Genomic DNA, 57,671 nt, shown 5'->3' with positions numbered 1-57,671 from the left:
TGTTATTGTAGTAATATTATTGGCTAGTGCAAATCTTGTGTCAGTTAAAGCTTTTGGTGAATTTGAATTCTGGTTTGCGATGATCAAAATCGTAACGATTATTTTAATGATAATTGCTGGTTTTGGAATTATCTTTTTCGGTTTAGGTAATGGAGGAGAGGCAATTGGACTTTCTAATTTATGGGCACACGGTGGTTTTATGCCTAACGGTTGGATTGGTTTCTTCTTTGCATTATCTATCGTAATTGGTTCATATCAAGGTGTAGAGTTAATTGGAATCACTGCCGGAGAAACAAAGGATCCACAAAAAAATATAAAAAGTGCAGTTAATGGTGTGATTTGGCGTATATTAATTTTCTATATTGGAGCTATTTTTGTAATTGTTACAGTGTATCCTTGGGATCAATTAGGTAACATTGGTAGTCCATTTGTTGCTACATTTGCAAAAGTTGGTATTACATTTGCTGCTGGACTAATAAACTTTGTTGTACTTACTGCAGCAATGTCTGGATGTAACTCAGGTATATTTAGTGCAAGTCGTATGACATTGAATTTATCTCAAAAAGGTATGCTACCAAAATTCTTTGGTAAAGTTATGAAAAATGGTGTGCCAATCTGGACTGTAACTGCGATTGCATTAGGTATTTTAATCGGCGCATTATTGAACGTTATTTTACCGTTATTTATTAAAGGTGCAGATAGTATCTTTGTATACGTTTATAGTGCATCTATATTACCGGGTATGGTGCCTTGGTTTATGATTTTAATTAGTCACTTAAGATTTAGAAAAAATCATCCTGAAGAAGTAGAAGGACATCCATTTAAAATGCCAGGTGGGGCTTTTACTAACTACATTACAATGGCATTCTTTATTATTGTATTGATAGGCATGCTATTTAATAAAGAAACAGTAGTCTCTGTAGTAATAGGTATAGTATTCTTATTATTCATGACAATGTTCTTTTTCTTAAAGGGCTATCATAAGTTAGATAAGGATAAACAAATTTAACGTAGGTTGAATAATTTCAATTAAATATAGGTTAGCTATTTAATGACTGAAACTACTAAGTTGTAAAATAGCTAGCCTTTTATTATAAAAATATCTCTAAAAACTGTGGATATATAAGTATTTACATAATCACTATTTACAGAAAATTTACATAATTAAAATGTTGACACAAAACTAGAAGATTACACTTAACATGTAAGCACAATAATACATATCAAAGGAGTTATTAATTTATGAAAATATTTAATAAGTTAGCAACTGTAACTGTAGCTAGTGCAATTGTTGTTGGCTCTGCATTAGGAAATGTAAATTCAACATATGCTTCTGGTGATGGAAAAGCATCAAATGAAACACCTGATGCATCGTATATGGGAAACACTAAAAATCCTAAAAATGTAATATTCTTAGTAGGCGATGGGATGGGACCATCTTATAATTCAGCGTATCGTTATTTCGCAGATAATCCTGAAACAAAAGAAATGGAAAAAACTGCGTTCGATAAACATCTTGTCGGTAATCAACGTACAAATCCAGCTGATTCAAAAGAGAACGTAACGGATTCAGCAGCATCTGCTACTGCCTTTAGCTCTGGTCATAAAACATATAATGGCGCAATAGGTGTAGATGAGAATAAACAAAATGTTAAAACAGTGTTAGAACAAGCAAAAGAAAATGGCAAATCTACAGGTTTAGTTTCAACTGCTGAGATTACAGATGCGACACCTGCAGCTTATGCATCACACGTAGATTCACGCGATAAAAAAGATGAAATCGCACAACAATTTTATAATGATAAAATTAACGGTGAACATAAAGTAGATGTCTTACTCGGTGGTGGCGCAAAATATTTCGGTAAAGAAAATGGCAATTTAACAGATGAATTTAAAAAAGATGGCTATGATGTTGTAGATAATAAAACAGATTTACAAAAATCAACAAGTAAACAGATATTAGGTTTGTTTGCTGATGGAAATATGCCATTACAAATAGACGCACCTGATAAAAATCCTGAACTATTAGATATGACAGAAACTGCAGTTAATAAATTACAGCAAAATGATAAAGGATTCTTCTTAATGGTGGAAGGCGCTTCGATTGATAAAGCAGGGCACCCAAATGATGTTACTGGTGTAATGTCAGAAATGGAAGGTTTTGAAAAATCATTTGATTATGCCATGAACTATGCTAAAGAACATAAAGATACACTTGTAGTGGCAACTGCAGATCACTCGACAGGTGGTTTATCAATTGCAAAAGGTGAAGACTACCTTTGGAACACTCAAGCAATTCACGATATGAAACATTCAGGAACATACATGACTGAGCAAATTGCAAAAGGTGAAGATGTTGAAAAAGTAGTTAATGAAGGATATGGTTTTGAAGTAGAAGCAGCTCAAATTGATAAAATTAAAGATGAAGCTAAGAAATTGAAAAAATTAAATGAAGATGATGAAGCATATGAAGGGCAATTACAAGAATTACAAGATGCAATTCAAAAACCAATCAATGATAAATCGAATACAGGTTGGACTACAACGGGACACACAGGTGAAGATGTAAACACATATGCGTATGGGCCTGGTAACGATAAATTCAAAGGAAATATAGATAATATAGATAATGCTAAAAATATTTTTGATTTTTTTAAAAATGAAGCTAAATAAACAATATATCAATATTTAAGATAACTTTTAATAAGGGACTAACAATCGCTTTATGATTTACTAGTCCCTTATTTTAATTCACAAAGAAGCACCTATCGAGGCAGTATATTATGCTGACGATAGGTGCTTCTTTTCTTTTATAAAGTCCAACTTAACATATAGATTAATGTTTAAATTGAATTTTAGATAAATGCTTACGGTAATTATCTAAAGCCATTTTGGACTGTGTAATAGAATCTAGTGCACTTTGATAATTCAATGCGATATAACGATAGTATAGTATATCTACTGTAAAAAGTTGAGCAAATAGTGATGTTGTTGCAGCCATACGCAGTTCGTTTTCATCCGTTTGACCATATATTAAAGTATGGTCTGAGACTTTTGCGACAGGGTTATCATTAGAACTAGAAATTGTAATGATCGGAATGTTATAGTCTGTTGCGACTTTAGCCATAGATTGCATTTCACTGTGATTACCTTGATTTGTTACAAAAAGAATACAGTCATTTTCATCATGTGTTGCTAATGTTGACATAAATAAATGCGTTTCTTGTAACAAACGTACATTGAGTCCAATGCGTGATAATTTTTGAAATAAATCAGTAACGATTACGAGTGAAGCGCCATAACCAAATAGGAATATTGTATTTGAACGCTTCATTGTTTCACAAATACTGTCAATACTATATTCATCTATATACGTCGATACATAGTTCATCGTGTCCGTTGCACGAGATAGCATTTTTGTTTTTAGCGTATCGACTGATTCATTATCCGCCAATTCAAGGTGATTATTATTGATTGCATCATCAGGCAAATAACGTGAAATAGCAATTTTCAAATCTTGGAAACCTTTATCTGTAATTTTTTTGCTAAACCTAACGATAGATGCTGTGCTAGTATGAATCTCATTAGATAAATCTTGTACTGACATATTGATAATTTCATGTGGTGAATTCAAAATAAAATCTGCAATCTTTTTCTCACTTTTAGTTAATTGAGCATAATTGCTGTCAATTTTGTAAAGTACATTGGTCATAGTTAATCACCTAAGCTATCAGATTCTCTCATAGTCTTCGTCGTACCTAAGAAAAAGGTGAAGACGAAACCACCTGCGTAAGCAGCGAGTAGTCCTGCAATATATCCTAAATACATATGATCTGAAATCAAAGGTAACAATGAGATTCCACTAGGTCCGATTGCAGTTGAACCGATGTGACCAATACCTCCAATAACAGCGCCACCAATACCGCCACCAATACATGCAGTGAAGAATGGTTTGCCTAATGGTAAAGTGACACCATAAATTAATGGTTCTCCGATGCCTAAAAATCCTACAGGTAGTGCACCTTTGAGTGTATTTCTTAAAGTCGTATTTTTTCTACATCTTACCCATAAAGCTAAAGCAGCACCAACTTGTCCAGCACCTGCCATTGCAGCAATAGGAAGTAAATAAGTTGCACCCGTTTGATTGATCATTTCAATATGAATAGGCGTAAATATATGATGTAATCCTAACATAACTAGCGGTAGGAAAAAAGCACCGATGATAAAGCCACTAAAAACGCCACCGATACTGATTGTAGCATTGATGACAGATACTAAACCATCAGAAACAAAGCCAGCTAATGGCATAAAGATAAATATAGTTAATAAACCAATGGTAAATAACGTAATAGTTGGTGTGACAATAATATCTACTGCATTAGGGACAATTTTATGTAATCGTTTTTCAACGATACTAAGGAGCCAAACTGCAAAAATAACGCCAATAATACCACCTTGACCAGATTGTAATGGTTCGCCTGTAAAGATATTAATAATTGCATTTTTATCAGTTAATCCTGTGAGTAATGTGGTACCACCAATAACACCACCTAATCCTGGTGTTGCACCGAATTCTTTGGCTGCATTAATACCTGTAAAGATAGCAAGATAAGCTAACATACCATCTTTAATTACATTGAATACTGTGACAAGTTGTGTGACCCAGTCGCCTGAAATTTGGCCAGCAGCTAAAAGGTTACTTAATACTGCAGCAATACCACCAATTAAACCGGCACCAATAAAGGCTGGTATTAATGGAATAAAGATATTGGCTATTGTTTTTAATAATTTGTTGAAGGCGCCACGCTTTTGTTTGCTCTGAATTGCTGTTTTATTTTCTTGTGCTTTTGCTTTTGCATCAGCTTTATAATTCGTTGAGTTGTGAGGGATTGTTTCCCCTAGACGTACACCGCTTAATTGAGATATATGATCTGCTACTTTATTCACAGTACCTGGACCAACGACCACTTGCACGCGTTCATCTTTTACGACGCCCATAACACCTTGAGTTGCTTTTAATTTAGCATAATCTATGTTACTTTCATCGATTACTTTAATTCTGACACGTGTCATACAATTAATAACATTGTCCATATTATCAAGGCCACCAACAGCGTCTATAATACGTTCTGCGAGTTTTTGTTCTTTTGTCATCCTATATACCTCCTTATTGCATCATAGTTATATGGTTCATGCGGTAACGTGACATCGCTATTTAAATCAGTGTGAATTAATTTTTAATTGCTTGTTTAATAATACTGTCATTTTGACGTAATTTTGTTTCTGCTTCAGCTTTTGAAACATCACATAGGTACATAACGACTGCTTGTTTCAAGTTTTGATCTGCGTCGTTATAAAGGTTTTGAGCTTGTTCATATGAAATATCACAAATATCTTGAATAATACGTACTGAACGATCAACTAATTTGTCGTTTGTGGCTTTTACATCTACCATAAGATTGCCATAAACTTTTCCCACACCAACCATCGTGATTGTGGAGATCATATTAAGAATTAGTTTCTGTGCTGTTCCTGATTTTAATCTCGTAGACCCAGTTAATACTTCGGGACCGACATTAACTTCTATAGGGAATTCAGCTAATTTGCTAATTTCTGTATCCACATTGCAAGAAATGGCAACTGTATGAGTACCTATCTCTGTAGCGTATTTTAATCCGCCTTTGACGTATGGTGTAGTCCCACTTGCAGCAATGCCTATAACCACATCGTTGTCTGTTAAGTCAATGTGTTTTAAATCGTCATGAGCGAGTGATTCACTATCTTCAGCACCTTCGACTGCGACTGTCATAGCAGGTTGTCCACCAGCTATTAATCCGATGAACTCATCAGGTGTTGTATTAAATGTAGGCACACATTCTGATGCATCGAGTACGCCAAGTCTGCCACTCGTGCCTGCACCCATATAGATAATACGACCACCTTTTTTAAATTGCTTCGTTGTAACTTCAATAATTTCAGCTAAGTCAGGCAATATTTGTTTTATCTGTTGAGGTACTTTTTGATCTTCTTCATTCATAGTCTCTAAAGCTTGTTGAATAGACATTTCATCTAAATGCATTGTAGCTTCATTTCTTGATTCAGTTATTAAATTATTCATCTTTACAGCTCCTTAGTCTTGTGAGTAAATTCAAATGTGTCGTTAGGACGCATGCATTGAATTAATGGTAAATCAGTCTTTTTTACTTCACCTACCACATTGATATGATCATGTGGTGGCAAGTTATTTTTGATAATCTGTAACTCACCTTGATAACGCCCATTCAGTTTATTATCCACGGTTATAGTACCGAAATCACGACCATTTGTTGAATATGGTTTGATTTCTGTATCACAGTAAAGACGAGCTTCTTGTGACCTAATAACATGAGCTGGATTATCAGCACGTACAGTATGAGGTTTAAATAATATTGTTGATACTTGATCATCTAAGAGCTCAATATTTAAGTTGAAATGTCTGTGGTGTAAAAAAGTAATGAGTTGTTGTGCAGTATGTGAATCAATGAGTGGGTCCCCAATCATTACATGTTCGACTAAGTTATCTTTAAGTAGCTGTGCACTTTGAATAGGGTGCTGATATCTCGTTGATTCAATTGTTGGCAAGCCTTTATAGAGAGGGCCGCGCAATGTTGAGCCAGCGATGAAGCCAAATATATCTGCATGTGCGTTATATTTTAAAATCAAATTGTTTTGTGACGTTACAAATTGCGGCTCCAAACCGGTATCAGGTCTTGGATAATAATTATGACAATAACTAAGATAAGTAAAATCTTTAAGCTCATGATAGAGTTGTTGCAATAATTGCTCAGAGATGATGCTAGCATTGATGCAACATTTGAATCCGTTATTGATAATATCGTTGACGACATTTAAAGAGGTATTATGATCAATACGAATCATAAATTCTGCTGCTTCATATTGATGTAAAAATTGATAGAAATTGTGATTCAGCAACAAGGGATTGATATCAATCATATATGTAAGCTGATCATTAGATAAATAATCTAAAAGTTCTTCCAAATAGCGATATTTAGTACTTTCGTTTTCTTCAGGAATTTGTACCGATGTGAAAATTGTGCTGTAGCCTGAAGTAATCATCCGTTTGATATATGGTTTGTCGATGGTCTGTCCAAGATATATAGAAAATCCATGCATTGCTATCACTCCTTATATTGCTGTAATCGTTTTCATTGTACAACACATGAAAAACTATTACAATTTTAATATATATAAAACTTTTAAGTGTAATATTGTTACAAAAAAGAGGTTAATAATTGGTGGATACGAAATAAACGTTGCTGAATATCACTTATATATTTCGTTGTATTACCAATTGTTAGTTCATCTATAGGCTGCTCAATTTGATCAGAAAGAAATTTAAAGTAATTATAGTGAATAAGAGAAGCGTGATGCTTTGAGACACTTTTTAAAGCGGAGTATTCTTTATCTATATAATCATGAATATTTTCTTTGAAGTCGTTTTTCTTTTTATGATTGGTTACGATTGCGAATTTATATATTTCTAATAAGTTCAATAATTTACTGATGTGTTGTTCTAAATGATGGAATTCTAAGTTATACATAAAGACTTCCTTTCATAAATGTGATGAAATTATTTTATTTAACTTAAAAAATTTGGTTGTGTTTAGAGTGGATTTAAATACTCAACATTCAATATTGATTGAAATAGGCGCATAACTATAAAATAGCGGAGAGGAATTTTGATAAGTTACTACGCTATTGCTTATAGTAAAAAATATCAGTAATAAAAAAACCAACTGAGACAATTAGGACTCAGTTGGATTTAAAAATTGTTGGTAATTATTTATTGTAATGTCTTGAGTCTTAATTGTCTTTTCAAATGAATATGAGATATCGTGTATATCAATAATAGGGATTTCATTTGTTTTACCCAAACCAATTTCAAAGACGACTGCTTTCCACAAACCTTTTTCACATAATAATCCGATGAAAATGACATTTTCAGTACCGATATTTGTACCGTTATGGTATTCCATTGCCATAACATTTCTTTCAGTACAATAAATGAGGACTTCAGAAAATATAGGTGGTAAATTTGTATGTTGTCGATGATCAAATTTAATATAACGATCTAGCTTTTTCAAAGCGCGTCGCATTTTTGTATAAGGTAAATTTAAACACTTTTTAATAATTGCATTAACTTCTTCTTTATAAGGTAACGTTGTGTAAGACTGACTTTCATTAAGTACTAAGAACAAAGCGGATAGTTGATTCTCAGTCAGCTCAATCTCATAACTATTTGGTGTTTCTTGAAGTTGATAGCCACCTAGTTTACCGTGCTTTGCTAAAATTTTCACACCTTGATCTTCTAAATCTTGAATATCTCTTAAAATCGTTCGTTTTGATACATCTAAATTTTTTGCTAACTCTGAAGCGGTAATTTGTCTATTCTCTTGAATAGCTAGAACAAGTTTATTTTGTCTTTCGCGTTTATTCATTAGAAAGTCACCTCCCAAATGATTACATATTACATTTATTATATCATAAATGTGACAATGACGACATTTAGAAAAATTTTTTTTAAAAATATGAAGAAAACGCTTACATTCATTAAAAACTTATGTTAATATGTAGTTAGTAACAAGGGGGTAGCGAGTAGATGACAAAGGGGTAGGCTATTACATATAGTTTTGTTAACATCTAATTCGTTCACGTTACTAATCAAACATCTTCAATATTTATTACTTACTTTCCTTTCTATTTAACCGACTAGCTATGCTGGTCGGTTTTATTTTTATGTCATAACGTCAATATGTGTGCCAAAATGTTTTAATGGTTATGGTATATCACATATTTCATTAATATTTCTATGATAAAATATAATAAATTAAAGATAGTTGATACTTAATAAAGAACATAATAATTTATAAATATAAAGAGGTGCCTATACATGGAAAAAGAGCAATTAATTTATATCGATGATGCTGTGAGGGCTTGGTTTGAAACATTGGATCAGATTATCCCGAAGTTAATCGAAGATATGGTTACGAGTACGAAACAAAATAGATTTGATTTAGTGACAAATGTTGATAAATCAATACAACATAATTTCGAACAATTTTTAAAGCAAAACTTCCTGGAACATCAGTTGTTCGCTGAAGAAAAGTCAAATGAGGAAGTGTATCCTAAAGAAGGGCATGTATGGGTTATGGACCCAATTGATGGAACGACAAATTTAGTTAAACAACAAGAGGATTACTGTATTATTCTAGGTTATTTTGTTGATGGTGAACCAGTACTATCATATATTTATGACTACCCACATGGACAACTGTACAAAGCAGCTAAAGGATACGGTGCATATGTGAATGGTAAGCCACTAGAAAAACCTGAAAGTATTGATTTACAAGATGCGATTATTTCATTTAATACATTAGTTATGAATGATGAAACTATTCATGGTTTAAATGATGCTTCATTTAGCCATCGTTATATCGGATCTTGTGGTTTAGATTCAATCCGTGTAATCAAAGGACAATTTGGTGCGCATGTTAATACAAATCCAAAACCTTGGGATATCGCAGCGCAATTCTTGTTTGCCAGTGAACTAGGACTTAAAATGACGACATTAGATAATACGTCACTAGACTTTTCTAAAGCAGGTCCATTTATTATTAGTAACAATGCTTGTCATGAAAAAGTATTAGGTATACTAAATTCAGGAAATGGATACAAAATACAATAAAAAATCACTGTATTTAATATTTGTTATATAAATAATAGGTCTCAAGCACTATGTCAAACCTAACTTATTAATATATAATATATTACTAAATGATAGAAAATTGAATACAGAAACGGAGAATGATAAGAGTGAATCGTTCTAAAAAAAATAAAAAAATGGGATTACCCACAAAATTAATATTGTGGTTCTTTGGTATATTAGTTTTATTAGCTTTACTAGCAGTTATTTATCTAGGGTTTAAAATATTTTCTGTTGGAGGATCAATTCATAATCCTTTAGACAGAAATAAATCTTCATTAAGAGATAAAGATGTAAACTTAGATGATGGTGACCCATTTACTATTGCGCTTTTTGGTGTAGATTCTGACGCCAAAAGAGATGCTGATGGTGGAGGCCAACGTAGTGATACAGTAATGGTATTATCGATTAATCCACAGAAAAAAACGACAGAAATTGTCAGCATTCCACGAGATACGCAAGCAGAAATCGTCGGTAAAGGTACTACTGAAAAAATCAACCACGCATATGCTTATGGTGGACCTGATATGGCAGTGAAATCAGTAGAGAATTTATTGAATGTACCTATTGATCACTACGCAACGATAGATATGGACGGCATGCAAGATATGATAGATACTGTCGGTGGTATCAATGTAACGAGTAATGCATCATTTTCATATGATGGATATCAGTTTAGTGAGGGCATTCAATCCCACATGGATGGAAAAGAAGCGATGGCTTTTATTAGAAGTCGTAAAGAAGAAGGGGCTGGCGGAGACTTTGGTCGTCAAGAACGTCAACAACTTGTTATCCAAGGCTTAGCTAATAAACTTACAAGTATCAGTTCAGTTACACATTTTAATTCATTAATGAATCATGTTGAAGATAATGTGAAAACGGACCTTACAGTTGGAGAATTAAACAAAATAAGAAGTAATTATAATGAAGCGAATGAACAAGTCAATAGACACCAATTAGATGGACAAGGTGGCATACAAGATGATGGCTTGTACTATTTTATACCAAGTGAAAGTTCACTTAGTGAAATTGAAACAAACATTAAAGATATTTAGGAATGTAATTTAAATGAACTATAGATTTTGGCGAATGCTAAAATCTATAGTTTTTTTGTTAATATATATGAAATAACAAAATGATTATTAATCAAGGAGGATTAGAAAATAAGATTCTATAAATATTAAGTTTTGAGCTATAAAGTACATCAAATATAATAAAATGTTAAATAAGATGGAAATCCTTAACATTTAAACCAAATAGATATACAATATAGATAACATTATCTTAAAAAAGTGTGGGCTTTTTAGATGGAATGTTATTCAGAACCTAATAGATATATATAACGCGGGCGCCATAAATAATAATAGGGGTGAAGAGAATGCAAGAACATTTGATTGTCTCATTAGATGGTAAAGATTATCTTGTAGAACCTGGGACGAATTTACTTGAGTTCATCAAATCTCAAGATACATTTATTCCGTCAATATGTTATAACGAATCGCTAGGTCCAATACAAACTTGTGACACGTGTACGGTTGAAATAGACGGTAAAATGGCACGTGCGTGTGGCACAACAATTGATAGGCCGATGATTGTTAATACGCAAAATGATAACGTACAAACAAGCCAAAAAGAAGCTTTAGACAGAATTTTAGAAAATCATATGTTGTATTGCACAGTTTGTGATTATAATAATGGTGACTGTGAAATACATAATACAATGGACCAATGGGGTTTAGAGCATCAAACTTATGAATATAAAGAAAAACCATACGAAAAAGATTACGGTCCTTTTTATCGTTATGATCCCAATCAATGTATTTTATGTGGACGTTGTGTAGAAGTATGTCAAGACGTTCAAGTTAATGAAACACTTACAATTGATTGGGAACGTCAACAACCACGAGTGATTTGGGATAATGATACATCAATCAACGAATCATCGTGTGTAGGTTGTGGTCAATGTGCAACAGTTTGTCCATGTAATGCAATGATGGAAGTCAACATGGAAGGCAGTGCCGGATATATGACTGATTTAGAGCCAGGTTCATTAGCCGCTATGATTGATTTAACGAAAAAAGCGGAACCAGGTTATGGTCCATTGTTTGCAGTTTCTGACTCAGAGGCAGCAATGCGTGAAGAGCGCATCGAAAAAACTAAGACAGTATGTACATATTGTGGTGTTGGTTGTTCTTTTGATGTATGGACAAAAGATAGAGAAGTTATAAAAGTTCAACCTCAACAAGAATCACCAGCAAATAAAATTGCAACGTGCGTTAAAGGTAAATTTGGTTGGGATTATATTGATTCAGAAGAACGTCTTACAAAACCATTAGTACGTAAAGATGGTCAATTTGAAGAAGTTGAATGGGATGAAGCACTGAAAGTTGTGTCCGATAACTTTAATAAAGTTAAAGCATCTCATGGTTCAGATGGTTTAGCATTTATCTCATCTTCAAAAGCAACAAATGAAGAGTCTTATCTTATGCAAAAGCTTGCAAGACAAGTCATTGGCACAAACAACGTAGATAATTGTTCCCGTTATTGTCAAGCACCAGCAACAAAAGGACTATTTAGAACAGTAGGTCATGGTGGTGATTCTGGTTCAATAGACGATCTTGAAATTGCAGATATGGTCGTGTTAATTGGTACAAACACAGCAGAAGCTCATCCAGTTATTGCTTCACGTATTAAACGTGGTCATAAGCTATATAATAATACTTTAAATGTGTTTGATATACGTAAGCATGAAATGGCTGAACGCGCAGATAATTTCTATCAGCCTAAACCAGGCACTGATTTAGTTTGGTTGTCAGCAGTGACTAAATACATTATTGATAACAATCTTCAGGATAAAGCGTTTATCGACGAATGGGTGAATAGCTTTGAAGCGTATCAAAAATCATTAGCGCCATTTACTATGGAGTTTGCTGAAGAAACAACGGGCATCTCTAAAGAAGCCTTAATAGACTTTGCACATCAAGTTGTAGATGCTGAATCAGTATCAATTGCATGGGCAATGGGTGTGACACAGCAAGACATTGGTAGTGACACTTCAACAGCGATATCTAATTTATTATTAGCAACAGGTAACTATAGAAGACCAGGTACAGGCGCTTATCCTTTACGTGGACATAATAACGTACAAGGTTGTAGTGATATGGGGAGTATGCCTGATAAATTCCCAGGATACCAAAGTGTTACTGATGATGAAATAAGAGCGAAATTCGAACGTGAATATGGCGAAACATTGCCAAACAAAGTAGGTAAAGATAACCATCAAATGATGGAAGGTATACATGAAGGTGAAATTGATGCCCTTTATTTATACGGTGAAGATACAGGCATCGTCGACTCTAACATCAACTATGTACAAGCTGCATTAGAGAAAGTTGGTTTCTTAGTAGTCCAAGATGAATTCTTTACATTTACAGCTTCATACGCAGATGTAGTGTTACCAGCAAGTCCATCATTAGAAAAAACAGGTACATTTACAAATACAGAGCGTCGTATTCAACGTCTATATCAAGCTTTAGAACCTAAAGGCGATTCTAAGCCGGACTGGGAAATTATCCAAGCTGTAGCGAAAACGTTAGGTTACGATTGGAACTATACGCATCCAAGTCAAATTATGGACGAGATTGCAAGACTAACACCTTTATATTCAGGTGTGAACTTTGATCGTCTAGAAGGATATAATAGTTTACAATGGCCAGTAGCAGAAGATGGTACAGACCAACCGATACTTTTCTTAGAAGGTTTTAACTTTGATGATGGAAAAGCGAATTTCTATCCATTAACATTTGATAATTTCTTTAAAGTAAATGAAAAATATGATTTACACGTAAATAACGGCCGTGTATTAGAGCATTTCCATGAAGGTAATATGACTTATAAAGTGCCAGGACTTCAATACAAAATGCCGAATGCATTTGTCGAAGTGTCTCCTGAATTAGCAGAAGATAGAGGTATTCACGAAGGCGCAGAGATTAAATTGATTTCTGACACTGGTGAAGTAGAACTTGTGGCTCATGTCACAGATAGAGTTAAAGGTAAAGAAATCTATATTCCATTAAATAACAATGCTATGGAAAATGGTGATCAAGGTGCCATTAACTTATTAACAAATAGTGATGTAGATAAAGACACAGATACACCATCTTATAAACGTACCAGCTGTCGTATGGAAGTGAAGACACGAAGAGGTAAATCACCACTCAACCCTACGAACTTCCGTGTAAACAAACAGCGTCAACCACAATATAGCGTTCGAGTTGAAGACAAATGGAAACGTAAAGATTATACTTTCCCAGGAAGTCAGGTGGAGAAATAATGGCTGAAAGAATCACAAATATTAAACGCATGCAAAAAACTGAAGCAGAGGTTAAAGAGGAAAATTTAGCTGAAGTTACCGATGCAATTGTAGCAAATAAAGATAGCATTTTAAAAGCAATTAATATCATTAGTACTTTAGATGATGCTAAATTGCTAGATGCTATGTCAGGTGCAGTTAAAAGCAGAGGTGTTATAGCCAATAAATTCTCTGTTGAATTAAATAAAGAACAATATTCAGGGTTAATTTCAAATATGGCTTCACTTGTATTTTTATTAGGCGACTTAGATGTAGATGATTTATCTGGGATGTTAAATAAAGTGAACAAAGGTTTGCGTGTCGCAAATCAAGCCAATCCGAACCAAAAAACATCAATCACTGGTTTGATGGGTATGTTGAAAGATGATGAAATGAATCGTAGTTTAACATATATGATGAATATGCTTAGAGGAATGTCAAGATAAGTACTTCTAAATAAACATATATTTTAAATGAAAGTTAGCATTTATTTTAAGTTTAGACTTAATTGGGTGCTAACTTTTTATTGTTTTAAAAATGACATATTGAAGCAATGCTAAATATGATACAATTTCTATTATTAGAATTAAATTTTATATATTTTAAGGGTGAGGAGTGGAAGGCTTATCAATACGAAAATGATTAAAATCATGGCGATTATCTCAAATTTATTTCTAGTTTTGGGAGTTATATTTTTAATAATGATGAATATGATTATGGCTATTACAATGTTCGCTGTTTCATTAGTAATCAGTTTAATGATATTTAATATGTTGTTTAGAGATAAGAAAGGTATGAGGATAGCGCTTAACATTTCTTTTGTAGTTGTCTTAATTGCTATTATTATTGCTTATGTTACATTAACTAAATAAGTGTTAGCTAGGGAGTTATTATATAATGAATGAAATTATAAAGAAAAGATTAACATTATTTATTATGCTCATTATCATCCTCATATTTGCGATTTTATTAATTATAAATGAAACACATATATTTGATAATCAAAAGACACATTCTTTTGATGAAGCGGTAGATAAACAACTTGGTGAAGGCACTTTAAATATGATAGAAAAAAATGGTCGATTTGTTGAGGCTTCAAAAGACGATGTCAAAAAAGCTATGGATGTAAATAGTGACAAAGATAACTTAAATCATATGAATATTTTTGAAAAAGTGTCAATGTCAGAAAAAGAAGTAAATCATATTTTAAAAGATAAAGGTATATTGAAAAATAAAGGTGAATCATTTTTAAAAGCACAAGATAAATATGAAGTTAATGTGTTATACCTTGTGAGCCATGCGCTTGTTGAAACAGGCAATGGTAAATCTGACTTGGCTAGTGGCATAGAAGATGATGGTAAGCAATACTATAATTTTTATGGTATAGGTGCATTTGATGAAAATGCAGTACACACAGGTAGTAGCTTTGCTAAAAAGCAATCTTGGACTTCACCAGAACGCGCAATTATGGGCGGAGCTAAATTTATAAGAGGTAATTACTTTGAGAATGAACAATTATCCTTATATCAAATGCGCTGGAATCCAAAATCACCTGGAGAACACCAATATGCTAGTGATGTAGAATGGGATGAAAACATCGCCACATTTATGAAAGTTTATTATGATAAACTAGGTATAAAGAAGGATCATATTAATAAGGATTATTATTTATAAAAATGGAGTTATCATATATTTATGACGAAAGATAACAAGGTGTTTTCATGATACGTTTGTTATCTTTTTTGTGTGAGGACTTATTGACAATGCTTAATCTACTATCAAAGAGCTTATTAATGTATAGTTTTGTAAAGTATTAATATTGAATAGACTAGGAAAATTTGGAGTGAATTGAAAATGAAAATAGCCATAGTTGGCGCGGGTATTGGTGGATTAACAACTGCAGCATTATTAATTGAACAAGGACATGATGTCAAAGTATTTGAAAAAAACAAGGAAGTAGCTGAAATAGGTGCAGGTATCGGCATTGGTGGTAACGTTATTGAAAAATTAGGAAAGCACGATTTAGCGAAAGGTATTAAAAATGTAGGGCAAATCGTTGATACAATGGAAGTACGTGATGATAGAAATAACGTGCTATCCAAAGTGAAGTTCAAAAAAAACACGGTGAACTTAACAATACCTCGTCAAGATTTAATAGATGTTATTCAATCTTATGTACCAGACACATCAATTTATACAAATCATTTTGTGACTCATATTGATAATGGCGATTTAAAAGTGACTTTACATTTTGATATACAACAGCAAGAAGCATTTGACTTATGTATTGGTGCAGATGGTGTATATTCCAATATAAGAAATACGGTTGAACCTAATAGTAAGCCTGAATATCAAGGCTATACGGTATTTAGAGGTTTAGTAGAAGATATAGATATTAAAGATGCCCATATTGCTAAAGAGTATTGGTCACCTAAAGGTAGAGTAGGTGTCGTACCTTTATTAAACAACCAAGCCTATTGGTTTATTTCTATTAATGCGAAAGAAAAAGATAATAAAATGAAAGCCTATGGTAAACCTCATTTACAAGCCAGATTTAATCGTTTTCCAAATGAAGTAAGAACCGTATTAGATAAACAAAGCGAAACAAATATTTTATTACATGATATTTATGATCTAAAACCACTGAAAACCTTTGTTTACCAACGTGCTATTTTACTTGGTGATGCAGCGCATGCAACGACACCAAACATGGGACAAGGGGCAGGGCAAGCAATGGAAGACGCCATTGTCTTAGCAAATTGTCTTCAGTCATATTCGTTTGATGAGGCATTACAACGCTATGATAAATTACGTGTAAAGCATACTAAAAAAGTAATTAAACGTTCTAGAAACCTAGGTAAGCTCGCACAACGTAAAAATAAACTGATTGTAGCTGTAAGAAATAAGGTTGCAAAAGCTTTGCCTAATAAGTTAGTTACGAACCAAACTAAATTTTTATATAAATCTAAAAGTAAATAAACTTGGAATATTTTAAATAGAAAGCACCAAGCCATTTTTATAATGGTTTGGTGCTTTCAGCTTTGTTGGCATTTGTTGGCGCATGCTTTCCGCAGGAGTCAGCCCAAAAAATGCTAATTATTAAAACAAATATAATATATTCAATTATTCATCGTTATCGATGAGTTTGTTTACGGTTTTAAAGTACCACTCCATTATATTTAATGGAGTGGTACTTTATTTGTACTAAGTATTTAGAACTAAACTTATAGCAACTAACTTGTTAATTTACTAAAAACTTAGGTTTTTTATCATTTAGCTTACTTATTGTGTCATTCGCAACAATTTTAGACATCATATCACGAGATTCAAATGTCGCATTACCAATATGTGGTGTGAGTACTACATTGTCTAGTGATTTCAACTCGTCGTTTATTTCTGGTTCGAATTCGAAAACATCTAAAGCTGCGCCTTCAATTTCTTTATCTTTTAAAGCTTGTACTAAAGCTTGTTCATGAACAATAGGGCCTCTTGAGGCATTAATTAAATAACTTGTTGGTTTCATCATTTTAAATTGTTCAGTGTCAATTTGATGATGTAAATCTGAATTATATGCAGCGTTAATTGTTACAAAATCTGCATTTTTTAATAAAGTTTCTAAGTCTACATACTTGGCGCCGATTTCACGTTCTTTATCGACTTTTTGGTTAGGACCAGTATAAAGCACATTCATATCAAATGCTTTGGCACGTTTAGCTACAGCAGCACCAATTTCACCTAAACCTATAATACCAATCGTTTTACCAGAAACTTCTCTGCCACGGAAGAATAGTGGTGCCCATCCGTCAAAGCCAGTTGTACGGCATAATTTATCACCTTCAGCGATACGTCTTGCAACTGCAAGTACGAGTGCAAAAGTTAATTCAGCTGTAGAATTTGTTGAAGCTTTTGGTGTGTTTGTAACGTCAATGTCTTTTTGACGAGCATATGCTACGTCTACGTTATTAAAACCTGCACCATAATTTGCGACGATTTTTAAATTACTACCGGCATCAATTACTTCTTTATCTACGTTGGTAGATAAAAGACTAATTAAAGCGTCAGCATCTTTAACCCCTTGTTTTAAGGTATCCTTATCAATGATACCTTCGCCTTCATACATTTCAACCTCAAAACCTTGATCTTTTAACAAGTTAAAACCTACTTCAGGTACTGGACCTGCGATATAAACTTTTACCATGTATAATCCCTCCATTATGTATTAAGTATAGTAAACTTCAAAGTACTAAACAAATTATTATATTTATTAAAGAAATAGTTGAGCGTTATATTCTAAAGTATATAAGTCATAAATAGTCATTCTCAAAATAAAAGCAATAATCCATTGTTTAATACTGGATTATTGCTTTTATTTTAACATCATGATTTAGAAAGTATATTTTACTGTTTGTTTTCTAACTTATGAGCTTTAAACCTATTATTGAAAGAATAATCAAGCCAATAAAGAATATACGTTTTACATTTTTAGATTCATTGTATAATAACATACCTACAAGTGTGCCACCGCTAGTACCGATACCACTCCAAATTGCATAAGCAGTTCCCATAGGAATGTCATTCATTGCTACCTTAAGCGTGCTAAAACTACAGATAAAAGCAATTGCTAATAAGGCGACTAATGATTTCTTTTTAGTGCGTGTAATTTCATTTAATAAGACTACACCGACTACTTCTAATAGCCCTGCAATAAGTAATATAAACCAAGCCATTAGTTTTCAGCCTCCTCTGTAGTTAATTTTAGACCGATAATACCTATTACCAATAGTATAATTAAGATGATTTTCATAAAGTTAAAAGGATCACCGAAAAATAACATATCCACTAAAACAGTGCCGACTGCGCCAATACCTACGAATACGGCGTAAACAGTACCAACCGGCAATGATTTACACGCAGAAATAACAAGAAAGAAACTTATAATAATAATGATAATCGTACCAATCCAACTAAGTAACGAATCAGCAGTGTTTAAGCCAGTGACCCATAATATTTCTATAAGTCCAGCAAGTATAACTTTAAACCATTGCATCATGGTGCCTCCTTTTTTATCAAACGCTCTTATTTTCTCAAATATTCTATCATACCGCAATATCAAAAATTTTTGTAAAGATATTGAGCATTAAATATTGTTTTTTAAAATGGCAGTAATTCTCTCTAATTCTTGATGAGGTAGTGGCTGCGGAAAGCAAGCACAAAAAATGCCAACACAGTCTATGACTGTGTTGGCATTCTAAAATGTTCTAAATCCTGTTATTCTAATTTATATTGTAAAAGCGAATATTAGTTAACGTGGATATAGTTATATGAAGATGCTTCACCAGCAGAGATAGTACGTTCACTTACAGAGTAAGGTCCGCCACTATAATTCATTTCTGAAACCGTTACTGAACCGTCATCGTTTACATTTTCAACGTATGCAACGTGGCCCATTGGTCCTTCAGATGATTGTAAGATTGATCCAGATTCTGGAGAGTTGTTAACTGTATAGCCTGCAGATGAAGCTGCTGAAGCCCAGTTATTTGCATTACCCCAAGTAGAACCGATACCTCCGCCTATTTTATCAAATACGTACCAAGTACATTGACCTGAAGTGTATAAGTTAGCACTTGAGCTTGAAGTTTCCTGTGTAGTAGTTTGGCTTGTTTGTTGAGTTTGCTCTGCTGCACTTGCTTCATTTCCTTGGTCTAATCCTACGATTGCTGCGCCGATACCTGCTGTGATAGTTGTTGCTGCTACTAATTTATTCATAATTAAAAAATCCTCCAAATTTGTTCGTTCTTAATATTTATTATTTATTATTTATGTTATTCGTTCGATAGTCTTTAAATTTAATGTTTTATTTTCGCTTTGCTTTCAACGACAAGTAATACTCTAACAGATGAATTTAGGTTTGTGTGGTTTGTTACGCTTTTGTAAAACAATTAAAAAAACCTCACATATCGCTGTAATAAACAACATGTGAGGTTACAAAAAGGTATCGGCTCGTAATAGTTTGTAAAGAGCCACGGTACAAGGTTTTACAATAAATTAACATTCGAAATAACTAATTTGTGTTACAAGAGTTGTAATAAGTCACAAAATTTTGATTCGTTTTATTTAAAAAATCTAATAGAAAGTGGAGGCAAATAATCTTCTCCATTATATGCTTTTACAGCAGCTACAATAGTAAATATGAAATTTAAAATAGCTATAATAGGAAGTAAAATAAAGCCTATTATGATAAACATCGCTATTGAAGCAACGATTGACCATATCATATAAGAAAGTAAAAAGTTTAAATAATTTTTACCAACCTTGTCAACGAATGGTGAATCTTCACGTTTAATGAGCCAAATAATAAGTGGCGCTATTAATAAAGTGAAAAAACTTAAAATATAGATTAAAGTACCCATTAATCTATCATCGCTACTTGTTTCTTGATTTATAACTGTAGAAGATTGGTTTGTATAATATCGTTCATCCATATGAATCATGCCTCCCTTATTAGAATAACTATAACAAATATTATTGTAGATTGTTATTTGATTTTACAATTAAATAATGGAGTAAAGTGAGCATTTTAAAACGTAGCGCATTTAATTAACTGAAATTAATAAATATCATGCAACTCGGAATAAGTTGAATACCAGTGTTTATCAGAAATCTAATTTGGATATACATTATAGTAATGTTTAAACATTCATACATACAAATCATTAAAGAAAGAAGGGTATTTATGAAGATAGCAATCGTAGGATCGGGAAATGGTGCTGTTACAGCAGCATTAGATATGAAACATAAGGGACATGAGGTGAAGTTATATTGTCGAAATCAATCTATTGATAAGTTTGACAATGCGATAGCACAAGGAGGCTTTACGTTTAATAATGAAGGAGAAGAAACGTTCATTGAATTTACTAATATCAGTGATGATATGGCATATGTTGTTAGTGATGCAGAAGTCATTCAAGTTATTATACCATCTGCATTTATTGAACACTATGCGCGTACAATGGCCCCATTTATTAATGATAAGCAATTAATTTTCTTTAATATCGCAGCGGCAATGGCTTCAATTCGTTTTATGAACGTCTTAGAAGATATGCGTATAGAAGTTATGCCGATATTTGCTGAAGTGAACACATTAACTTATGGAACGAGAGTGAATTTTGATGAAGCTCACGTGGACCTAGCGTTAAATGTAAGAAAAGTTCATTTTTCAACTTATGATAAAAAATATTTAAGTGACAGCTTTGACAAAATTGAAATTCTATATCCATACGTAGTAAAAGAGGAAAGTATTTGGAAAACAAATCTTGAAAATGGGAATCCAGAAGTGCATCCAGGTCCAACATTACTTAATGTAGGACGTATCGATTATGCAGAAGACTTTGCATTATATGAAGAAGGAATAACGAAACACACCGTTCGTTTATTGCACGCAGTAGAGTTGGAAAGATTAACTTTAGGGCGTAAGTTAGGCTTTGAATTGTCTCCAGCTAAAGAAGCGCGTATTGAACGTGGTTATTTAGAAAGCAAAGATGAAGATGAACCATTAAATAGATTGTTTAACACGAGTCCAGTGTTTTCACAAATCAAAGGACCAAACCATGTTAAAAATCGTTATTTAACAGAAGATATTGCATACGGCCTAGTATTATGGTCTAGCCTTGGTCGTGAAATTGAGGTTGAAACGCCAAATATTGATGCGATTATCGTATTAGCTTCTACTATTTTGGAACGTGATTTTTTTGAAGAAGGGCTCACGATTAATGAATTAGGCAAAGCAAAACTGGGGTTTAATTAATTTAAACTAACAATAGGGGGACTGTGTATGACAAGACAACCAACATTTTTAGAATCAATTTCTACTATTATAATAATGATTGTAATTGTAATCACAGGATTTGTTGGTTTTGGGATTCCAATACAAGCTTTATTAATTTTAGCATCAGCATATGCTGCATTTATAGCAAGATGTGTTGGATTGAAATGGCAAGATTTGGAAGAAGGTATCACACATCGGTTGGCGACAGCAATGCCAGCTATCTTTATCATTTTAGCAGTGGGAATTATCGTAGGTACATGGATGTACTCAGGGACTGTTCCAGCTTTGATCTATTACGGTTTAGAATTTTTAAATCCTAATTTATTTTTAGTATCTGCATTTATTATATGTGCAATTACTTCAGTTGCAACGGGCACAGCATGGGGCTCTGCGTCTACAGCAGGCATAGCGTTAATGGCTATAGCGACACAATTACATATTACGCCAGGTATGGCAGCAGGTGCCATAATTGCAGGTTCGGTGTTTGGTGATAAAATGTCACCACTTTCAGATACGACAAATTTAGCAGCATTAGTAACAAAAGTGAATGTCTTTGCGCATATAAGAGCAATGATATGGACGACTGTACCAGCCTCAATCATCGGCTTAATCGTTTGGTATTTTGCAGGTATGCAATTTGGTGGAAATACTAATATGTCACAAGTGAATCAAATGCTTAGCGAATTATCTCAAATTTATAATATAAATATTTTTGTATGGATCCCTTTATTGATTATTATTACGTGCTTATTATTAAAAATATCGACTGTACCTGCAATGCTTATTTCTAGTTTGAGTGCAATCATTGTTGGCGCCTTTAATCATGGATTTAACATTGTAGATGGATTTAAGTCTGCGTTCGATGGTTTTAATAAAGGCATGGTGCCAGCAAGTAGTGGCGAATTATCGGATAGAGCCATTAATTTGATTGAGCAAGGTGGCATGATGAGTATGACAGAGATTATTGTTACTATTTTTTGTGGCTATGCTTTCGCAGGTATAGTTGAAAAAGCTGGATGCTTAGATGTTATTTTGAAAACAATATCGAAAAATATAAATTCAGTTGGACAATTGATACTAGCGACTATCATCGGTAGCTTAATAATGGTACTCGCAGCTGGTGTGGCATCTGTAGTTATTATCATGGTCGGTGTGTTAATGATGGAAATGTATAATGATATGGATTTAGATCGTTCTAATTTATCGAGAACACTAGAAGATTCAGGTACAATGATTATTCCACTTATTCCATGGGGAACATCAGGTATTTATTATACACAACAGTTAGGTGTATCGGTGGATCAATTCTTTATTTGGGCAGTACCATGCTATCTGTGTATCATATTCGCAATTTTTTATGGATTTTCAGGTATTGGCATTAAAAAAACAAAAAGTTAATAAAATAAATGATTTAAAGCTATATCGTTAAAAGAGAAAAAACAATAATTCTTAATATAAATTATGAATTATAAGTTTAAAAATATATGATTCGGTTATATATAATTATGGATGAGGTGATTCTATGTTATATCTAGTGATAATTGTAGCGATATTACTATTGGCATCAGGAATTCATCAATACTTCAATGTAGATAAAAATTTAAAAATTCCTTCTATAACCTATTTTGCAATCGGTTTTGTATTGTATATTGTAGCGATATTACTTTATAGGACCGAATTGTTAGATAGTTCAACGATAATACATGAAATTTTACTAACTACGATATTTGGACTTATTATATTCTGGATTAACTCTCATCGGAATAAGACTAGCGATACAAGTTACTACACGATTATTATTGTTATATTAACAATCGTATTAGCAATGTTACCGTTGACACCTACGTTAATAATTTCATTGCAAATGATGTATATTGTAAGATTTATTTTCTCAGTTATTTTACTCATAGTAGGCGTATTTGTGTTATATAAACGGATTAAAGGTAAAGTTTCAGAAAGTTTTCCGTTACTTTATTTGATGGCCTTTATATATTGGATTGCAATAGCGTATTGGTTTTAATAAATATATAACAATTGAGACTGAAACATATAATTATGTTCCAGTCTCAATTGTTATAGTAGCACTAGTTGATTGCATTCCTTTTTTAGTTAATTTCTCTCCCATCTCCTTTTCTATTTAAAACCATAGCTAAATAATCACTAAAAAGTACATGATTTATATTATAAGGAGAATACCCTAAGAAAAAATGACAAAAAAAGACAACCCATGAGGATTGTCTTTTTTAAAATCACTTATTAGTGAATATAGTTATAAGATGAAGCTTGGCTAGCTGAGATTGTACGTGAAGTAACAACGCCAGCACCTTGGCCGTAGTTCATTTCAGAAACGTTAACTGAACCGTCGCTGTTTACATTTTCAACATAAGCAACGTGACCCATTGCACCTGTTGATGATTGTAAGATTGAACCTTGAGAAGGTGAGTTATTTACAGTGTAACCTGAAGAAGCAGCAGCGCTTGCCCAGTTGTTAGCGTTACCCCAAGTTGAACCAACTTTACCTCCGACTTTATCAAATACATAATATGTACATTGACCTGATGTATAAAGGTTGTTTGATGAACCAGAAGTGTTAGCCATTGAGTTTGAAGAACTTGATGGTGCACTAGTAGTACTTACTTGATAATTACTACTTGAAGTAGAAGTTGAAACAGCTCCGCTTCCACCAGTACCTTGATTATTTGTTGTATATGATTGGTTTGAGTAACTGTTAGTAGAAGTAGAACCATTTTGACCGTTGCTATAACCATTGTTATTACTTTGAGCATAGTTGTTGTGACCTTGGTCAGCATTACTTGGGTTCCAGTTACCTTGCCAAGTGTAATCATAGTTACCTTGGTGATTTATTGTATATGAATAGCTGTATGATGTTGGATCATTTGGGTTATACCCACCATTGTTATTTTCTGAAGCGTCTGCATCATTATGTGCAAAAGCAAAAGTAGCGATTCCTGCAGTTGCGATAGTAGCTGTAGCGATTTTTTTCATTGTTAAATTTCCTCCTAATAATTGTAAAGCATTTATCCCAGTCTCTTAAAGACATTTTTATAATTTTTTTCGCTGTTATAACGACAAGAATTACTTTATCAGAAAAACGTCTGTTTGTGGGGTTTGTTATCGTTTTGTAATTTAGTTCTAATAATAAAGTGCTTAATGTAACAAAAGGAAGAGTGTGTTTTTAGGCTTTAAAGCGCGTTATTACAACATCCACAAAAGTTCAGGTGTATAATTGCACTCTAGTTTATTACAATGCTGTAAAATAACAGAAAATTACAAATGATAAAATATGAGAGAATTTAGTTATTTAAACCACTAAAAAAAACACTTTTTACTAATATTATATAAGAAATATTGAATTAAGGTTAATCTTAATTAAAAGCTATTTTAATAGGAAGTAAAAGAATTAGAGCATTGAAATTGACATGTTCTATTGAAGTATTTAATATAAAGGTATAAAAATTATACTTAGTTTGTGAGGTGATTATATGAAAGTAGAACTTGGTTTGACATCATTTGCAGATAATATTGATATTCATATGGAAAGTGGACGACAAGCAGCTATAAGTAATGGAGAAAGAATTAGAAATATAATAGAAGAAATAGAAACAGCTGACCAATATGGATTAGATGTATATGGATTGGGAGAACATCATCGATCAGATTATGCAGTATCTGATCCCGTTACAGTTTTAGCAGCAGCAGCTCGTAATACAACACATATAAAGTTGAGTAGTGCAGTAACAGTATTATCTTCAGATGATCCTGTTCGAGTTTACGAACGTTTCTCTACATTAAATGCAGTTTCTAATGGACGTGCTGAAATAATGGTGGGAAGAGGTTCATTTATTGAATCATTTTCATTATTTGGCTATGAGTTAAAGGACTATGAACAACTCTTTAATGAGAAAATAGATTTCTTAATGAACATAAATCAACATGAAATTGTAAATTGGGAAGGACAGTTAAGACCTTCTATTGACAACTTAAGTGTTTATCCTAAAGCAGAAAATGGGCCTTTACCAATTACGATTGCAACAGGAGGAACACCGGAATCTTCATTAAAAGCAGGAGCATTAGGATTACCTATAACTTATGCTATAATTGGCGGTGACCCAAAAAGGTTTAGAAGAAACATAGATATGTACAAATCTATTGCTAGATCTTACGGACATAATATAAATGAATTGCCCATTGCTACGCATTCATGGGGCTATATTGCTGAAACAGATGAATTAGCAAAACGTGAGTTTTTCCCATCGGTAAAAGCGAGTCATGATATTTTAGCCAAAGAACGAGGGTGGCCACCATATGATGAAAACAGCTTCGATTGTGAAGCAGGGCCACATGGCGCTTTGTATGTTGGAAGCCCGGAAACCGTTGCACAAAAGATAATTGAAACAATTGAAACACTAGGCCTTACTCGTTTTATGCTTCATACACCTGTAGGCTCTATGCCACATGATAAAACAATCAATACAATTAAATTGTTAGCAGAGCGAGTAAAACCTATTGTAGATAAATATTTTGAAAACAAATAAAAGGAGCGTTTATAATGATATTACGTTATTTAACAAATTTAAAATTAGCTAAGGAATTATATGGTGCGTCAAAACCTAAACTTAAAGGTGATCAATCAATGAAAGAATCTTTTGTTGAAGTATTTAATTTACCATCAAATGCAGTGCCATTGGCAGGAGCGGTTGAAGCATTAAGTGCTGTATTTTTCGTTTTAAGCTTTGCAAGTAAAAGATTATCACGTATTGCATCACTTTTAACAATTTCAGTTTTAGGTGTAGCAGCATTTAAACACTTTGAAGCAGGACATGGTAAAGCAGGTGCTAAACATGCGTTAGATTTATCAGGTTTAGCAGCATTAAGCTTCTTAGATACAATCAATCTTAAGAAAAAATAATAATGATTGAACTCAATCATTTAAAATAGCAATTGCTAAAAATGCACAGTAAATGTTGGATAATAGTCTAACATTTGCTGTGCATTTTTGTATGAATATATGAGTTATTTAAAATATCAAAATGCATTATTTTAAATAGAGATATTTGATAATTGAAATTTTTATGCGTATGCTTTTTTTTAGTAATAAAAAGGTTGAATGAACAACTAAAATTTAAAAATAAAAAATAAGATTAAAAAAAGAGTAGGAATTATTCATATTTTTCATAGTTAAGCATATTGAATTAAAGGCATAAAATAGGATAAAATTAAGTTATTAACATCAAGAAATAACAAAAGGAGTGGTTTTGTGAATGAACAAAATTTCAAGTCACTAAATGAACTTATTGCAACTTATCAACAAGGTAGGAAATTTTTTAAAACAATGAAAAAGAGCTATAAACTAAATTATGAAGAAGTACTAATATTAAATTATCTTTATAATTGTAAGGAAAATGACGTCACAGCAAAAGATATTGCTCAATACTCAGAATTGAAACCCTACTATTTAACGAAAGCTTTGCAAAAGCTTATAAAAATGGATTTTTTAAGTAAAAAGAGAAGCAATATAGATGAAAGAACTGTGGTAGTATATATAAATCAAGCACAACGTGATAAAATTAATGAACTTATTGAAAACTTACAGGAACAGTTTTAAGGACTGAAAAACTTGGTGAAAATAAGATTGTGTGTAAGATTAAATGATTTGAATATTCTGAATAATGTAATTTTATAATTATAGTTATATATTGTACAAAAATATGATTTGAGAACCAAATTAAATGTGCTATACTAATATTTATCTAATGAAAGCGCATACAAAAAGGTTTGGAAAGGTGTTTTTATGAATTTATTAATCGGGATCATATTTTTAGGGATTGTTTTAGCTTTGTTTACATTGTTCACGAGTAAAGCACCAAATGGAGGCAAGGCCATGGGGGCACTTGCTAACGCAGCCATTGCTTCATTTTTAGTAGAGGCTTTTCATAAATATGTAGGTGGAGACTTATTTGGTATACCATTCTTAGGACAGTTAGGTGAAGCTGCTGGAGGCTTAGGTGGGGTTGCAGCAGCAGGACTTGTAGCTTTAGCTATGGGTGTCTCTCCAGTTTATGCATTTGTAATTGCTGTCTCATGTGGAAGCATGGATCTTTTACCTGGCTTCGTTGCAGCTTATATTGCGAGTTTCGGTATGAAATGGATGGAACAAAAATTACCAGATGGGCTTGATTTAATTGCTGCGATTATTGTTATCGCACCTATTACACGTTTAATTGCTATTGCTACAACACCATTAGTAGATGCGACATTATTACAAATCGGAAATATTATTAAAGAAACTACGACTTCAAGTCCTATTCTTATGGGTATCGTGCTTGGTGGTATTATCACTGTTGTTGCTACTGCACCTTTAAGTTCGATGGCATTAACAGCATTACTAGGATTAACTGGTACGCCAATGGCCATCGGTGCTTTAGCAGTATTTGGATCATCGTTTATGAACTTTGTATTATTTAAGCGTATGAAATTTGGAGATCGTAAAACAACGATTTCAGTTGCTATAGAACCTTTATCACAAGCAGACATTGTGACAGCCAATCCAGTACCAGTATATTTAACAAATTTTGTAGGTGGAGCGCTTTCAGGCGTGATTATCTCTATGTTTGGTTTAGTAAATGAGGCAACAGGTACAGCTACACCAATTGCCGGACTAATGGTTATGTTTGGATTTAATAATGCATTAACTGTAATCATCGTGGCACTGATGTGTGCATCAGGTAGTGCACTTTGTGGTTATATAGGCTCAGTCGTTTTTAAAAACTACCCTATTGTTACTAAAGATGAATTACAAAATGGTACAATGCCGAAAAAGGTAAAACAATATTATAAACTTAAAGAGCAATGCATGGAAAGTTTAGCTTAAATGGAATAAAGTATAAAAAAACAAACTGTTTCTGATGTGATATTTCAGTTAACAGTTTGTTTTTTGTTTAATATAGTTACTTAAGAAGCATTCGCTCTTAAGTAACGCGTCGTATTACGTTCCATTTTTGCAAAAATAAACTCTAATATTATTGCTAACAACCAATAAAAAATAGCTGCTACTGTATATACAGGAATAAAACGATAACCTTCATTTGCAATAACATGGCTGACTGCCATAATTTCAGTTACTTGAACAGCGAATGCTAGGGAAGTGCCTTTGATCAGCATAATGAATTGATTTTCTATGTTAGGCAATGCATAAGCAAAAGCCTGTGGTAATACAATTTCTTTATAAATGCTGAATTTCGATAGTCTGACTGTTTGCGCAGCTTCAATTTGATTTTGGTCTACGGATTGAAGACCGCCTTTAATTGATTCAGAAAGATATGCTACGGCATGAAAAGAAAATACGATAAAGGCAATCGCTAAAGGTGAGAATATATCAGGAGTGATTGTCCAAGTGAACTGATCATTTAACAAAAGTATAAATGAAGGTATTCCATAATATAGTATGAACAATTGAACAATTAATGGTGTACTTCTAAAAAAAGAATTATACACGATTATAAGTTGAGATAAGACAGGTACACGTTTGATACGAATAATCGCAAATAGTGTTCCAATAATAAGACCCACGAACATAGCTACAATAGAAATAATAATTGTATTCGGTACGCCTTTAAGTACTTCACTTATAGTATATAGAATGAATGACAAAATGATTTTCCTCCTTAAACGCTATATGGCTTTTGCGTATGCTTATCAATTAAAGTAAAGGTACCTTGAATAATAAGTGCAATAATCCAATATATGATTGAAATTACGATATAAACCTCTAGCATACCGAGTCCGTAATTGTTTCCAATGATGAGTTTGACTTGTCCCATCATATCGATAATACCAATGGTGAAAGCCAATGAAGTGTCTTTTATAAGTTCTATGATTTGAGTCGTTAAATTAGGAATGCTGTTTCGTAAAGCTTGAGGTATAATAATATCTTTTAAAATTCTAGGATAGGATAATCCAATCGTTAATCCGGCTTCAATTTGACTATAATCCACGGATTGATAACCTGCTCTGATGATTTCAGAAAGGTATGCACCTGTATGTAAAGTAAATGCTAGGATAACAAAAAACAATCTACTAAAATGGTTAATATCTATATGAATGAGTAACAATAATTGTGGTAATGCAAAATATACTAAAAAAAGTTGTAATAATAATGGCGTACTCCGTATAAATGAAAGATAAATTCTTATAATAGGAGCGAGTATTTTTGTCTTTTTAATACGAATCATTGCTAAAATAAAACCAAGTATGACTGCGAAAAAGAGTGAAACAACTATCATCAATAAAGTTAGCGGTAATTGTTGCAACACTTGTCCAAATAAATCTAACCAATTCACTGGTCCCATTAGTTTGTCACCTCCAATTTATCTTTTTGTTTATTGATTTCATTTAAGTCATGGAAGACATTAATATCGAAATATTTTTTTGAAAGTGATTGTAACTTGCCTTCGTCTTTAAGTTCTTGAGTTGCGCAATCCACGTCGTCGTGAAGCTTTTGGTGTTTTTTATTATAAACAATATGCAATGGCTCTTTCTTGATAATGCCGCCTATTTTAACGTCGGCATTAATTTGTTTCTGAATTGCTTTATATGTGTTCCAATTTAAAAACATGGCATCTCGACGTTCTTGGCTGACCATTTTTAAGTTGTCTCCATTTGAAGGTTCTTGTATCGTGTTGATATCAATTTTTGGACTATGGTCTTTGTTAAACTGGGTAAGTATAGAATATAAACCACCACTTGGTGCCATAGGAGTGATTTTTTTACCAGGTAAATCGTGTAAACTATGTATGTCATTATTGTCTTTGTTTACTACTAATAAAGGTAGCGCATAACTGTAAGGTACGTCTTGATAGAGAAACTGTTTTTCACGTTCTGGTGTTTTGAAAAACCAATTTATCCCCATATCGAACTTGCCTGAACCAATCCCAACTAAATTCGATTCTTCTTCACCGACTTCATATTTAAAATCATATTGAGGTAATTTCTTTTCAATTAATTTCATATAATCCATATCTAAGCCAACGAAATTATTATCTTTATTTGTATATAAATAGGGTGGATTAACTTCAGCAGAAAGTGCTACTTTAACTTCTTTTTTCTGATATTTACTATCGGAAGCATCATCATTACTACATGCTGTTAATACAGAAACCATCATTAATAAAAATATGAAACTTCTTTTTAATGTCATTAAATGTCACGCTCCGTTTCAACTCTATTTAAGAAGCGATGTATTCTTTCAGATTTTGAATCTTCCAATACTTCTTTTGGTGTGCCATGAAGGATAATTTGACCATCATCAATAAATATAACTTGGTCAGCAATTGCTTTTGCAAATTGTATTTCATGTGTAACAAGCACCATGGTCATACCTTCTTGAGCGATAGAACTAATCAGTGATAAGACACTTTGAATCGATTCAGGATCTAAAGCAGAAGTAGGTTCATCTAGTAAAAGAACTTTTGGATTGAGCGCAAGTGCACGAATAATACCTACACGTTGGCTTTGACCACCGGATAGCTGAATAGGGTATTTATCTTTTTGATTTAATAAATTCACGCGCTCTAAATAAGATGTAGCAATATCATTAGCTTGTTTGGTATTGTAATTTTGACCATGTATTAAACCTAAAGTGATATTTTCAAGTATTGTTTTGTTTTTAAATAAATTGTAATTTTGAAACACCATAGCTGATTTTTGACGTAATTTAACAATGTCTTTATTAGTATGGTGTGCAGCATCAAATATTTCATCCCCGATTTCAATGGTGCCAGATTCAGGAAGTGCCAGTACATTTAACGTTCTAAGTAAGGTTGTTTTCCCAGAACCACTTGGTCCTATAATTGCTGTAACGGTGCCTTGTTCTTGAGCAAAGCCGACATCGTTGAGTATCGTGTTTTCGTTGTATTTATGTATGAGATTTTTAACTGTAATCATTCAATTTCCCCCAGTATGTCAATAAATATAAAGTATCACAATAATTCTTATCGGTAAAGTAGGCTTTAGTGCTGAAAAGCTTTCTTTCAATAATGGCGAGTGTTAAACTAAGTTTAAATAGTACTAAAGCTAATTATGAGGTGATGAAAGTGAATTATTCCGCATTAATACATACGGATATTCAAGAAAAATGGATTGCAAAACTAGATACAGTTAAAACGCAATTTAAAGAGAAAGCGGAATATAATGATATCCATTCGCGTTTTCCTTATGAAAATATTGAATGGCTAGTAAAAGAAGGATACACACTGCTTACTTTACCTAAAGCATACGGTGGTGAAGGGGCAACTGTTGAAGATATGGTTATATTACAAAGCTATTTAGGATCTATTGATGGTGCGACAGCACTTTCAATAGGATGGCATTTAAGTGTAGTAGGTCAATTATATGAACAACAAATGTGGGAACCAGCTATGCTAGATCGATTTGCTGAAGCAGTGAAAAACAAAGCGTTAGTAAATAGAGCAGTTAGTGAAGCTGAGACTGGTAGCCCAACACGTGGGGGAAGACCTGCCACGAATGCTGTTAAAGTAGATGATGGATTTGTTGTTAACGGCGTAAAAACGTTTACTTCAATGAGTAAAGGGCTGACACATTTTGTTGTGAGTGCTTATTATGAAGATATCGATCAAGTTGGCTTTTTCTTAATACAAAAAGACACACCGGGCGTAGAAATTGCAGATAATTGGAATATGATAGGTATGCGTGCAACTGAAAGTCATGATTTATTATTAAATGATGTTCACATCCCACAAGAAAACTTTGTTGAAATAAGAGGGGCCGGCGGTAAAAAACCGAATGGCTGGATTTTACATATACCAAGTGTGTATCTTGGTATTGCACAAGCAGCAAGAGATTATGCTGTTGATTTTGCTAAAAATTACAGTCCAAATAGTATTGAAGGTACAATCGGTGATATACCAACTGTGCAACAAAATATTGGGAAGATGGAAGCTCAATTATTATCTGCACGCCATTTCTTGTGGAGCACAGCAGCTATATATAATCATGAGATTCCAGGTAGTAAGGTTTGGAATGAAACTTCAGCAAGTAAAGTGTTGGTAATGAATCAAGGATTAGAAGTTATAGATATTGCTATGCGTATTGTTGGTGCTAAAAGCCTTCAAATGGAAAGACCATTACAACGCTATTATAGAGATATGCGCGCAGGTATACACAATCCACCGATGGAAGATATGGCGTATACGAATATTGCACATAGTGTATTAGATCATTTTTAATAATCTTATAACAAGATACAGTTAAAAGTGCTTGGCACATAAATACATGTTTCAAACTTAATTGTTATATTGACACTAGCTGTCCAATATCTAAAAGCCTTATGGGGGGCGGGAGTATGAAGTCAAATTTTGATTTCTATCCCGCCCCCATTTTTGTTTTTTAAAATGAAGTAGATCATGTTTGCTATTGTAAAATTACTTTAGTCATTATATAATCAATTAATAGTGATAATCATTTTCAATGGAGGAAAAATTATGAAAAAATTATTGTTTCCGTTAATTGTTTTAATGCTTATTTTAGCAGCATGTGGTAATAATTCGGACAGTGACTCGAAAGCAAAAACAAAGTCTTATAAATTAGATAGCGGAAAAAACATAGATATACCCAAGGATCCAAAACGTATCGCTGTAGTTGCTCCTACATATGCTGGTGGAATTAAATATCTTGGTGGGAATATTGTTGCAGTAAATGAACAAGTTGATAGTAGTAGCCTCCTTAAAGATAAATTTAAAGATGTTGAAAAAATTGGCGAAAATGATGTTGAGAAAGTAGCAAAAGCGAAACCAGATTTAATTGTTGTATATTCTACTGACAAGAATATTAAAAAATATAAAAAGATTGCACCTACAGTCGTATTTGATTATGGTAAACATAAATATTTAGATCAACAAAAAGAACTAGGTAAATTACTTGGCAAAGAAGATGAAGTAAAAGAATGGGAAGATAAATGGAAAGCACAAACTAAAAAAGATGGTAAAGAAATTAAAAATAAAATTGGTGAAGACGCAACAGTTTCAATTTTTGATGAATTCGAGAAAAAATTATATAGTTATGGACCAAATTGGGGTCGTGGCGGAGAAGTGTTGTATCAAGCATTTGGACTTAAAATGCCTGATAAATTAAATGATTTAGTTAAAAAAGAAGGGTGGGCTGAAGTAAAACAAGAAAAAATAGCAGATTATGCTGGCGATTATATCGTTTCGACCAGTAAAGGAAAATCAACACCAGCCTATGCCAAAACTAATCTATGGAATAACTTACCAGCAGTTCAAAATGGCAAAGTGCTTGAAGTGCAAGCTGAAACTTATTGGTATAATGATCCATATACTTTAGAATTTATGAGAAAAGATTTAAAAGAGAAGTTTTTAAATAACTAATAGACAAAAATTAAATTAATAAGTATTACGATTAAAACTAGGATTAGTTTCAAAACAGCGCAACTCAACGAATTAACACTGTTGAGTTGTGCTGTTTTTTATTATACATAAAATATTGTAAACTTTTTATTTTTAAAAGTTTACAATTGTGATATAATTTTTTTCATTAGGAGGATTGACCATGACGACAAAATATTTAGTATATACTGCTTTAATGACAGCAATTATTGGTGTATTAGGATTTGTGCCTGCGATACCATTGCCGATTATGCCAGTACCTATCGTTTTACAAAATATTGGTATTTTCTTAGCTGGAATTTTACTTGGACGTAAATATGGTGCACTTAGTGTGATCGTATTATTATTACTTGTAGCAACTGGCTTACCTTTATTATCTGGCGGACGTGGTGGTATAGGTGTATTTGCAGGTCCCTCTACTGGCTTTTTAATTATGTATCCAGTAATTACATATCTAATTGGTTTAGTAAGAGATTTGTATTTTAAAAAAATAAACTTTACTGTATTATTAGTTACAACAATTATCTTTGGTGTTATTTTATTAGATATTGTAGGTACAATTGTTATGGGGCTTATGACTAATTTACCAATTTCAAAATCAGTGACTTTATCACTTGTCTTTATGCCTGCGGATATAGTTAAAGCAGTGATTGCAAGTTTGATTGGCAATATTATGCTTAATCATAGTCGGTTTAAACAATTAATCAAATAAATATATAAGGGTAGGTGATTGAATCATGGTGATTTCGATGAATGATATATTCCAACAAGGCGATGTTTATGTCGAGGATGCATTAAAGACAATCTATCTAACACCTGAAGAACCCTTAGTATACGACGTGAATAAATGGGATTATAAACAAATGCCTTCCATTAAATCTTGGGAGCAAGATATGAAAAATCAATTGAATATGCATAAAAAGCAAGCATCTCATCATTTAGCATTTACGTTTCCTGAGAATATACTTTTAGATCAACAATGGTTAGATAAAATTCAAACTTATGATTTTGAACTAGGGCTAATGGAACTCTATGCAATTGAGTCACAGAATATAAAAAAACATAAAAATCATCAAATTAAAGTAATGTTTGTTACGCAACAAACATTAGAAGATTATATTACAATTTTTCGTCAGTTTGCTGAACCCTATGGCCAGGCATATGCAGACGAAAGTATTGAAGTAATACGCAATCAATTCAATGAAGATAGTAAATCTCGTGTAATCGCATATAAAAAAGATGTGCCTGTAGGGATTTTAGATTTAATCATTTCACAATGTACTGTGGAAATTGATGGTTTCGGCGTAGATGAAAGTTATCAGAAACAAGGTATTGGCAGTATGATGCAAGCATTTGTTGCGGAAGTAGCTGGTACAAAACCGATTATATTGATAGCTGATGGTGAAGATAGTGCTAAGGAAATGTATATCCGACAAGGTTATATATTTATAAGTTACTGCTATCAAATTTTAAAAGAAAATGCTAAATATAACTAAACAATATAATTAAAGAGGCTGAGACATGTATATGTCTTAGCCTTTTTTATGAATCGCTAAATTACGAATTAATCCTCTGAAGTTTCAACAGATTTTATGCGTTCCGGATGACTGTAAATATTAAAATTACCATCTCTAATAAATCCTATGGCAGTGATGTTTAAATCTTGTGCAAGTGTCACAGCCAATGTTGTTGGTGCAGATTTAGATAAGATGACACCAACACCAATTTTCGCAGCTTTGATTAATATTTCTGATGAAATACGCCCACTAAATATCAGCACTTTATTACGTACAGGTATATGTCTTTGTATACAATAACCATACAATTTATCTAATGCATTATGACGACCAATGTCTTGACGATGCTCAAAGAAGGTATCGCCGTCACTAATTGCAGCATTGTGAAGTCCCCCGGTTTGTTTGAAAATTTTACTGGCACTTTGCAAACGGACCATCATATTGAGTACTTGAGTTGGATTCAACACAATTTTAGACATAGAAGTCTTTGCGACTGTCGCGTCATTTTGAAAATAAAACTCTCTACTTTTACCACAACAAGACGCAATCATGCGCTTCGTTGAATATTCGAAACGTTCACCGAGAGATTTGGTTAACTCAACATGAGCAAATCCTTTGCTATCATCTATTTGGATTGATTTTAAATCATCATTTTTTAAAATAACTCCTTCAGATGCTAAGAAACCTAAGACTAGCTCTTCTAAGTGGTTCGGACTGCAAATTATAGTCGCAAATTCTTCTCCATTCACCATAATTGTTAATGGAAACTCAGTAACATAGTGGTCCTTTGTTTCTACTAACTTACCGTTCTCAAACCGTACAATTGGTTGATTGGTTAATATATCTTCGTGCATGAGTACACCCCGTTTCATATTCACTACTCTATTTTAGCGCATTTTTCAATGTAAAAAAAGATTCAGTTTATGAATAAAGCAAAGGATTTTTAAATTATTTATTGTGATATTTATAACGATTTTTTAAATAGTCAAGATTGATTAAAAGGACATATACCAGTAAACTTGTAGTAAACAATTAAAGAGGTGAATTTCGATATGGCGAGTATACGAGATATTGCACGTGAAGCAGAGGTAAGTCCTGGCACTGTTTCACGCGTATTAAATAACGATCCAACGCTATCAGTTTCAAAAGATACGAGAGAAAGGATTCATCGAGTTGCAAATGAACTACAATATCAAAAATCGGCTAGAAAAAACAAAAGTATTCAAATCATTACCTACGCATCTCGAGCGAAAGAAATGTCAGATCCTTATTATAGAGAGATACGGTTAGCGATAGAGGCTGAAGTTAAACGTCTGAATTTGTCTTTGAAGCGCACAATTAGAATTGATGGACATGATAAAAATTTGGATTTATATAAAATTGAGAAGGCAGGAGCAATTATCGTAGTAGGTAATTTTTCTACAGAAGCTTTGAACACATTACGCGAATATAACGAAAATATAGTTGTCATTAACAACCCTAATACACCGAAATCAATAGATGCTGTCTATTCTGACTTATACTATTCTATGACCAACTTATTAAATGAAATTAAAGCATTAGGAATGACGAAAATTGCTTATATTGGTGGTAGTCATATGATTAGAGATTTAACTGGCACGCCGTCTTCAAACCATACAGATGTCAGATATGAAGCGTATAGGGAATGGTGCTCCGAACAACAAATTAACGAAATAACTATAATTGATGGTTGGAAAAAAGAAAATGGTGAAGAAGCTGTAAAAACATTGTTAAAAGCAGCACAGCTACCTGAAGTTTTTATAGCTGGCAATGACATGATTGCTATAGGTATATTACAACAAATTCAGTATGAAAAAATTGCAATTCCAAAAAATGTTAAATTGATAAGTTTTAATGATTTAGAAGTCATACAATATGCTGTGCCCTCTATAAGTAGTGTGCACATACCGGTAGACGAATTTGGCAGAACTGCAGTGCGAATGGCGGAAGAGCGCATTAATAAAACGAGACATGTTGCCATCCATGTTGTGGTAGAAGCACAGCTTAAAGAGCGAAATACTTTTAAAACAAAAAGATGATCTTAATTGACAAAACATTTAGTAAACAAGTAAACTTTTATTATGTTTACTAAAGAAGTGTATTATTATAGATAAAGTGATTTATAAAGAAGGAGTGGGATATTATGTTACAAGCCATGCATGATAAGTTTGAAACTTTGTTTGGCGTAAAGGCTGAAGTCAGTGCTTTTGCTCCGGGACGTATTAATTTAATCGGAGAACATACAGATTACAACGGTGGGTATGTTTTTCCAGCTGCGATTGAGTTGGGTACATACGGACTAGCTACAAAGCGTGATGATAAACTGATTCAACTTTATTCAAATAATTTTGAAGATGTCGGCATGATTACATTTACATTAGATGAATTACAATTCGAAGCGGCACATGATTGGGCTAATTATCCTAAAGGTGTAGTTAAATATTTAAGTGACGAATTTTCTGACATAGACCATGGGTTCAACATTTTAGTTGAAGGGAATATTCCAAATGGGGCCAGTTTATCATCGTCAGCGTCTATTGAATTATTAACTGGTTGGCTCATTAAGCAGTTATTTACTTTAGATTTAGAACGATTAGCACTTATAAAAATAGGACAATGTGTTGAAAATAAATTTATTGGTGTCAATTCAGGTATTATGGATCAATTTATTATTGGTATGGGTAAAGTCGAACAAGCAATATTACTAGATACAGCAACTTTAGAATTTGATTATGTACCTGCCAAATTTGGAGATTATGTCATATCAATTATGAATACGAACAAGCGACGTTCTCTTACAGAAAGCAAATATAATGAACGTAGAGCACAATGTGAGTCGGCATTAGCTTCGTTGCAACAAGCACTTGATATTGAATCATTAGGTGAGCTGTCATTAGAACAATTTGAACAGCATCAAGATCTTATTGAGGATGAAGTGAAACGTCGTCGTGCAAGACACGCAGTTTCAGAGAACGAACGTACGAAAAAAGCACATCGAGCATTAACAGAAAATAACTTTAATCAATTTGGAAAGTTATTAAATGAATCACATGCATCATTAAAAGAAGATTATGAAGTTACAGGTATAGAATTAGATACTTTAGCAGAAACAGCTCAGCAAGTGGATGGTGTATTGGGAGCTAGAATGACAGGCGCTGGGTTTGCAGGTTGCGCAATTGCTTTAGTGCATAAAGATAGTATAAAACAATTGGAAGATGAAGTTTCTAAGCGATATATAGCGCACATAGGTTACGCCCCATCATTTTATCATGTGGGTATAAGTGATGGCGTTAAATCATTATAAGTTACTAATCAATGAATAGAGAAAGGATTTTGTATATGTCTGTTTTAGTTTTAGGTGGGGCTGGTTATATTGGAAGTCATGCGGTAGATCAATTAATTGCAAGAGGATACGACGTTGTTGTTGTGGATAATTTAGGTACAGGACATAGAGCAGCTGTGCATAGTGAAGCTACTTTTTATGAAGGAGATATCCGAGATAAAACATTTTTAGATGATGTATTCAATAAAGAAAACATCGAAGGCGTCTTTCATTTTTGTGCATATTCTTTAGTTGGAGAATCTGTAGAAAAACCATTAGCCTATTTCAATAATAATATACATGGATTACAAGTGTTATTAGAAGTCATGTATGACCATCAAGTAGAACATATTATTTTTTCTTCGACAGCTGCAGTTTATGGTGAGCCAGATTCAGTACCAATTACTGAGGAAGATTCTAAAACACCTACAAGTCCATATGGTGAAAGTAAACTAATGATGGAGAAAATGATGCACTGGAGTCATGAAGCATATGGCGTTAATTATGCAGCGCTTCGTTATTTTAATGTGGCAGGTGCTAAAGAAAATGGTGCTATTGGTGAAGACCACCGTCCAGAGACACATCTTATACCAATTGTATTAGAAGTGGCACTAGGACAAAGAGAACACTTAACGATATTTGGTGATGATTATGATACTGAAGATGGGTCATGTATTCGCGATTATCTTCATGTCGTTGATTTAATAGATGCACATATTTTGGCGTATCAACATTTACAAAACGGTGGAGCGTCTGGTGCATTTAATTTAGGAAGTAGTCAAGGTTATTCGGTATTTGAAATTCTAGAAGCTGCAAGAACAGTAACAAATGAACCTATTGAAGCAGTGGTAGGTGAAAGAAGAGCAGGCGATCCAAGTAAATTAATCGCATCAAGCGATAAGGCGCAACAAGTACTTGGCTGGAAACCGCAACATGATAATATTAACGATATTATCAATTCAGCGTGGCAATGGCATCATCAACATCCAAATGGATATCAAGAAAATATGGAGGGTTAATGCATGTTATTAAATCAACAATTAGTACAACAATTTGTATCACAAGCAATTTCGTATGGTGATTATGAAGAAGAAGATAGCATTTATATTCAAAACCAACTGTTGCGTAATTTAAATGCAAAGGGTATTGATGATTCCTCAGTATCTGAATTAAATAAAGATGCAACAGCAAATGAAATTACACAATATTGGATTCGCCAAGCTGTTAGTGAAAATTGTATTGAAGATGCATTATATAGTAAAGAAATTGTTGAAGCTCAAATTCTAGACTTAATTACACCTCGCCCATCGGTAATTAACCGTAAGTTTAACGAGGCATATAAACAGTCATCAGAAGCGGCTACAGATTATTTTTATGACATAGCTAAACGTAATCACTACGTTAAAGAAGATGCAATTGCGAATAATATTAATTATGATGTTGCTACTGAATACGGGGATATTGAAGTTACGATTAATCTCTCAAAACCTGAAAAAGATTCAAAGCAAATTGCAAAAGCTAAAGAAGCACCAGCTACCGCTTATCCGAAATGTGCATTATGCATAGAAAACGAAGGCTTTAAAGGATCAGTGCTACAAGCTGCAAGAACAAATCATCGCGTGATTCGCTTAAATTTAAATGGGGCACAGTGGGGTTTTCAATTTTCACCATATGCTTATTTTACAGAACATAGTATTGTTTTATCCGAACAACATGTACCTATGGAAATTAATAAAAATACTTTTATTAATTTGTTAGATTTTATAGATCAATTTCCTCATTATTTCATTGGATCTAATGCGGATATACCACTTGTGGGTGGATCTATTTTATCTCACAATCATTATCAAACTGGAAGACATGTATTTCCGATGGATAACGCTGCTGAAATAGATCAATTTACGATTGCGAATTATCCATCAGTGCATGCAAGCACTTTAAATTGGCCAATGAGTGTTATTCGTTTGAAAGGTGACAATAGAGCGCAGCTGATTGAAGCGGCTACTTATGTGATGACACAATGGAATCAATATTCAGATGAGAGTGTTGATATTAAAGCATTTAGTAATGATGGTGAGCGTCATCATACGATTACACCAATCGCAAGATATAGACAACAACAATATGAATTAGACATTGTCTTACGAGACAATCAAACTTCAGAACAATTCCCTGATGGCATCTTCCATCCACATAAAGACGTGCAACATATTAAAAAAGAAAATATAGGTCTTATTGAAGTAATGGGAACTGCCATATTACCGGGACGCCTAAAACAAGAATTACAACAAGTTAAAGATTATTTATTAGGTAAAACTCAAATAGATTTAGGTGTACATCAACAATGGGCTGAAGAAATGAAACAAGTATATAATATTAATGTAAATAATGTCGATGAAATTGTAGATAAAGAAGTAGGGTTTAAATTCAAACGTGTTTTAGAAGATGCGGGTGTATTTAAGAATACAGATCAAGGTCATCACGCGTTTAAACGTTTCATTGAACATCTATAAAATGGCATGTCATAATGATAAAAAATATACGTTTACAAAAGGCCTAAGTACTATCATTTAGGTCTTTTGTTTTTTTATGAATAAGAATATAATTATAAGTAATAGGAGTTGTTTTAGATGAAAATCAAATATTTAATTGTAATGTTTATGACGCTATGTTTAGTATTAGCAGGGTGCTCAAATGGAAACAGTGAAAGCAAGAATGACAGCAATTCTGATGGAAAAGAAAAAAAACAAGAATTACATATCTCAGCAGCAGCGAGTCTGACTGACACAACGAAAGAATTGAAGCGGGCATTTGAAGCACATCATAAAGAGGTAAATATTACATTTAACTATGGTGGGTCTGGTTCATTAAGACAGCAGATTGAAAAAGGTGCACCTGTGGATGCGTTTATGTCAGCAAACAAGAAAGACGTTGATGCATTACAAGATAAGGATAAAGCACAAAATACATATGAATATGCTAAAAATAAACTCGTACTTATTGGCGCAAAGGACGGTAATTATAAATCAGTTGAATCGTTACAAGAAGGTGATAAACTGGCCATTGGCGAAGTGAACTCAGTGCCAGCGGGTAAATATGCTCAGCAATATTTACAAGATAACAATTTATATGAACAAGTAAAACCTAATTTAGTATTTGCTAAAGATGTACGCCAAGTACTAAACTATGTTGAAAAAGGTAATGTCGAATTAGGGTATGTGTATAAAACTGACTTATATCAAAGCCAGCAAAATGGAGAGAGTCATGTTAAAGAAATTAATGCAGCTGATTTGAAGCAACCCATTGTTTATAAAGCAGCGACAACATCAGATAAACAACTAGCCAAAGCATGGATTGACTTTCTTAAGACAGAGCAAGCTAAAGAAATATTTAAAAAATATCAATTTGAAGCATAGGAGGTTTTAGCAATGGTAGATGTTACACCATTTTGGATATCACTCAAAGTAGCTGTTATTAGTACAATCATCGTTACTTTTATTGGTATCGTTATTTCAAGATGGTTGTATAAGCGACATGGTTTTATTGCTAGAATCTTAGAAAGTATAATTATTTTACCTATTGTATTACCGCCAACTGTTATGGGATTTATTTTATTAATTGTTTTTTCACCTAGAAGTTTTATTGGCGCGTTTTTTACGGATGTATTACATTTACCAGTAGTTTTCACACTGACTGGGGCAGTTATTGCATCTGTGATTGTAAGTTTTCCATTGATGTATCAGCATACTGTCCAAGGCTTTCGTAGTATAAATAATAAAATGCTCAATACTGCACGAACGATGGGTGCAAGTGAAAACAAGATATTTTTTAAATTAATTTTACCATTGTCAAAGCGTCCGATATTATCAGGCATTATGATGAGCTTTGCCCGAGCAATAGGGGAATTTGGTGCGACACTGATGGTTGCAGGTTACATACCTCATAAAACCAATACATTACCTTTAGAAATATATTTTTTGGTGGAACAAGGTAAAGAAAATCAAGCATGGCTGTGGGTGATTGTCCTTGTTGCATTTGCGATTACAGTAATTGGAACAATCAATGTGTTGAATAAAGACCGTTATCGGGAGGTAGATTAATTGTTGAAATTACATTTAGAGCATACGCTCAAAAACACACAATTGCATATGAATCTTCAAGATACTAAACCTAAAATTTATGCCGTTAAAGGTCCTTCCGGTATTGGTAAAACAACAATTTTAAATATCATAGCAGGATTAAAAAGTGCAGATAAGGCACATATAGAAGTTAATGAACGCATTTTAAGTGATACGTGCAACAATATTGATGTGAAAATTCAACAGCGTAACATTGGCTACTTATTCCAAGACTATCAATTGTTTCCTAATATGGATGTGTATCAGAATATAACGTTTATGGCGCAACCTTCTGAACATATAGAGACCTTGATGCACCAATTAAACATTACGCATTTAAAGTCACAGTTTCCAATGAGACTATCTGGGGGAGAATCCCAACGAGTGGCATTAGCAAGAACGCTAAGTACTAGACCAGACCTCATATTATTGGATGAACCATTTTCAAGCTTGGATGACGCGACTAAAGATGAAAGTATTTATTTAGTAAAGCGCATATTTAAAGAATGGAAAATTCCAATTATTTTCGTAACACATTCTAATTACGAAGCAGAGTCACTGGCTCATGAAGTGATTAACATTGATTAATTGATAACAAGGATTCACAGGCTCAAGTCATATTCTAGCTAAGTAGTACTTGCGAAATTATAAGATATTAAAAATAATACCAACCCATTGATAGTATTTTATGGATTGGTATTATTTTTTGACATGTCAATTTTATGATTTGTTTTCCGGAATTGGAAAATAATCAAATATTTCTCCTGAATTGAGCGCGTCAGTAAGTGTAGACAGCCAAGCATAATAGAGTTTAGAATGTTCTATTTGCTCAAAAATTTCTTGTGCTTCTTCAATGGTTTCAGGTGTAGCAGTTTCTGAATGAATAATGGGATTCAATAAAGATTCAGCTTTATATATTGCTTCTGAATTCAATTTGATTTCACGTTTCCATTTTTGTGAAAAGAAGTTTCCAAAAAACGTAAAAAAGTCTTTTTCAGCAGTAAAGTGTTGTTTTCTACTACCTCGAACAAACTCTTGTTTTACACCGTCAAATTCTTGCAGTCTTTTAACACCTGCACTCATACTGGGCTTACTCATTTGTAATTCATAGCGCATTTCATCTAGTGTCATACTACTTTGTTCAAAAACCATCGTGCCATATAGATTACCTACACTGCGATTGACTCCATATAGATCCATCGTTTCTCCAATTGAATTTATGACGATATCTTTTGCTTGTTCCAATAGTTGTTCATAGTCTTTTGAACGTGCCATTGATTCACCTCCATGTAATAGTTAACTTATTGTAACACGAACATATATTTAAAGGATACGCTTTATAAGCAAGGTACACCATGATCTAAAGGGTATTAAGTGTATTAATAAAACCTTTAACCAATTCTAGTTATATCCATCGTTTTTAGTGTTCAGAATAAAATTACTTACATAGGGAATTTACTACTTTTTCAAATATTGAATGCAAACCGTTGTTACTATCGTATGCAAGATTTATAATGGATACAATGATGTATAGAGAGGGTTATTGTAGTGACTAAAGACCGCTATTCAAGGCAAACGTTATTTAAACATATAGGTCCAAAAGGACAAGATAAAATCATGCAATCACAAGTGCTCATTGTAGGCATGGGAGCACTTGGTACACACCTTGCTGAAAGTTTAGTTAGAGCAGGCGTTGGTACACTAACTATCGTAGACAGAGATTATATTGAATATAGTAATCTTCAAAGACAAACGTTATTTAATGAATCGGATGCGCTAGAAGGCTTGCCAAAAGTTGTTGCTGCTAAACAAAAATTATTAGATATTCGACAAGATTTGAAGATTCATAGTCATATTGCACATGTAAATCGTCAGTTTTTAGAGGACAATGCTGATTCAACACACCTTATATTAGATGCAACGGATAACTTTGAAACGAGACAGTTGATTAATGATTTTGCTTTTCAAAAAAGTATACCATGGATTTATGGCGGAGTAGTCCAAAGTACTTATGTAGAAACTGCTTTTATTCCAGGGCACACGCCATGTTTTAATTGCTTAGTACCACAGTTACCATCTATAAATATGACATGTGATACGGTAGGTGTAATTCAACCTGCAGTGACGATGACAACAAGTTTTCAGATGAGAGATGCGCTGAAAATTTTAACAGAACAACACATTCCGACTAAAGTAACTTATGGAGATTTATGGGAAGGTACACACTTTACGTTTGGATTTAATAAACTGCAACGGAGCGATTGCAAGACTTGTGGCTGTGAGCCTACATTTCCATATTTAAATGAGACGAAAAGGCAGTTTGCTAGTTTGTGTGGCAGGGACACAGTACAATACGAAAACCCTGATATTTCCCAGGAAATGCTAGAATCATTTTTAACTCAGCAACATATTGCATACCGACGTAATCCTTATATGATTCACTTTGAATATAATGGCTATCGCATTGTTAGCTTTAAAGGCGGCAGATTACTGATTCATGGCATGACAAAGCCTCAACAAGCGATTACTTTAATAAATCAACTTTTTGGCTAAAGGAGTGTAAAAATGCATACAAATGTTAAGCTAGATCAAGATATAAGTTGTGCAGTATTAACAGTTTCTGATACAAGAGATTATAAGACAGACAAAGGTGGTAAATTAGTCATAGAGCTGTTATCGGAGTTGAATGTTTCAATTGATGAGGCGCATTATAAAATAGTAAAAGATGAACAAGAAGCGATTCAAACGCAAGTTGAGCAATGGTTAAGTGAAGACATCGATGTGATTGTTACTACAGGAGGCACTGGTATCGCACAAAGAGATGTGACAATAGAAGCAGTATCTTCATTTTTCACTAAAGAAATTGAAGGTTTCGGAGAGTTGTTTAGATATCTCAGTTACGCTGAGGATGTAGGTACGAGAGCGTTATTGTCTCGAGCAGTCGCGGGGACGGTAGGAGACAAGTTAATCTTTAGTATTCCAGGCTCTACTGGAGCTGTTAAATTAGCATTGGACAAGTTAATAAAACCAGAATTAAATCATTTGGTTAAAGAAATAACTAAATAAAGAGAGAGGGACAGATAGCAAACTACTAAATTTGATGTCTGTCCCTCCCTACAAGGTTTACTAGAAAAAGGAATATAAGGGCTTGAAACAAGTGTGTTTAGATGTCAAACAGCTACTGCCAATATAATTATTGAGGCTGAGACACGTATTTATGTTCTAGAGACTTTATTCGAGTTGAGCGCAAATATTAAATTATTCTTCACGTTGAAACTCACCGGATTTACCACCAGATTTAGATAGTAAATAAGTTTCACCAATGACCATACCTTTGTCTAAAGCTTTTGTCATGTCATATACAGTAAGTGATACAGCAGTTGCAGCTGTTAAAGCTTCCATTTCGACACCTGTTTTTCCAATAGTAGACACGGTTGCTTGGATATTCAAAGTAAAGGATTGCGCATTCTTTTGCCACTGAAATTCAACATCAATACCAGTGAGTGGTAAAGGATGACACATTGGAATAATATCGGCAGTGTTTTTAGCAGCCATAATACCTGCAATTTGTGCAGTATTAAGAACGTTTCCTTTTTTATTTGTATGATCAACGATTTGTTGATAGATTTCTGGGTTTACGGTAATGCTTGAATGTGCAATTGCAGTACGTTTAGTAATATTTTTTTCAGAAACGTCTACCATTTTAGCATTGCCCTGTTCATTAATATGTGTAAATTCAGACAAACATATCCCTCCTAATCGTTTTCTAGTATATCACGAAATTAATTTATATAAGGAGTAGATTTATATGCCAGTTGAGAAAAGAAATCCAATTCCAGTCGGTGAAGCCATTGACCGTGTTGTGAGTCAGAATATTTATATGGATGAGATTACAGTGTCACTAGATGACAGTTTAAACCACATATTGGCTGAAGATATTGTTGCTACATACGAAATTCCACGTTTTAACAAATCACCCTATGATGGATTTGCTATTAGAAGTAAAGATACAACGGATGCTAGTGGTGCGCATCGTCTAACTTTCAATGTGATTGACCATATTGGTGCTGGTACTGTTTCGGATAAAAAAGTTGGTGCGTTTGAAGCAGTTCGAATTATGACAGGCGCAGCGATGCCTGAAGGTGCAGATGCAGTCGTTATGTTAGAACAAACTGTAGAACAAGAACAAAGTTTCACATTACGTAAGGCATTTAAAGCTAATGAGAACGTTTCTTTAAAAGGTGAAGAAACTCAAATAGATGATGTGATCTTACAGAAAGGACAACAAATTAATCCTGGGGCGGTTGCAGTATTAGCGACATATGGTTATGCACAAGTTCCTGTTTTTAAAAAACCAAGTATAGCCGTAATTGCTACAGGTAGTGAGTTATTAGATGTGAGTGATGATTTAGAGCCTGGAAAAATAAGGAATTCAAATGGACCAATGATTACTGCACTAGCAAATAAATTAAACTTACAAGTAGAGGGGTATCAGATACAACAAGATGATTTAAAAAGTAGTATTCAAGTGGTTACGGAAGCAATGCAACAACATGATATCGTCATTACTACGGGTGGTGTATCAGTTGGGGATTTTGATTATTTGCCACAAATATACGAAGCATTAAATGCTGAAGTGCTTTTTAATAAAATTGCTATGCGCCCAGGAAGTGTGACGACAGTAGCAGTAGTAGAAGGTAAATATCTATTTGGGCTATCTGGAAATCCATCCGCATGCTTTACAGGGTTTGAATTATACGTCAAGCCAGCAGTTCAACATATGATGCATGCAAATGCACTATATCCTCAAGTCGTACAAGCTACATTGATGGAGGATTTTACAAAAGCTAACCCATTTACGAGATTTATACGCGCGACGGTCACTTTTAACGGGAAAGAAATGACAGCAGTACCTTCAGGATTTAATAAATCAGGTGCAGTCGTTGCAATTGCACATAGTAATGCAATGATTATGTTACCAGGTGGAACAAGAGGATATAAAAAAGGTTATACAGTAAATGTAATATTAACTGAATCACAAGCTTATGAAACGGAATGCTTTATATGATTTTACAAATTGTTGGATTGAAAAACTCTGGGAAAACCACATTAATGGCACATACAATTCAGATGTTAAAAACACAGCAACGCACAGTAGCAACGGTGAAACATCATGGACACCATAACTCTGAGGACAATCATGATATCATATTACAAAATAATCATGTGGACCATATGAAACACTTTTATGCAGGGGCAGATCAAAGTATTGTTCAAGGTGATGCTTACCAACAAAGTGTCACCAGAACACAAAGCAAAACGCTTGATAAAATCATAGATGAATCTGTTACAATAGACAGTAACGTAATATTAGTAGAGGGTTTTAAAGAAGCAGATTACGATAAAGTGTTAGTTTATCGTGATGAAAACGAACGAAATGCACTAAATCATTTAACACGTATTAAGTATGCTATTAATATATCAAAACCAGAGGCTTTACATGAGTATGACCAATGGTTATTATCTTTTTTAATATCAAAGGAATGAATTAAATGAAGCAATTTGAAGTGTCAAGCGAGCCGATACAGACTGAGCAATATAGATCTTATGTACTGAATGAACATCAAGGCGCAGTTGTTATTTTTACAGGTCATGTAAGGGAATGGACAAAAGGAATGAAAACAGAGTATTTAGAGTATGAAGCCTATATTCCCATGGCAGAAAAAAAGTTAGCTCAAATTGGTGATGAAATTTCACAGCAATGGCCAGGTACACAAACAGTAATCGTTCATAGAATAGGCCCGTTAGCTATTTCAGATATTGCAGTACTCATTAGTGTTTCTTCACCACATCGAAAAGATGCCTATAGAGCAAATGAATATGCGATTGAGCGTATCAAAGAAATCGTACCTATTTGGAAAAAAGAAATATGGGAAGATGGTGCTCAATGGCAAGGACATCAACATGGAAGTTATGAGGATGCGATTGAAGGAGGCCAATCATGAGAGTGCTTTATTTTGCAGAAATAAAAGAAATATTAGCGAAACAATCAGAAGAAATCGATTTGAGTTATGATATTACTGTAGATGAATTTATTACAGATTTATTTAAACGTTATCCTAGTATTAGCGATAAAAAATTTCAAATAGCGGTAAATGAAGAATTTGTGAAAAATGATGACATTGTCCAACCTAATGACACTGTCGCATTGATTCCACCAGTTAGCGGAGGGTAAAGAAGAGATGAAAGCAATTATACTTGCCGGAGGACAATCAGAGAGATTCGGTGAACCTAAAGCTTTTGCACAAATTGAATCGCAATCATTTTATAAGCGAATCATAGATGTGTTAGAAGCAACGAACATGTTTAATCAAATTATTATAAGTACAAATGAAACTCTGGCGACACAATTTGATTACCCTAATATAATTATAGATGAACACCAGAATAAAGATAAAGGGCCTTTGGCAGGTATTAGATCAGTCATGAGTCAATTCTTAGAAGAAGAACTTTTCTTTGTTATTTCCGTTGACACACCTATGATTACTCAAAAAGCGATAAGTAAACTATATCAATTTATGGTGGAACACCTTATTGAAGATCAGTTAGATATTGCAGGTTTTCAAGAAGCGGGTAGACCGATACCTACACTTGCCTTTTACAGTCCACATACTTTAACTCACATAGATAAGGCACTGGGTTCAGATGATTACAGTTTAAAGAATGTTTATACTAAAGTTGCAAGTGACTGGTTAGATGTTAACACAATTGAATCACCTAATTATTGGTATAAAAACATTAATTTCCAGCATGATTTGGACTCTTTACAACATGAAATTATAAATAGATAAAGGGGGGCTAACGATATGGTAGAACAAATCACTGATAAACTCGGGCGTCCGATACGTGACTTAAGGTTGTCAGTTACAGATCGATGCAATTTCCGTTGTGATTATTGCATGCCTAAAGAAATATTTGGCGATGATTTTGTTTTCTTACCTAAAGACGAGCTTCTTACATTTGATGAAATGGTACGTATTTCGAAAGTATACACACAATTAGGTGTGAAAAAAATACGCATTACAGGTGGTGAACCTTTACTCAGACGCGATTTATATAAATTGATTTATGAATTAAATCAGATTGATGCTGTAGAAGATATTGGTCTAACGACAAATGGCTTATTATTAAAAAAACACGGCCAAAAATTATACGATGCAGGTTTAAGACGTATTAATGTGAGTTTAGATGCGATTGAAGACAAAGTGTTTCAAGCGATTAATAATAGAAATATAAAAGCTTCTACAATATTGCAACAGATTGATTATGCAATTTCCATAGGATTCCATGTAAAAGTAAATGTGGTTATACAAAAAGGTGTGAATGATGACCAAATTTTACCTATGATTCAATATTTCAAAGAGAAAGATATTGAGATTAGATTTATAGAATTTATGGATGTTGGAAATGATAATGGATGGGATTTTAGTAAAGTGGTAACAAAAGATGAAATGTTAAATATGATAGAAAATGAATTTGATATTGAATCTGTTGAGCCCAAATATTTTGGTGAAGTCGCTAAATATTATCGTCATAAAGATAATGGTGCACAGTTTGGCCTTATCACTAGTGTATCTCAATCTTTCTGCTCTACATGTACACGTGGGAGATTGTCCTCAGACGGTAAGTTTTATAGTTGTTTATTTAGCACTGTAGATGGGTTCAATGTGAAATCATTTATGCGTGCTGGAGCAACAGATGACGAGCTATTTGAACAATTTAAAGTACTATGGAATGTTAGAGATGACAGATATTCAGATGAACGTACAGAACAAACCGTAGCAAATAGAAAGCGAAAAAAAATTAATATGAACTATATTGGTGGTTAGTATCATTAGATAATTGTAAATCTTACAATTAGACTCGATGTAGTTTTGACTCTGACATAACAATTAATATCGCAAAACGCTGGGGCAGCATAGATAAATATGCTCTCAGCGTTTTTTGTATTAAATCATAAACTAAATAAAAATCATTCTATTTATTTAGCAAAATAACAGTTAATATTAACCATTTTAAAATTTTAAAATAAAGCATTTCTTAAGAAGATCTATTAATAAAAAGTATTTATATTAACTTTAGGGATTTAAGTAAAACAAAAAAATGATTGGTATGTATAAGAAGCTATATAAATGAAAGGCAATAGTAAAAAATATTTATCTATTACTTTTAAAATAATAGATTTAATGAAGAAAATGTTATATAATATTTTCGAAGCTTATTCATTATAAAGCCATTTAAACAACAAGAAAAGACGATGAGGAGGCCATTATTATGGAAAGTAAAGTATCTTATTTTATAACTTCTGAAAGAGCATTGAGTCAATTAAAGCATTGGTTGAAAACAGTACATCATTTATCAATTGAAGAATTTGTTGTGTTGTATAAGGTATATGAATCTAAAAAAATCAGCGGAAAGGAATTGAGAGATGCACTTCATTTCGAAATGTTATGGGATACGAGCAAGATTGATGTAATTATACGTAAAATTTATAAAAAAGAACTTATGTCTAAAGTCCGTTCTGAAACAGACGAAAGACAAGTTTATTATTATTTCAATGATATTCAAATTAAGACTTTTGATGATATTATCCAAAAAATAGAAAATATTAAAGTAGCGCAATAATAAAGCATACATAAAAAAGAGAGCGGGACTACGAAATCAAAATTTGATTTCTTCCCGCTCTCTTTTTATTGAAATGAGTTAAGTTGTTTAACTTTTCTGCCATGTAAAAAGAAATAAATAATAGCTGCTATTAGCACGATGATGGCCATAATAGCATATAGCTGTGCATAAGATACAGAGGATGTCATGAACCCTAAAACATAAGGTCCGAATCCAACCCCTAAATCTAGTCCGATAAAATAGGTAGAAGTTGCAATGCCATATTTAGCAGGGGGCGATACTTTAATGGCAATAGCTTGCATACAGGATGAAATATTCCCATAACCTGCACCTAAGAACAAGCCCGCAAGAATGAGTAACCAGCCATTATTTGTAATACTTAAAGTAATGAATGTAAGGATTAAGAATACAAAAGCAGGATATGCGATAACATTCTCATTTTTTTGATCCATGAGACGACCTGCAATTGGTCGAGTAATCAGTGATGCAATGGCATAGAATATGAAGAAGTAACTAGAAATCGTTACTAAATTTATCTCTTGAGCAAAGAATTGCAAGAATGTAAGTATTGAAGAATAAGTTAAACCTGAAATCAACATAATTATGGCAACAGGTATAGCTTCTTTTGCAATGTAATTATTGATGTTGAATTTTTTACTCGTTGTTTTTTGAGTAGTTGTATTAGTTGTATCGAGCTTAAATTGTAGATTTACAAAGAAAGAAATTAATAAGCTTACTACACCACAAATGAGACAAATTAAAAATAATATATTAATTGGAAAAGTATTAATTAATAGTAAACCAAGGAAAGGGCCAATAGCTGCTCCCATGACAAGACTTAAAGAAAATAAACTAATACCTTCACTTTTTCTATCATTAGGCGTGACATAAGCAGCGATGGTACCTGTTGCCGTTGTAGTAATTCCTGTAGCAATACCGTTGATTAATCTAGTAAACATGAGTAATGCTAAAGAGCCTTCTATAAAATATAATAATTGGGTAATAAGTAAAAATGCTAATCCAATTAATAATATACGTTTAGGACCGATTTTATTTACATATTTACCAGTTACAAAACGTCCAATTAAGGAACCAATGATAAAGAGTCCTGTTACTAAGCCAGCTGTGCTATCTGAAACATTATATTCAGATTTAGAATAACTGGCAATAATTACTATAAGTAAGTACATACACAAGTATATTAAAAAATTAGTTATAAAGTTTATATTAAAACTTTTTGTCCATATGGGTGATTTTGTGGGTATTGCTTGGTTCATATTACGCTTCCTCCATTTTTGTTATAGCTTCATGTACTGATTGAATGGTCTTAATTGCCTGTTTAAGGTCGTCTTCAGATAAGCCTGTATCTTCAATAATCTGATCTTGTACCTTATCAACTCGAGCACTGATGTTGTCATACAATAACTGACCTTCTTTTGAGAAAGTTAACAACTTCTCTCTTTTATCAATTCCAGGTTCAATTGAAAGTAATGATTTTTCAGAAAGTACTTTTAAAATCTTACGTGTCGTTGGTTTCTCAATTGCACGGCGTTTTGATATTTGTACTAAAGTAGTAGGCGCATTGTAAGCTATATCTTTAAATACCAACCATTGAGCAGGATAAAGATCAAATTCTTCAAATATAGGTTGAAACAATTTGGTGTAAGGTCTATAAATCGCAGTAAGGGTATTAAATATAAGATTATTTTCCATAATAGTCTCCTTAAATAGTTAGCTTTGCTAACTTAATTTGCAACATACTTATTTTATTCCTTTTTAATTAAAAAATCAATAGTGGTGATGTAAAAAATACTGTTTAAAGAAAATGTTATGGAGCTAAGTAAATTATTCCGTAGCGTTAGTTAAGACAAGTAAAGAGGTATACAATTTGTTAAGATATAGTCAAAGCTAAAATAAGGGAGATACGTAATGCAATCTTTAAAATTAGATCATATGATTCATTATATTCATCAATTAGATAACTTTAAATATCCAGGGCATTTGTTTGAATTACATCAAGGTGGGCGCCATGAAAGGTTGGGAACTTATAACAGGTTAGCCTATTTAAATAATGCATATATAGAGTTATTAGACGTTTATAAACCCGATGTATTATTAAAAATAATAAAAACAGATGAAGGACGTGTATCATTCCCTTCAAAAATAGTACAAGATAATTATAGTCAAGGTATAAAAACATTAGCGTTTCGTACGCAAGATATTCATCAATTGAAAAAAGATTTGGAAACGAGAAATATAGAGGTCATTGGGCCTATAGATATGCATAGGGAAAACGTGAAAGGTGATAAAACATCTTGGAAATTGCTATATATTGCAGATCCAGATTATAGAGTAAAACCACCATTTTTTATACAGTGGGATGTAGCTGAAGAAGTGAGAAATGAAAAAATCGAACCGCTGCAACAAAAAGAATTTACAATTAAAACAATTAATATATACAGCACAGAACGAGAGCATACTGTAAAAAAATGGGAATATTGGTTTGATATGGATAAAATAAGTGAAACTAAAACGTATACTGCATTAAAATTAAAAAATGATGATGTCGTTTACCACATTTATGATGGTGAACATTCAGGGTATAAATCAGTCACATTACGAGATGATAAAACTTCATCATCTTATACTTTAATTATTCGAGGAACAAGCTACCAGTTTGAAGCAAATTAATAAATATAAAGGTACGCGCTATGTGCAATAATGAAAATGTGTATCAAAGAAATAATAAGTGTTAAAATAGTTAAATACATGGCGAATTTATGTGTGCACAATAATAATAAGTATACGCATATAACAAGAGAGAACGCCGCTAAAATAACTCTTAAGCTTAAGTATGATATTGAAAGTGGTTCGATAAAAGCTTGAACTACAAAGATTAAATTAATAATCATTAATAATCCAATAATAAAAATACGCATGAAAACACCTCGTTTTTTCTTTTAATATCGTATAGCAATTGAATTGTTTATAAGTGAAATTATGAGCGAAGCATTGTATAATATCAAAGTATTGAATTGGTAAAGGAGACATCAATTGTATGGAAAAGATGAATATCACAAATCAAGCACATGATGCATTTGTTAAATCCCATCCACAGGGTGATTTATTACAATTAACACAGTGGGCAGAAACAAAAACACTAACTGGATGGTATTCAAAACGTATCGCAGTTGGAGAAGAGGGCGAAGTAATAGGCGTTGCTCAACTGTTATTCAAAAAGGTGCCTAAGTTACCATATACGTTATGCTATATCTCTAGAGGTTTTGTTACAGATTATAGTAATAAACTCGCATTAGAAACGCTTTTAGAGTACGCTATGCAAATTGCAAAAGAAGAAAAAGCATACGCTATTAAAATTGATCCAGATGTTGAAGTAGATAAAGGCGCTGACGCATTAACAAACCTAAAATCACTAGGATTTAAGCACAAAGGTTTCAAAGAAGGTTTATCTAAAGATTATATACAACCAAGAATGACTATGATTACACCAATTGAAAAGTCGGATGAAGAACTTATACAAAGTTTTGAAAGACGTAATCGTTCAAAAGTCAGATTAGCCTTAAAACGTGGTACGACTGTTGAGCGTTCTAATAGAGAGGGCTTAAAAATATTTGCTAACTTAATGCAAATTACAGGTGAACGTGACGGCTTTTTAACGCGTGATATTAGTTATTTCCAAAACATATATAATGCTATGAATCCAGATGGCGATGCAGAATTGTTCTTAGTTAAATTAGAGCCAAAGCCAGTACTTAAAGATTTAAGAGAAGACTTATTACAGCTTAAGCAAGAGAAAGTTAAATTAGCTGAAAAAAAACAAGATAAAAAAACACTGAATAAAATCAACGATGTAAATAATAAAATCGTTAAAACCCAAGAATTAATTGAGGATATGGAAAAATTAGAACTATCACACCCTGAAGGTATGTATTTGTCAGGCGCATTGTTAATGTTCGCAGGTAACAAATCATACTATCTATATGGTGCTTCTTCAAATGAATATCGTGATTTTCTACCAAACCACCATATGCAGTTCGCTATGATGCAATATGCTAGGGAACATGGTGCGACAACTTATGATTTTGGTGGTACTGATAACGATCCTGATAAAGACTCTGATCACTATGGCTTATGGACATTCAAAAAAGTTTGGGGAACATATTTAAGCGAAAAAATAGGTGAGTTTGACTATGTATTAAACAAACCACTTTATCAAATAATTGAAAATGTAAAACCAAAGCTTACTAAAACGAAAATTAAAATATCTCGTAAATTAAAACGCAAATAAAATCTAACGAAATAATTAAACATAGAAATGCACAGTATAAAGTTTTGATTTAAAATTTATACTGTGTTTTTATGAACTTTGACAGACAAACTGCTTACACAATCTTATAACATGTGTAAGCGGTTTTATTTATCGTTATATAGAAAAGGGGAGTATAAATCATTTATTTTTTAGAACTTATCTTGTTAGTTAACTAAAAATAATGCACTATGCAAAAAGAGTATTGAAATAGGCAACTACTTCAATACTCAATATTTAAATAATTAAAATAATACTAATGTTAAAATTGCGTATACCACAAATAATATGACAGTAATAATATTTAAGATTTGAACGGCTTTAGGATCTTTTTTACCGTTTTTGAAAGCTGTGATTTCTACATTACCAACGATAAGTAATAGTATGATGAATACCCACCAGTTTATTGCAAGGAACGATAATGTTGTAATTGCTACAACAAACAATAAGAGTAAAGCCATAATAATACGTAAAATGCGTGTAATAATTGTCGGCATTTTAAATATACTGATATAGCTTACTATAAGATATAATATTGGTAAAAAGATAAGATACAGTTGCATTGAATTACATCCTTTCTATGTATGCACTTAATCTTAGCATGTAAAAAATTGATTTACTAGGATGTTATTTACGTTTTTTTTGACTAATTTCTGAACGTACAGATGCAATTTCTTTTTCTATGTCTTCAAGTTGTCGTAATAATGGGTCAACTTGTTGATTGACGGATTCTCTTTTTTCAAGGTCACCTTGTAGTCTTACATAATCATATTTTAGTTCAGCTAATTTTTCTTTTAAATCCATTTTTGCACACTCCTTTTGTATGCGGTACTGACCACACTATATTAGTTTGAATTATAACATGAAATTGAAAGCTTCTAAAATAACCGAGTTATATGTTAAAGTATGAAAATGGAATGAAAACGAAATGATGAAATGAAAGAAGGTTTATTGTGACCCAACAATTTATCATAATTATTTTACTTATTGTATTAGGTTATGCACTTAAAAGAATTAATTACTTTAAGGCAAATGACAGCCAAGTCTTTGCAACATTAGTTCTAAACGTCACATTACCTTCGCTCGTGATAGTTAATTTAAACAAAGCGGATTTAGATTTATCACTTTCTATCTTACCTATAATGATGATTTTATATGGTGTAGTAACAAAAGTAATCATGGTATGGTTCTTTATGAAATATGATAATCAAGTGCGAGGAACAACTGGTATGATGATGGCTTCACTTAATATAGGCTTATTTGCTTATCCACTTGTAGAAGCAATATGGCCAAATACTGGAA

The 57,671-nt window shown here is 32.9% G+C and carries 62 protein-coding genes (2 of these 62 cut by a window edge); 39 read left to right on the top strand and 23 right to left on the bottom strand.

Translation table 11 applies throughout. The features are described from left to right. Positions 1 to 1,009, top strand: partial view of an amino acid permease gene (locus ACA31_RS10270; RefSeq protein ID WP_057513227.1) — the 3' portion only. The gene continues 380 nt to the left of window position 1, outside the view; the window shows 1,009 of its 1,389 coding nt (coding positions 381-1,389); its start codon lies beyond the left edge, outside the window; the stop codon is at positions 1,007 to 1,009. Between the two features lie 233 nt (positions 1,010 to 1,242). Continuing rightward, the gene (locus ACA31_RS10265) at positions 1,243 to 2,673 is read left to right on the top strand and encodes an alkaline phosphatase (RefSeq protein ID WP_057513226.1); all 1,431 of its coding nucleotides are present in this window, start codon (positions 1,243 to 1,245) and stop codon (positions 2,671 to 2,673) included. A 163-nt stretch (positions 2,674 to 2,836) separates the two neighbouring features. On the opposite strand, the gene ACA31_RS10260 is transcribed toward ACA31_RS10265, so the two are convergent. The 6 genes from ACA31_RS10260 to ACA31_RS10235 form a co-directional block, all read right to left on the bottom strand. After that, entirely contained in the window at positions 2,837 to 3,712 is an 876-nt protein-coding gene (locus ACA31_RS10260) for a MurR/RpiR family transcriptional regulator (RefSeq protein WP_057513225.1), read from the bottom strand. A 2-nt stretch (positions 3,713 to 3,714) separates the two neighbouring features. Beyond that, a complete protein-coding gene (locus ACA31_RS10255; protein WP_057513224.1) occupies positions 3,715 to 5,154 on the bottom strand; it encodes a PTS transporter subunit EIIC in 1,440 nt (479 codons plus the stop codon). A gap of 76 nt (positions 5,155 to 5,230) precedes the next feature. Beyond that, complete coding sequence (gene murQ, locus ACA31_RS10250) at positions 5,231 to 6,118, bottom strand: N-acetylmuramic acid 6-phosphate etherase (RefSeq protein ID WP_057513223.1); 888 nt, start codon at positions 6,116 to 6,118, stop codon at positions 5,231 to 5,233. A gap of 2 nt (positions 6,119 to 6,120) precedes the next feature. After that, the gene (locus ACA31_RS10245; RefSeq protein WP_057513222.1) at positions 6,121 to 7,173 is read right to left on the bottom strand and encodes a MupG family TIM beta-alpha barrel fold protein; all 1,053 of its coding nucleotides are present in this window, start codon (positions 7,171 to 7,173) and stop codon (positions 6,121 to 6,123) included. Between the two features lie 98 nt (positions 7,174 to 7,271). Then, a complete protein-coding gene (locus tag ACA31_RS10240; protein WP_057513221.1) occupies positions 7,272 to 7,601 on the bottom strand; it encodes a hypothetical protein in 330 nt (109 codons plus the stop codon). Positions 7,602 to 7,805: 204 nt separating this feature from the next. Further along, entirely contained in the window at positions 7,806 to 8,498 is a 693-nt protein-coding gene (locus ACA31_RS10235) for a helix-turn-helix transcriptional regulator (protein WP_057513220.1), read from the bottom strand. A gap of 452 nt (positions 8,499 to 8,950) precedes the next feature. Here ACA31_RS10235 and ACA31_RS10230 point away from each other — a divergent pair, with 452 nt between their 5' ends. The 7 genes from ACA31_RS10230 (at position 8,951) to ACA31_RS10200 (ending at position 17,093) form a co-directional block, all read left to right on the top strand. After that, the gene (locus ACA31_RS10230) at positions 8,951 to 9,745 is read left to right on the top strand and encodes an inositol monophosphatase family protein (protein ID WP_057513219.1); all 795 of its coding nucleotides are present in this window, start codon (positions 8,951 to 8,953) and stop codon (positions 9,743 to 9,745) included. Positions 9,746 to 9,873: 128 nt separating this feature from the next. Further along, positions 9,874 to 10,818, top strand: coding sequence for an LCP family glycopolymer transferase (locus ACA31_RS10225; protein WP_057513218.1), 945 nt, complete (start codon positions 9,874 to 9,876; stop codon positions 10,816 to 10,818). 323 nt (positions 10,819 to 11,141) lie between these two features. Continuing rightward, positions 11,142 to 14,096, top strand: a complete 2,955-nt coding sequence (gene fdhF, locus ACA31_RS10220) for a formate dehydrogenase subunit alpha (RefSeq protein WP_057513217.1) — start codon at positions 11,142 to 11,144, stop codon at positions 14,094 to 14,096. Beyond that, positions 14,096 to 14,560, top strand: a complete 465-nt coding sequence (locus tag ACA31_RS10215) for a DUF1641 domain-containing protein (RefSeq protein ID WP_046465874.1) — start codon at positions 14,096 to 14,098, stop codon at positions 14,558 to 14,560. Before fdhF ends, ACA31_RS10215 begins: the two co-directional genes overlap by 1 nt. Positions 14,561 to 14,752: 192 nt before the next feature. Beyond that, positions 14,753 to 14,986, top strand: a complete 234-nt coding sequence (locus ACA31_RS10210; protein WP_082587068.1) for a hypothetical protein — start codon at positions 14,753 to 14,755, stop codon at positions 14,984 to 14,986. A gap of 25 nt (positions 14,987 to 15,011) precedes the next feature. After that, on the top strand, positions 15,012 to 15,788 hold the full coding sequence (locus ACA31_RS10205; RefSeq protein WP_057513216.1) for an N-acetylglucosaminidase: 777 nt from the start codon (positions 15,012 to 15,014) through the stop codon (positions 15,786 to 15,788). Between the two features lie 180 nt (positions 15,789 to 15,968). Next, positions 15,969 to 17,093: an FAD-dependent monooxygenase gene (locus ACA31_RS10200; RefSeq protein ID WP_057513215.1), complete on the top strand. Its 1,125-nt coding sequence runs from the start codon at positions 15,969 to 15,971 to the stop codon at positions 17,091 to 17,093. Positions 17,094 to 17,355: 262 nt separating this feature from the next. Here ACA31_RS10200 and ACA31_RS10195 read toward each other — a convergent pair whose 3' ends face one another. The 5 genes from ACA31_RS10195 to ACA31_RS10175 all read right to left on the bottom strand — a co-directional run bounded on the left by ACA31_RS10195 (position 17,356) and on the right by ACA31_RS10175 (position 20,596). Beyond that, entirely contained in the window at positions 17,356 to 18,312 is a 957-nt protein-coding gene (locus tag ACA31_RS10195) for a 2-hydroxyacid dehydrogenase family protein (RefSeq protein ID WP_057513214.1), read from the bottom strand. Positions 18,313 to 18,526: 214 nt separating this feature from the next. Next, a complete protein-coding gene (locus tag ACA31_RS10190) occupies positions 18,527 to 18,841 on the bottom strand; it encodes a DMT family transporter (RefSeq protein ID WP_057513213.1) in 315 nt (104 codons plus the stop codon). Further along, positions 18,841 to 19,161, bottom strand: a complete 321-nt coding sequence (locus ACA31_RS10185; protein ID WP_046465869.1) for a DMT family transporter — start codon at positions 19,159 to 19,161, stop codon at positions 18,841 to 18,843. The genes ACA31_RS10190 and ACA31_RS10185 overlap by 1 nt, the downstream gene beginning before the upstream one ends. Positions 19,162 to 19,412: 251 nt before the next feature. After that, positions 19,413 to 19,880: a CHAP domain-containing protein gene (locus ACA31_RS10180; RefSeq protein WP_057513212.1), complete on the bottom strand. Its 468-nt coding sequence runs from the start codon at positions 19,878 to 19,880 to the stop codon at positions 19,413 to 19,415. A gap of 344 nt (positions 19,881 to 20,224) precedes the next feature. Continuing rightward, complete coding sequence (locus ACA31_RS10175) at positions 20,225 to 20,596, bottom strand: DUF4870 domain-containing protein (RefSeq protein ID WP_057513211.1); 372 nt, start codon at positions 20,594 to 20,596, stop codon at positions 20,225 to 20,227. A 251-nt stretch (positions 20,597 to 20,847) separates the two neighbouring features. On the opposite strand from ACA31_RS10175, the gene ACA31_RS10170 reads away from it, so the two are divergent. The 3 genes from ACA31_RS10170 (at position 20,848) to ACA31_RS10160 (ending at position 23,959) form a co-directional block, all read left to right on the top strand. Beyond that, positions 20,848 to 21,918 (top strand): NAD/NADP-dependent octopine/nopaline dehydrogenase family protein, encoded by a 1,071-nt coding sequence (locus ACA31_RS10170; protein ID WP_057513210.1) that lies wholly within the window; start codon positions 20,848 to 20,850, stop codon positions 21,916 to 21,918. A gap of 27 nt (positions 21,919 to 21,945) precedes the next feature. Then, positions 21,946 to 23,337 carry a Na+/H+ antiporter NhaC gene (gene nhaC / locus ACA31_RS10165; protein WP_057513209.1) on the top strand — a complete coding sequence of 464 codons (1,392 nt, stop codon included), beginning with the start codon at positions 21,946 to 21,948 and terminating at the stop codon, positions 23,335 to 23,337. A gap of 124 nt (positions 23,338 to 23,461) precedes the next feature. Next, complete coding sequence (locus ACA31_RS10160; RefSeq protein WP_057513208.1) at positions 23,462 to 23,959, top strand: hypothetical protein; 498 nt, start codon at positions 23,462 to 23,464, stop codon at positions 23,957 to 23,959. A gap of 236 nt (positions 23,960 to 24,195) precedes the next feature. On the opposite strand, the gene ACA31_RS10155 is transcribed toward ACA31_RS10160, so the two are convergent. Continuing rightward, a complete protein-coding gene (locus ACA31_RS10155; RefSeq protein WP_057513207.1) occupies positions 24,196 to 24,945 on the bottom strand; it encodes a CHAP domain-containing protein in 750 nt (249 codons plus the stop codon). 497 nt (positions 24,946 to 25,442) lie between these two features. Between ACA31_RS10155 and ACA31_RS10150 the strand changes: the two genes are divergently transcribed. The 4 genes from ACA31_RS10150 to ACA31_RS10135 all read left to right on the top strand — a co-directional run bounded on the left by ACA31_RS10150 (position 25,443) and on the right by ACA31_RS10135 (position 28,831). Beyond that, complete coding sequence (locus tag ACA31_RS10150; protein ID WP_057513206.1) at positions 25,443 to 26,495, top strand: LLM class flavin-dependent oxidoreductase; 1,053 nt, start codon at positions 25,443 to 25,445, stop codon at positions 26,493 to 26,495. A gap of 14 nt (positions 26,496 to 26,509) precedes the next feature. Then, entirely contained in the window at positions 26,510 to 26,869 is a 360-nt protein-coding gene (locus ACA31_RS10145; protein WP_057513205.1) for a DoxX family protein, read from the top strand. 348 nt (positions 26,870 to 27,217) lie between these two features. Continuing rightward, complete coding sequence (locus ACA31_RS10140; protein ID WP_057513204.1) at positions 27,218 to 27,565, top strand: transcriptional regulator, SarA/Rot family; 348 nt, start codon at positions 27,218 to 27,220, stop codon at positions 27,563 to 27,565. 186 nt (positions 27,566 to 27,751) lie between these two features. Next, positions 27,752 to 28,831, top strand: a complete 1,080-nt coding sequence (locus ACA31_RS10135) for a PTS sugar transporter subunit IIC (protein WP_057513203.1) — start codon at positions 27,752 to 27,754, stop codon at positions 28,829 to 28,831. A gap of 80 nt (positions 28,832 to 28,911) precedes the next feature. On the opposite strand, the gene ACA31_RS10130 is transcribed toward ACA31_RS10135, so the two are convergent. Genes ACA31_RS10130 through ACA31_RS10115 form a run of 4 tightly spaced genes read right to left on the bottom strand, consistent with a single transcriptional unit; the run spans position 28,912 to position 31,902 of the window. Continuing rightward, positions 28,912 to 29,610 carry an amino acid ABC transporter permease gene (locus ACA31_RS10130; RefSeq protein WP_057513202.1) on the bottom strand — a complete coding sequence of 233 codons (699 nt, stop codon included), beginning with the start codon at positions 29,608 to 29,610 and terminating at the stop codon, positions 28,912 to 28,914. 14 nt (positions 29,611 to 29,624) lie between these two features. After that, positions 29,625 to 30,308 (bottom strand): amino acid ABC transporter permease, encoded by a 684-nt coding sequence (locus tag ACA31_RS10125; RefSeq protein ID WP_057513201.1) that lies wholly within the window; start codon positions 30,306 to 30,308, stop codon positions 29,625 to 29,627. Continuing rightward, positions 30,308 to 31,156, bottom strand: a complete 849-nt coding sequence (locus ACA31_RS10120; protein WP_057513200.1) for an amino acid ABC transporter substrate-binding protein — start codon at positions 31,154 to 31,156, stop codon at positions 30,308 to 30,310. Before ACA31_RS10120 ends, ACA31_RS10125 begins: the two co-directional genes overlap by 1 nt. Beyond that, positions 31,156 to 31,902, bottom strand: a complete 747-nt coding sequence (locus ACA31_RS10115; RefSeq protein WP_057513199.1) for an amino acid ABC transporter ATP-binding protein — start codon at positions 31,900 to 31,902, stop codon at positions 31,156 to 31,158. The genes ACA31_RS10120 and ACA31_RS10115 overlap by 1 nt, the downstream gene beginning before the upstream one ends. A 143-nt stretch (positions 31,903 to 32,045) precedes the next feature. On the opposite strand from ACA31_RS10115, the gene ACA31_RS10110 reads away from it, so the two are divergent. The 4 genes from ACA31_RS10110 (at position 32,046) to ACA31_RS10095 (ending at position 35,875) form a co-directional block, all read left to right on the top strand. Continuing rightward, positions 32,046 to 33,203 (top strand): acyl-CoA dehydrogenase family protein, encoded by a 1,158-nt coding sequence (locus tag ACA31_RS10110; RefSeq protein ID WP_057513726.1) that lies wholly within the window; start codon positions 32,046 to 32,048, stop codon positions 33,201 to 33,203. Between the two features lie 255 nt (positions 33,204 to 33,458). Continuing rightward, positions 33,459 to 34,361, top strand: a complete 903-nt coding sequence (locus ACA31_RS10105; protein ID WP_057513198.1) for an ABC transporter substrate-binding protein — start codon at positions 33,459 to 33,461, stop codon at positions 34,359 to 34,361. Positions 34,362 to 34,542: 181 nt separating this feature from the next. After that, complete coding sequence (locus ACA31_RS10100; protein WP_057513197.1) at positions 34,543 to 35,091, top strand: biotin transporter BioY; 549 nt, start codon at positions 34,543 to 34,545, stop codon at positions 35,089 to 35,091. 37 nt (positions 35,092 to 35,128) lie between these two features. Beyond that, the gene (locus tag ACA31_RS10095; protein WP_057513725.1) at positions 35,129 to 35,875 is read left to right on the top strand and encodes a GNAT family N-acetyltransferase; all 747 of its coding nucleotides are present in this window, start codon (positions 35,129 to 35,131) and stop codon (positions 35,873 to 35,875) included. A gap of 68 nt (positions 35,876 to 35,943) precedes the next feature. Here the strand turns inward: ACA31_RS10095 and fdhD are convergent, their stop codons facing one another. Then, entirely contained in the window at positions 35,944 to 36,750 is an 807-nt protein-coding gene (gene fdhD, locus ACA31_RS10090) for a formate dehydrogenase accessory sulfurtransferase FdhD (protein WP_057513196.1), read from the bottom strand. Positions 36,751 to 36,948: 198 nt separating this feature from the next. Here fdhD and ACA31_RS10085 point away from each other — a divergent pair, with 198 nt between their 5' ends. The 7 genes from ACA31_RS10085 (at position 36,949) to ACA31_RS10055 (ending at position 43,945) form a co-directional block, all read left to right on the top strand. Continuing rightward, the gene (locus tag ACA31_RS10085) at positions 36,949 to 37,956 is read left to right on the top strand and encodes a LacI family DNA-binding transcriptional regulator (RefSeq protein ID WP_057513195.1); all 1,008 of its coding nucleotides are present in this window, start codon (positions 36,949 to 36,951) and stop codon (positions 37,954 to 37,956) included. Between the two features lie 104 nt (positions 37,957 to 38,060). After that, on the top strand, positions 38,061 to 39,221 hold the full coding sequence (locus ACA31_RS10080) for a galactokinase (protein WP_057513194.1): 1,161 nt from the start codon (positions 38,061 to 38,063) through the stop codon (positions 39,219 to 39,221). Between the two features lie 35 nt (positions 39,222 to 39,256). Then, positions 39,257 to 40,258 (top strand): UDP-glucose 4-epimerase GalE, encoded by a 1,002-nt coding sequence (gene galE, locus ACA31_RS10075; RefSeq protein ID WP_057513193.1) that lies wholly within the window; start codon positions 39,257 to 39,259, stop codon positions 40,256 to 40,258. A 3-nt stretch (positions 40,259 to 40,261) separates the two neighbouring features. Continuing rightward, a complete protein-coding gene (gene galT / locus ACA31_RS10070) occupies positions 40,262 to 41,752 on the top strand; it encodes a UDP-glucose--hexose-1-phosphate uridylyltransferase (protein ID WP_057513192.1) in 1,491 nt (496 codons plus the stop codon). A 117-nt stretch (positions 41,753 to 41,869) separates the two neighbouring features. Next, a complete protein-coding gene (gene modA, locus ACA31_RS10065) occupies positions 41,870 to 42,655 on the top strand; it encodes a molybdate ABC transporter substrate-binding protein (protein WP_057513191.1) in 786 nt (261 codons plus the stop codon). 12 nt (positions 42,656 to 42,667) lie between these two features. After that, complete coding sequence (modB, locus tag ACA31_RS10060) at positions 42,668 to 43,339, top strand: molybdate ABC transporter permease subunit (RefSeq protein WP_057513190.1); 672 nt, start codon at positions 42,668 to 42,670, stop codon at positions 43,337 to 43,339. A gap of 48 nt (positions 43,340 to 43,387) precedes the next feature. After that, complete coding sequence (locus tag ACA31_RS10055) at positions 43,388 to 43,945, top strand: ATP-binding cassette domain-containing protein (protein ID WP_441296196.1); 558 nt, start codon at positions 43,388 to 43,390, stop codon at positions 43,943 to 43,945. A gap of 132 nt (positions 43,946 to 44,077) precedes the next feature. Here the strand turns inward: ACA31_RS10055 and cudC are convergent, their stop codons facing one another. Then, a complete protein-coding gene (cudC, locus tag ACA31_RS10050; RefSeq protein WP_057513188.1) occupies positions 44,078 to 44,632 on the bottom strand; it encodes a choline uptake/conversion transcriptional regulator CudC in 555 nt (184 codons plus the stop codon). A 273-nt stretch (positions 44,633 to 44,905) separates the two neighbouring features. Between cudC and ACA31_RS10045 the strand changes: the two genes are divergently transcribed. After that, complete coding sequence (locus tag ACA31_RS10045) at positions 44,906 to 45,910, top strand: ThiF family adenylyltransferase (protein ID WP_057513187.1); 1,005 nt, start codon at positions 44,906 to 44,908, stop codon at positions 45,908 to 45,910. 12 nt (positions 45,911 to 45,922) lie between these two features. Further along, positions 45,923 to 46,423 (top strand): MogA/MoaB family molybdenum cofactor biosynthesis protein, encoded by a 501-nt coding sequence (locus ACA31_RS10040; RefSeq protein ID WP_057513186.1) that lies wholly within the window; start codon positions 45,923 to 45,925, stop codon positions 46,421 to 46,423. A 192-nt stretch (positions 46,424 to 46,615) separates the two neighbouring features. Here ACA31_RS10040 and moaC read toward each other — a convergent pair whose 3' ends face one another. Then, positions 46,616 to 47,101, bottom strand: coding sequence for a cyclic pyranopterin monophosphate synthase MoaC (gene moaC, locus ACA31_RS10035; protein WP_057513185.1), 486 nt, complete (start codon positions 47,099 to 47,101; stop codon positions 46,616 to 46,618). A 64-nt stretch (positions 47,102 to 47,165) separates the two neighbouring features. On the opposite strand from moaC, the gene ACA31_RS10030 reads away from it, so the two are divergent. The 7 genes from ACA31_RS10030 (at position 47,166) to ACA31_RS10000 (ending at position 52,042) form a co-directional block, all read left to right on the top strand. After that, entirely contained in the window at positions 47,166 to 48,425 is a 1,260-nt protein-coding gene (locus tag ACA31_RS10030) for a molybdopterin molybdotransferase MoeA (protein ID WP_057513184.1), read from the top strand. After that, entirely contained in the window at positions 48,422 to 48,904 is a 483-nt protein-coding gene (gene mobB / locus ACA31_RS10025) for a molybdopterin-guanine dinucleotide biosynthesis protein B (RefSeq protein ID WP_057513183.1), read from the top strand. The genes ACA31_RS10030 and mobB overlap by 4 nt, the downstream gene beginning before the upstream one ends. 5 nt (positions 48,905 to 48,909) lie before the next feature. Then, a complete protein-coding gene (locus tag ACA31_RS10020) occupies positions 48,910 to 49,362 on the top strand; it encodes a molybdenum cofactor biosynthesis protein MoaE (protein WP_057513182.1) in 453 nt (150 codons plus the stop codon). Then, entirely contained in the window at positions 49,359 to 49,592 is a 234-nt protein-coding gene (moaD, locus tag ACA31_RS10015; protein ID WP_057513181.1) for a molybdopterin converting factor subunit 1, read from the top strand. The genes ACA31_RS10020 and moaD overlap by 4 nt, the downstream gene beginning before the upstream one ends. Before the next feature lie 7 nt (positions 49,593 to 49,599). Then, entirely contained in the window at positions 49,600 to 50,208 is a 609-nt protein-coding gene (mobA, locus tag ACA31_RS10010; protein WP_057513180.1) for a molybdenum cofactor guanylyltransferase MobA, read from the top strand. Between the two features lie 15 nt (positions 50,209 to 50,223). Next, a complete protein-coding gene (gene moaA, locus ACA31_RS10005) occupies positions 50,224 to 51,246 on the top strand; it encodes a GTP 3',8-cyclase MoaA (RefSeq protein WP_057513179.1) in 1,023 nt (340 codons plus the stop codon). 445 nt (positions 51,247 to 51,691) lie between these two features. Next, on the top strand, positions 51,692 to 52,042 hold the full coding sequence (locus tag ACA31_RS10000) for a SarA family transcriptional regulator (protein WP_057513178.1): 351 nt from the start codon (positions 51,692 to 51,694) through the stop codon (positions 52,040 to 52,042). Positions 52,043 to 52,107: 65 nt separating this feature from the next. Here ACA31_RS10000 and ACA31_RS09995 read toward each other — a convergent pair whose 3' ends face one another. Further along, the gene (locus ACA31_RS09995; protein WP_057513177.1) at positions 52,108 to 53,319 is read right to left on the bottom strand and encodes an MFS transporter; all 1,212 of its coding nucleotides are present in this window, start codon (positions 53,317 to 53,319) and stop codon (positions 52,108 to 52,110) included. 1 nt (position 53,320) lies between these two features. After that, positions 53,321 to 53,755 (bottom strand): MarR family winged helix-turn-helix transcriptional regulator, encoded by a 435-nt coding sequence (locus tag ACA31_RS09990; protein WP_057513176.1) that lies wholly within the window; start codon positions 53,753 to 53,755, stop codon positions 53,321 to 53,323. A 216-nt stretch (positions 53,756 to 53,971) separates the two neighbouring features. On the opposite strand from ACA31_RS09990, the gene ACA31_RS09985 reads away from it, so the two are divergent. Next, on the top strand, positions 53,972 to 54,733 hold the full coding sequence (locus ACA31_RS09985; RefSeq protein WP_057513175.1) for a VOC family protein: 762 nt from the start codon (positions 53,972 to 53,974) through the stop codon (positions 54,731 to 54,733). 367 nt (positions 54,734 to 55,100) lie between these two features. Then, positions 55,101 to 56,351, top strand: a complete 1,251-nt coding sequence (locus tag ACA31_RS09975; protein ID WP_057513173.1) for a lipid II:glycine glycyltransferase FemX — start codon at positions 55,101 to 55,103, stop codon at positions 56,349 to 56,351. Between the two features lie 263 nt (positions 56,352 to 56,614). On the opposite strand, the gene mspA is transcribed toward ACA31_RS09975, so the two are convergent. Beyond that, positions 56,615 to 56,932, bottom strand: a complete 318-nt coding sequence (mspA, locus tag ACA31_RS09970) for a membrane stabilizing protein MspA (RefSeq protein ID WP_057513172.1) — start codon at positions 56,930 to 56,932, stop codon at positions 56,615 to 56,617. Positions 56,933 to 56,996: 64 nt separating this feature from the next. Then, positions 56,997 to 57,173, bottom strand: coding sequence for an SE1832 family protein (locus ACA31_RS13375; RefSeq protein ID WP_172793172.1), 177 nt, complete (start codon positions 57,171 to 57,173; stop codon positions 56,997 to 56,999). Positions 57,174 to 57,322: 149 nt separating this feature from the next. Between ACA31_RS13375 and ACA31_RS09965 the strand changes: the two genes are divergently transcribed. Then, a protein-coding gene (locus ACA31_RS09965) for an AEC family transporter (protein ID WP_057513171.1) crosses the window boundary here: on the top strand, positions 57,323 to 57,671 show its beginning. It continues 560 nt past the right edge of the window; only the first 349 of its 909 coding nucleotides appear in the window; it begins with the start codon at positions 57,323 to 57,325; the stop codon falls past the right edge of the window.

The organism is Staphylococcus sp. NAM3COL9 (genome assembly GCF_001431205.1).
Lineage (GTDB): Bacteria > Bacillota > Bacilli > Staphylococcales > Staphylococcaceae > Staphylococcus.
The sequence above is the reverse complement of the archived record's forward strand: the minus strand, read 5'-3'. Positions and strand labels throughout refer to the sequence as shown.

Excerpts from the sequence above, each read along its gene's own strand:
- ACA31_RS10030 (WP_057513184.1), top strand. The coding sequence starts at position 47,166 with ATGCCAGTTGAGAAAAGAAATCCAATTCCAGTCGGTGAAGCCATTGAC.
- ACA31_RS10000 (WP_057513178.1), top strand. The coding sequence starts at position 51,692 with ATGGAAAGTAAAGTATCTTATTTTATAACTTCTGAAAGAGCATTGAGT.
- ACA31_RS10210 (WP_082587068.1), top strand. The coding sequence starts at position 14,753 with ATGATTAAAATCATGGCGATTATCTCAAATTTATTTCTAGTTTTGGGA.
- ACA31_RS10120 (WP_057513200.1), bottom strand. The coding sequence starts at position 31,156 with ATGACATTAAAAAGAAGTTTCATATTTTTATTAATGATGGTTTCTGTA.
- ACA31_RS10185 (WP_046465869.1), bottom strand. The coding sequence starts at position 19,161 with ATGCAATGGTTTAAAGTTATACTTGCTGGACTTATAGAAATATTATGG.
- ACA31_RS10100 (WP_057513197.1), top strand. The coding sequence starts at position 34,543 with ATGACGACAAAATATTTAGTATATACTGCTTTAATGACAGCAATTATT.
- ACA31_RS10160 (WP_057513208.1), top strand. The coding sequence starts at position 23,462 with ATGTTATATCTAGTGATAATTGTAGCGATATTACTATTGGCATCAGGA.
- ACA31_RS10245 (WP_057513222.1), bottom strand. The coding sequence starts at position 7,173 with ATGCATGGATTTTCTATATATCTTGGACAGACCATCGACAAACCATAT.
- ACA31_RS10175 (WP_057513211.1), bottom strand. The coding sequence starts at position 20,596 with ATGGATGAACGATATTATACAAACCAATCTTCTACAGTTATAAATCAA.
- ACA31_RS13375 (WP_172793172.1), bottom strand. The coding sequence starts at position 57,173 with ATGGATTTAAAAGAAAAATTAGCTGAACTAAAATATGATTATGTAAGA.
- ACA31_RS10150 (WP_057513206.1), top strand. The coding sequence starts at position 25,443 with ATGAAAGTAGAACTTGGTTTGACATCATTTGCAGATAATATTGATATT.
- ACA31_RS10115 (WP_057513199.1), bottom strand. The coding sequence starts at position 31,902 with ATGATTACAGTTAAAAATCTCATACATAAATACAACGAAAACACGATA.
- ACA31_RS10265 (WP_057513226.1), top strand. The coding sequence starts at position 1,243 with ATGAAAATATTTAATAAGTTAGCAACTGTAACTGTAGCTAGTGCAATT.
- fdhD (WP_057513196.1), bottom strand. The coding sequence starts at position 36,750 with ATGCACGAAGATATATTAACCAATCAACCAATTGTACGGTTTGAGAAC.
- galT (WP_057513192.1), top strand. The coding sequence starts at position 40,262 with ATGTTATTAAATCAACAATTAGTACAACAATTTGTATCACAAGCAATT.
- ACA31_RS09975 (WP_057513173.1), top strand. The coding sequence starts at position 55,101 with ATGGAAAAGATGAATATCACAAATCAAGCACATGATGCATTTGTTAAA.
- ACA31_RS10125 (WP_057513201.1), bottom strand. The coding sequence starts at position 30,308 with ATGGGACCAGTGAATTGGTTAGATTTATTTGGACAAGTGTTGCAACAA.
- ACA31_RS10190 (WP_057513213.1), bottom strand. The coding sequence starts at position 18,841 with ATGGCTTGGTTTATATTACTTATTGCAGGGCTATTAGAAGTAGTCGGT.
- ACA31_RS09985 (WP_057513175.1), top strand. The coding sequence starts at position 53,972 with ATGCAATCTTTAAAATTAGATCATATGATTCATTATATTCATCAATTA.
- mspA (WP_057513172.1), bottom strand. The coding sequence starts at position 56,932 with ATGCAACTGTATCTTATCTTTTTACCAATATTATATCTTATAGTAAGC.
- ACA31_RS10260 (WP_057513225.1), bottom strand. The coding sequence starts at position 3,712 with ATGACCAATGTACTTTACAAAATTGACAGCAATTATGCTCAATTAACT.
- ACA31_RS10040 (WP_057513186.1), top strand. The coding sequence starts at position 45,923 with ATGCATACAAATGTTAAGCTAGATCAAGATATAAGTTGTGCAGTATTA.
- ACA31_RS10230 (WP_057513219.1), top strand. The coding sequence starts at position 8,951 with ATGGAAAAAGAGCAATTAATTTATATCGATGATGCTGTGAGGGCTTGG.
- ACA31_RS10235 (WP_057513220.1), bottom strand. The coding sequence starts at position 8,498 with ATGAATAAACGCGAAAGACAAAATAAACTTGTTCTAGCTATTCAAGAG.
- modA (WP_057513191.1), top strand. The coding sequence starts at position 41,870 with ATGAAAATCAAATATTTAATTGTAATGTTTATGACGCTATGTTTAGTA.
- ACA31_RS10155 (WP_057513207.1), bottom strand. The coding sequence starts at position 24,945 with ATGAAAAAAATCGCTACAGCTACTATCGCAACTGCAGGAATCGCTACT.
- ACA31_RS10180 (WP_057513212.1), bottom strand. The coding sequence starts at position 19,880 with ATGAATAAATTAGTAGCAGCAACAACTATCACAGCAGGTATCGGCGCA.
- moaA (WP_057513179.1), top strand. The coding sequence starts at position 50,224 with ATGGTAGAACAAATCACTGATAAACTCGGGCGTCCGATACGTGACTTA.
- cudC (WP_057513188.1), bottom strand. The coding sequence starts at position 44,632 with ATGGCACGTTCAAAAGACTATGAACAACTATTGGAACAAGCAAAAGAT.
- ACA31_RS10020 (WP_057513182.1), top strand. The coding sequence starts at position 48,910 with ATGAAGCAATTTGAAGTGTCAAGCGAGCCGATACAGACTGAGCAATAT.
- ACA31_RS09995 (WP_057513177.1), bottom strand. The coding sequence starts at position 53,319 with ATGAACCAAGCAATACCCACAAAATCACCCATATGGACAAAAAGTTTT.
- ACA31_RS10215 (WP_046465874.1), top strand. The coding sequence starts at position 14,096 with ATGGCTGAAAGAATCACAAATATTAAACGCATGCAAAAAACTGAAGCA.
- murQ (WP_057513223.1), bottom strand. The coding sequence starts at position 6,118 with ATGAATAATTTAATAACTGAATCAAGAAATGAAGCTACAATGCATTTA.
- mobA (WP_057513180.1), top strand. The coding sequence starts at position 49,600 with ATGAAAGCAATTATACTTGCCGGAGGACAATCAGAGAGATTCGGTGAA.
- ACA31_RS09990 (WP_057513176.1), bottom strand. The coding sequence starts at position 53,755 with ATGGAAAATAATCTTATATTTAATACCCTTACTGCGATTTATAGACCT.
- fdhF (WP_057513217.1), top strand. The coding sequence starts at position 11,142 with ATGCAAGAACATTTGATTGTCTCATTAGATGGTAAAGATTATCTTGTA.
- moaD (WP_057513181.1), top strand. The coding sequence starts at position 49,359 with ATGAGAGTGCTTTATTTTGCAGAAATAAAAGAAATATTAGCGAAACAA.
- ACA31_RS10135 (WP_057513203.1), top strand. The coding sequence starts at position 27,752 with ATGAATTTATTAATCGGGATCATATTTTTAGGGATTGTTTTAGCTTTG.
- ACA31_RS10200 (WP_057513215.1), top strand. The coding sequence starts at position 15,969 with ATGAAAATAGCCATAGTTGGCGCGGGTATTGGTGGATTAACAACTGCA.
- galE (WP_057513193.1), top strand. The coding sequence starts at position 39,257 with ATGTCTGTTTTAGTTTTAGGTGGGGCTGGTTATATTGGAAGTCATGCG.
- ACA31_RS10195 (WP_057513214.1), bottom strand. The coding sequence starts at position 18,312 with ATGGTAAAAGTTTATATCGCAGGTCCAGTACCTGAAGTAGGTTTTAAC.
- ACA31_RS10255 (WP_057513224.1), bottom strand. The coding sequence starts at position 5,154 with ATGACAAAAGAACAAAAACTCGCAGAACGTATTATAGACGCTGTTGGT.
- modB (WP_057513190.1), top strand. The coding sequence starts at position 42,668 with ATGGTAGATGTTACACCATTTTGGATATCACTCAAAGTAGCTGTTATT.
- ACA31_RS10095 (WP_057513725.1), top strand. The coding sequence starts at position 35,129 with ATGAATGATATATTCCAACAAGGCGATGTTTATGTCGAGGATGCATTA.
- mobB (WP_057513183.1), top strand. The coding sequence starts at position 48,422 with ATGATTTTACAAATTGTTGGATTGAAAAACTCTGGGAAAACCACATTA.
- ACA31_RS10205 (WP_057513216.1), top strand. The coding sequence starts at position 15,012 with ATGAATGAAATTATAAAGAAAAGATTAACATTATTTATTATGCTCATT.
- ACA31_RS10240 (WP_057513221.1), bottom strand. The coding sequence starts at position 7,601 with ATGTATAACTTAGAATTCCATCATTTAGAACAACACATCAGTAAATTA.
- ACA31_RS10170 (WP_057513210.1), top strand. The coding sequence starts at position 20,848 with ATGAAGATAGCAATCGTAGGATCGGGAAATGGTGCTGTTACAGCAGCA.
- ACA31_RS10105 (WP_057513198.1), top strand. The coding sequence starts at position 33,459 with ATGAAAAAATTATTGTTTCCGTTAATTGTTTTAATGCTTATTTTAGCA.
- nhaC (WP_057513209.1), top strand. The coding sequence starts at position 21,946 with ATGACAAGACAACCAACATTTTTAGAATCAATTTCTACTATTATAATA.
- ACA31_RS10055 (WP_441296196.1), top strand. The coding sequence starts at position 43,388 with ATGAATCTTCAAGATACTAAACCTAAAATTTATGCCGTTAAAGGTCCT.
- ACA31_RS10080 (WP_057513194.1), top strand. The coding sequence starts at position 38,061 with ATGTTACAAGCCATGCATGATAAGTTTGAAACTTTGTTTGGCGTAAAG.
- ACA31_RS10145 (WP_057513205.1), top strand. The coding sequence starts at position 26,510 with ATGATATTACGTTATTTAACAAATTTAAAATTAGCTAAGGAATTATAT.
- ACA31_RS10110 (WP_057513726.1), top strand. The coding sequence starts at position 32,046 with ATGAAAGTGAATTATTCCGCATTAATACATACGGATATTCAAGAAAAA.
- ACA31_RS10085 (WP_057513195.1), top strand. The coding sequence starts at position 36,949 with ATGGCGAGTATACGAGATATTGCACGTGAAGCAGAGGTAAGTCCTGGC.